We start from the raw sequence: 57671 nt of genomic DNA on the forward strand, positions 1-57671 counted from the left end.
CGGCTGCGACGCAATGACGGGTCGGGACATTCTCTGCCGCTGCAGATCGAAATTATCGACGATGGCCCGGGTCTGCCCGAGAAGATCCGTGGGGATATTTTTGATCCCTTCGTTTCAGGCAAGGAAAACGGCACCGGCCTTGGGCTGGCGCTGGTCAGCAAGATCATCTCGGACCATGACGGCTGGATTTCTGCCGACTCGGTACCGGGCCGCACGGTGTTCCGCATCTCGCTGAGGCGGGCACCAAAAGACGCAATGTAAAACAAGGAGAGCACCCGATGGATGGTACAGTACTGGTTGCAGATGACGACCGCACGATCCGCACTGTTCTGACGCAGGCCCTGACGCGGGCAGGGTGCAAAGTTCATGCGACCTCGTCGCTGACCACGTTGATGCGCTGGGTTGGCGAAGGCAAAGGCGACGTCGTGATCTCAGACGTGGTCATGCCGGACGGTAACGGGTTGGAGATGCTGCCGAAAATTTCGCAGGACCGTCCCGGTTTACCGGTCATCGTGATCTCGGCCCAGAACACGATCATGACGGCGATTCAAGCGGCTGAGGCGGATGCCTATGACTACTTGCCCAAGCCCTTCGATCTACCCGATCTGATGAAGCGGACCGCTCGGGCGCTTGAGCAGAAGCAACATGTGCAGACCGAAGCGATCGAAGTTTCCGAAGATCGCCCCGAAGAACTGCCCCTTGTTGGGCGTACACCAGTGATGCAGGCGCTGTACCGGTTGGTCGCCCGGGTGATGAATACCGATTTGTCGGTGATGATATCTGGGGATAGTGGCACAGGTAAATCATTGATTGCACGCGCTATTCATGATTTCTCGGATCGGCGCACATTGCCGTTTTTAACCGCCACTGCGGCGGACCTGCGCGATCTGGAAGGGCCCGCACGCATCATGGCGCGCGTACGTGGCGGCACACTGTTGATCGATGAGATTGCTGATATCGAAGACGAATTGCAGGCACGCATCGTGCGTATGATGGATGCGCCCGGTGATCACGTTCCGCGCTTCATGGCCACCAGCCAGTCGGACCTGACCGAAGCGATGGAGAATGGGCGGGTGCGCCAAGATCTGTATTATCGCCTGTGCGGCGCAACGGTGCATGTGCCCGCCTTACGCGAGCGGGTGGACGACATCATCTTGTTGGCCGATCACTTTCTGGCGCGCGAAGAGCGTGAGCATGGCGCCAAACGCTGGCTCAGCCCTGATGCTGTAGAGCTGTTTCGACGTTATTCGTGGCCGGGCAATGTGCGGCAGCTGGAAAACGCCGTGCGCCGTCTGAGCCTGACCAGCCGCACCGACGAGATTACCAAATCTGAGGTCGAAATGGTTCTGGGCAGCCAGCCCGAGGCCGAACCGATTCTGGGCGATGGTGAACGTGAGAAATTATCGGCCTCAGTTGCCCGTCATTTGCGCCGATATTTCGACCTGCACGGAAATCTCTTACCGCCTCCGGGTCTGTATCAGCGGATTTTGCGCGAGGTCGAGGCGCCATTGATAGAACAGGCTTTGGACGCAACCGGCGGAAATCAGGCGAAATGTGCGGATCTGCTGGGGATTAACCGGAATACGCTGCGGAAAAAGATTACAGATCTCGATATTCAGGTGACACGCCGACGCAAACTGATGTAATATCGCCACACAAATCGTGGCATCTGGGTTCTCACCCGGCAAGGACCACGACATATGGCGGTACGTCGCGCAAGCGACACATCAGGATGAGGGCAGACGGTGGCAACCCGGGCACAGAGCGGGCCGATTCCAGCGATAAATCGGTGGCGGAAATCCCGAAAACTGCGCAATTTCGGCACTTTGGGGCTGGTTCTTCTGGGCCCCGCGCTGGCGTTGTCGACCTATCTTGTCATCGGTCCTTTTGATCTGGGGGCAACGGCCCCAACACTGCGCCTGATCCTTCTGGCAGATTTGGTTTATGTGCTGGTCGTGGCCGCCCTTGTTCTGGGGCAGGTCTTCAACCTGATCGCGGCGCGCCGGGCGAAATCCGCGGGCTCCCGTCTACACCTTCGATTGATTGGCGCATTCACGCTGTTGGCTCTGGTGCCGACTGTCACCGTTGCGATCTTTGCGGGGTTGACGGTGAATATCGGCTTGGAAGGGTGGTTTTCGGATCGCGTACGTCAGGTGGTGGGCTCGTCCCTGACCGCGGCCGAAGCATATGAGTTGGAACACCGGCAGGGTCTGACACAGGACGCAACCATTCTTGCGCGGTACCTGGATAATGCGCGTAACCGTGACTTTTACATTTCGGACGCGGAGCTGCGCGAAGTTCTTGCGCAAGGACAAGCGCAGATTCAACGTGGTCTGCGCGAGGCGTATGTCATTGATGGTATTGGCGAAATCAAGTCGCGCGGGGATCGTTCTTATCTATTCGATTTCGAGGCCCCCACACCTGAACAAATGATTCAGGCCACAGATGACGGCGTCCTGATCATCGCCGATTGGCAAAATAATGAATTCCGCGCGCTTGTTCCATTGCAGGCTTTTCTGGACCGGTATCTGTATGTCAGCCGCGAGGTGGATGGACAGCTATTGACGCTGCTGGACGATACCAAGGAAACGGCGCAATTCTACCAACAGTTGGAAAGCGAACGGGGCAGGGTGCTGTTCGAATTCGGGCTGCTGTATCTGGGCTTTGCAGTGATCCTTATTCTGGCGGCCATGTCGCTGGGCATGTGGTTTGCCGAACGCCTCTCGCGCCCGGTGGGTCGATTGACCACGGCTGCTCAACGCGTTGGTGCGGGTGATCTGAGTGTGCAGGTGATCGAAGAGGCCAACGATGATGAAATTGCAATGTTAGGCCGTTATTTCAATCAGATGACGCGACAACTTAAAGGGCAGCGCGACACGTTGCTTGAGAATACCCGCCAGATTGAACGCCGTCGGCGCTTGTTCGATTCTGTGCTTAGCTCGGTGACTTCGGGCGTGGTTGGCGTTGACCCAGATGGCTGCGTGACATTCGTGAACCGTTCGGCTGAGCGGTTGCTGGACTGGACGCGCGTGGATGAGCAGCTTGCCATCGGAATTGCGGTGCCGGAGTTCCTACCGCTGTTTGAAAGCCTAAAGGAAAGTGGGCAAGAGGCCGTGCAGGGTGAGATCAAGGTCACCCGCAAAGGTCAACTTGAAAACCTGCTGGTCCGCATGGCGACCCGCCGTGGCGAAGATGGCGGGCTTGAGGGGTATGTGGTTGCTTTCGATGATGTGACCGATCTGGTCAGTGCGCAGCGGATGGCCGCTTGGGGCGACGTCGCGCGGCGGATCGCGCACGAGATCAAGAACCCGCTAACGCCGATCCAACTGAGCGCTGAGCGCATTAAACGCAAATTCGCACGCAAGCTGAATGAAGAGGATTGCGATAGCCTTGAATCCATGACCGACGTTATCGTGCGGCAGACAAATGATCTACGGCGGATCGTAGACGAGTTTTCGAAATTCGCACGGATGCCGGAACCAGACAGGCGCGAAGAAGACGTCGTCGGACTGGTGCGCGAGGCAGTACTATTGCAGCAGGCCGGGCAGCCGGACGTGCAAATCGATGCAACGCTGCCGGATCAACCGATATTGACGGATGTGGACGCCACGATGCTGAATCAGGCTCTGACTAATCTGATCAAGAATGCCGGTGAGGCCATTGAAACACTGAAACAAAAAGGCCCACCAGAAAACCTGAAGCCACAGATAAAGGTGGACGTGATCAGCGATGACGCGGGTACGGTGATTACCATCGCTGACAACGGCATTGGACTGCCCGAAGACCGGGCGCGACTGTTCGAGCCGTATGTGACCACAAGGGACGAGGGCACAGGTTTGGGCCTGCCCATCGTCAAAAAGATTATCGAAGAACATGGCGGGGCGCTCACTCTGGAAGATGCACCCGTCTTTGACGGACAGGACCATTTTGGTGCGATGGCCGTGATCCGTTTACCGGGGGGAAATCTCTCTCCGACCGCAGCGCCACAGAAGCAGGCAATTCATACAAACAAACTGAAAGCAGGCCAAAGATGAGTGACATTCTGATCGTAGATGACGAACGCGATATTCGCGAGCTGGTGTCCGACATTCTGGAGGATGAAGGCTATTCAACCCGGCTGGCTGGCAACTCGGACGAGTGCATGGCCGAAATCAATTCTGAACCGCCGGGGCTGTTGATACTGGATATCTGGCTGAAAGACAGCCGCATGGACGGGATCGACATTCTGAAGGCGGTGAAACGCGACAACCCCGACGTGCCGGTGGTGATTATTTCCGGCCATGGAAACATTGAAATTGCCGTGGCGGCGATTAAGCAAGGGGCGTATGACTTTATCGAAAAGCCCTTTAATATCGACCAGTTGATGGTGGTGATCCGACGCGCCATGGAAACCTCGCGCCTGCGTCGCGAGAATGCCTCGTTGAAGCGCAAAGAGGTCACCAATTCGGATATGATCGGCAAGTCCGCGTCTTTCCGCGCGATGCAAAGCCAGTTGGACAAGGTGACCAAGTCGAACGGTCGTGTGATGCTGAGCGGCCCTGCCGGATCGGGCAAGGAAATCGCTGCGCGGTATATCCACGCGCATTCCAACCGCGCCAATGCGCCCTTTGTGACCGTGAATTGCGCCGGGGTTGAACCCGAGCGTGTGGAAGAAGTTCTGTTTGGCCGCGAATCCTCGGAACGCGGCATCGAGCCCGGCCTGTTGGAAGAGGCCCATGGCGGTGTGGTCTATTTCGACGAGGTGGCCGATATGCCGATGGGCACGCAGTCCAAGATATTGCGTGTGCTGGTCGATCAGCAATTCCAACGTGTTGGTGGGTCGGACAAGGTGCGGGTTGATCTGCGGGTAATCTCATCAACCAACCGCGATCTTGAAACGGAAATCGCCGCCGATCGGTTCCGTGAAGAATTGTATCACCGCCTGAACGTGGTGCCGATTGCGGTGCCGTCGCTGGAAGAACGGCGCGAGGATATCCCAGTTCTGGCGCAGCATTTCATTGAGATGTGTAATGAAACGCAGGGGCTCGCGATGCGTGAGATCTCGGAAGAGGCGGTGGCGCTGTTACAGACCATGACCTGGCCAGGTAATGTGCGGCAGCTCAAGAACCTGATTGAACGCGTGCTGATCCTGGGGGACGATTCTGGCCCGATCGAGGCCAAGGAATTGCCCGCCGAAGAAGAAAAGACCGACGACTCGGGTCGTGTGGTGCTATCGGGTGCGTTGGCAACCTTGCCCCTGCGCGAAGCCCGCGAGGCGTTCGAGCGGGAATACCTGCTGACCCAGATCAACCGCTTTGGCGGCAATATTAGCCGTACCGCCAGCTTTGTCGGGATGGAGCGCAGCGCGCTGCACCGCAAACTAAAATCGCTGGGGGTTGTGACCTCGAACAAATCGGGCGCGCGAGTGGCACAACTGGACGAACCGGAGCCGGCGGAATAATCCGCCGGGCCGTTACCCCGCCTGACCGGGATCGATGATCTGGAACGACCCGTTGTCGAATTTCACATAGCACGATTGGGTGCCTATCGGTGGCAATGTCGTGGTGGCCACGGCGGGCACCCGTGATTTCACGTTCTGCTTGCAAGGCGGCAGGCTGATCGGGCGAAACCCTTTTTTGGCCATGCACTGGGCCTCGACCTGATTGCGCAATCCTTGATTTGCATCGACGCTGTAAACCTGACCGGGCTGCCACCAGCCGGGCGAGCGGTAACAGCGCCCCCGCCCATCACAATAGGTGCGCCCGGGCCAATACGTGGGCGGGCTTTGACGTATCTGAGTGGCCACCGGAACCTCTTCCAGCGCCTTAACCTGGCATTGAGTGGTCTCAGCTTGAAGGCGCGTAACGCTCTCACCTTCACGATAATACAGTGAAAGGGGGCCTTCGCAAGCGGACAGGACCATTAATGGAATAATCAAACGAAGTACTGATTTCATAGGCTTATCTTGCCTTAGCTTTGCCGGTATGACAATTCAATTGACCGCTTTGGGGGCATCTGTCATTCAAAGATTTCAGGCAGAAGGGCCAAAAACATGAAGGTCATCATTTGCGGTGCGGGTCAGGTCGGCTGGCAGATTGCACGGCACCTTTCGGGCGAGCTGAACGATGTGACGGTGGTGGACAACAACCCTGACCTGGTGCGTCGCGCGACCGAAACGCTGGATGTGCAGGGGATTGCAGGGTTTGCCAGTTATCCGGACGTGCTAGAGCGGGCAGGCGCCCGTGACGCCGACATGATCATTGCCGCGACCCATTCGGATGAGGTGAATATGGTCACCTGTCAGATGGCGCACTCCATTTTCTCGATCCAGCGCAAGATCGCGCGCTTGCGCTCGAAATCCTATCTCGAGGCGATCCACTCGGACCTGTTTCGTCGCGATCACCTGCCCATCGACGTGGTAATCAGCCCTGAACGCGAGGTGGCAGCCGCTGCCATGCGCCGCCTGTCCGCACCTTCGGCCTTTGACACGGAAATGTTCATGGATGGTAAAGCCCAGTTGCTGGGCATCCGCATCGAAGAAGACTGTCCCATCGTCAATACGCCGCTACGGCAACTAACAGATCTGTTTTCAACACTCAGCTCTATTGTCGTGGGGGTTCGGCGCGACGGCAGCCTGTTTGCCCCGGAATCCGAGGACCAGTTGTTCGTTGGCGATGAATGTTATGTCTTCAGCAATGTTCAGGACGTTGACCGCACGATGGAGGTCTTTGGCAAGACCCAAAAGAAACAGGACCGCGTCGTGATCGTCGGTGGCGGTAACGTCGGGCTTGAGGTTGCGCGCACGCTGGAAGAGCGTGAAAGCCGAGTGCGCGCCAAAATCATCGAACGGGATCGCAGCTGCGCCGAACATGCCGCTGAAGCATTGGAACGAACGATTGTTCTGAATGGCGACGGGCTGGATGCCGCACTATTGCGCGAGGCGGGCATCGAACGGGCCGATGCGATGCTGGCGGTTACTGATGATGACCGGGCCAACATGCTGGTCGCTGTGCGCGCCAAATCCGAAGGTTGTGCGCTGGCGATTGCGTTGATCAATGATCCAACAATGGTGGCGCTGATGGGCCCGCTGGGGATCGATGCTTATATCAACCCGCGTGCCACGACCGTCAGTTCAATCCTGCGCCACATTCGCCACGGGCGGGTGCGGCAGGTCTATTCCATTGGGGATGCCGAGGCCGAGGTGATCGAGGCCGAGGTGCTGTCGACCTCGCCGCTGGCCGGGCAAAAACTGCGCGACATTGATTTCCCCGAAGGCGTTCTGGTGGGTGCCGTGCGCAAGGGGGATGAGGTGCTGCGCCCCACTGGCAGCCTGCGGATCGAGGAAAAAGATGTCGTGGCGATCTTTGCCATGGCTAAGGATGTGCCCGAGGTCGAGCGGTTGCTGCAGGTTTCGATCGATTTCTTCTGATGATGCGCGCGCGAACACAGCAGATCGGTTTGGTGCGGCGCTTGCCGCTGTTCCTGCTGATCTGGGCGGTGTTTTCGCTGTCGATGTGGGTGCCGGCGATCTATGCGCTGGCGCTGGATGATCATGACACGTCGCGGTCGTTCTTCTATTCCGGTTTGTTAGGGCTGTTCGTGGTGGCCTCGGTCGGGTTGGCGTCATCGAACCGGGTGCCGCGAAGGGGCACGTTGGGGCAGTTGGCCGTGTTGTTGGGGTGTTTTACGGTACTGCCCTTGTTTCTTGCCATTCCGCTGCACGATGCGTTGGGCAATACCACTTTCTTGAACGCCTATTTCGACATGGTCAGTGCGCTGACAACCACGGGCGCTGACATTTTCCCAGACCCTGATCGCCTTACGGCCCCGCTGCACCTTTGGCGGGCGTTAGTGGGTTGGATGGGCGGCTTGCTGATGTGGATTTCGGCTGCCGCGATTCTGGCACCGCTGTCGTTGGGCGGGTTCGAGGTGACCGCACGTGGGCAACCCGGCCGTCCGGTCTCTGGTGTTGCACAAAGTGAAAAGGTCGATCCGCGTGGACGATTGATCCGAGTGACTCGCACGCTGACGCCAGTTTATACAGGTCTGACGGCGGTGATCTGGCTTTTGCTGCTGATCGCAGGCGAGCAAGGACTGACCGCCATCTGTCATGCGATGTCCACAATGGCTACGTCCGGAATCTCTCCGGTCGGTGGGCTTGAGGGCGCACAGGCTGGTTTCACGGGTGAGGCGATCATATTCTTGTTCCTGTTCTTTGCCCTGTCCCGACTGACCTTTTCCACGGATACCGCCACCACCGGGTATTCGCGGCTGGACAAGGACCCAGAGTTTCGGATCGGTCTGCTGATCGTCATCGCCGTTGCAACGCTTTTGTTTTTTCGTGTGTGGGCGGGCGTCAATGAAATCGGTGGGACACTGAGCCCGATTGATGCGGTGTATGTGTTCTGGGGTATGGTGTTCACGGCACTGGCTTTCTTGACGACGGCCGGGTTCGAAAGCGCCAACTGGAATGATGCACAGCAATTATCAGGGCTGGGGACGCCCGGCCTGATCCTTATGGGGCTGGCCCTGATAGGAGGGGGAGTCGCAACCACGGCGGGCGGCGTCAAACTGCTGCGGGTATTCGCTTTGTACCTGAATGGTGCGCGTGAGATTGACCGGCTGATCTACCCCTCATCGGTCAGCGGCGTAGGGGGTGGCAATCGACGCATTCAAAGCGACGGAGCCTTTATCGCCTGGATCTTTTTGATGATGTTCGCACTGACGGCCGCCTTGTTCAATCTGCTGCTGGCGATGATGGGGGCAGGGTTCGAACAGGCCATGGTCCTGACCGTTGCGGCGCTAAGCACGACGGGTCCGGTGATTGAATTGGCCACGGATATTCCCATCCGCCTGGTGGACCTGTCGCTTGGGGCCAAACTGACAATGTGTGCAGCGATGGTGATCGGACGGCTGGAAACACTTGCAATCATTGCCTTGATTACGCCAACCCTTTGGCGGGATTAAGCTTCGGCATTCCAGAATTGACTGATTTTTAATCTGGAATATCTGTGCGCAGCACTCCATACTCCTGCGGAGGGAGCGCGTTGGTCCGCAGCGCGTAGCAAGAACAATGGCGAGATAATAAAATATGGCTTCGGACAGACAGAATCTGCAGGACGCGTTCCTGAACAATGTACGGAAAGCAAAGGTCCCGGTCACAATATTCCTGATCAACGGTGTGAAATTGCAGGGTGTGATCACCTGGTTCGATAATTTCTGTGTGCTGCTGCGCCGCGACGGACAGTCGCAGCTGGTCTACAAGCATGCGATTTCGACCATCATGCCGTCGCAACCGATCAGCCTGTATGAGGGCGAAGACGCCTCTTGATGGAACACGATAGGACGCGCACCCGGGCTTGGGTGCTGCATCCGGAAATCAAATCTGATGAACAGCGCCGCGTTCCTGAACCGGCGCTGGACGAGGCGGTGGCGCTGGCTGCCGCTTTGCCTGATCTGGATGTGATCGGGTCTGAAATTGTGCGCTTACAACGCGCCCAGCCGGGATTGCTTTTCGGCAGTGGCAAGATCGAGGAACTGGCCGAGCGGCTTCATGATCACGAGATCGAACTGGTTCTGATCGACGGACCGGTATCACCCGTGCAACAGCGCAACCTTGAGAAGGCTTGGAAGGTCAAGATCCTCGACCGAACCGGCCTGATCCTTGAGATTTTCAGCGACCGCGCCCGCACCCGCGAAGGTGTGTTGCAGGTCGAGATGGCAGCGCTCAGCTATCAGCGCACGCGGCTGGTGCGGGCCTGGACCCACCTTGAACGCCAGCGGGGCGGATTGGGGTTTGTAGGCGGTCCCGGTGAAACCCAGATCGAGGCCGACCGCCGTGCGATTGATGAACAACTGGTGCGTCTGCGGCGGCAGCTGCAAAAAGTTGTCAAAACCCGCACGCTGCACCGCGCTGCCCGTGCCAAGGTACCGTATCCGATTGTGGCCCTGGTGGGCTATACAAACGCCGGGAAATCCACACTGTTCAATCGCCTGACCGGGGCCGAGGTGATGGCCAAGGACATGCTGTTTGCCACGCTGGACCCGACCATGCGCCGCGTTGAGTTGCCCGACGGTCCTGAGGTGATCCTGTCGGACACGGTGGGTTTCATCTCGAACCTGCCGACCGAACTGGTCGCGGCTTTCCGGGCGACACTCGAAGAAGTTCTGGGCGCCGATATCGTTGTCCACGTACGCGACATCAGCCATGAGGAAACCGATGCACAGGCGCAGGATGTCGAGGCGATTTTGACCTCGCTGGGCGTCGACCAAGAACGCCCCCGGCTGGAGGTGTGGAATAAGATCGACTTACTGAATGACGACGAACGCGAGGCCGCGTTTAAACGAGCCAAACGTGATCCGTCGATATTCGCCATTTCGGCGGTAACCGGCGAAGGGGTAGACCCTCTGCTGGCCGAGATTGCAACCAAGCTGCAGGGTGCGCGACACGAAGAGATACTGTCTTTGGGATTTGCCGAGGGCAACAGGCGCGCCTGGCTGTTTCGACAGGATGTCGTGCGGTCCGAAAAGCAGACCGAAGACGGGTTCGAAATCACTGTATTGTGGACGGACAGGCAGGCGGCGCAATTCGCCGGGATTTAGCAATCAACCCCCATCAATCTGACGCTGCATATCCTCGACGTCGAACCAGCCTTGCGAGGATAGAACTTTGTAGTCTTCGGTCAGGTCCCATTCTTCCCAGCCCCGTGTGACGACGAGATTGCCGGTTTTGGTATGGTGGCCTTCGAAGGTCCAAACAAAGATAGCGTGGGGCCCAGCCCATCGCATCATATCGCAGCGTAGCTCAAGATCGGGAAAGTCTGATTGAAATCCACGGGCCATTTCGGCGATCGCGGCGCGGCCTTTCAGCGGTTCAGCCCGGTTCATGGATATCTGCCCGTCGGCGGCAAAAAAGCTGGCGACTGCATTATGATCACCCGAACTCCAGGCGATTGCATAGTCGCGCGCAAGGTTGTTCAGCCTATCCCGAATACTCGCCATTTGTGCCCCCGGTCCCACATAATCCGCTGACAGATCGTATGCGAAAACGGCACTCGGCGTCCACGGGGGCGGGTAGCAGGGGGCAAGGTCTTGCCGAAACAGCGGAATTCAGCGCGGGATCAGGTTGGTCACTCCGACGGCCGCAGCGCGCGCCAAATCCAGGTCCAGTGACATCGGGATATACTCGCCTCGCCGCCATAGCTGAGCCTGATCATCATAATAGCGCGACAGGAAATGGCCCGACTGGCCGGTTGCCGTAATAAACACCGAGCTGTCCGGGTCCGCAAAGTCATAAACACCGCGATAACCTGCTCCATGTACGTTCTGAAACGGGTCCTTGCCCTCGCCCGAGGTACGCCCGCGTAGCAGGGTGTTGTCGCCGCCGCTGGTAGATTGCCGGATATTGACGAAGAACCGCAAAACCGGAACCGAGCCCAGTACCGGGTGATCGTGTGTTGCCTGATGCGCATCGCCCCAGCGCAGGGATTGCAGTGCGGTTCCATAGTTTTCGGCGATCCAGATCAGCGCATCGTCCAGCGCCAGCCGCGCCATGTCGGTGCAGGTCTCAGAGGGGGCACTTTGGCGTACGTCACACCAGACCGACGCGCCATCGATGTCGCGGTAGACGCGCTCGATGAACAGCGGCTCGACATGTTTGTATTCGGCGGCCAGTGGGCCCAGCTCGTCCGAGATTAGACGTATTTGCAGCGCCCTTAGCCACGCGGCATAGATCAGCGGTTCGGGCAGGTGCTCGTTCATCTCACCGTTCCATTCGGCCAGCAAGGACAGGGCGATCTGGCGCTGACGTACCGGGGTGCCTTCGGGGGCGGATGCGCCGGTAAACCAAAGATCCGCGCCGATCAGCGGCAGCAATGAGCGGGCGGTAAAGCTGACGGTATCCAGTTGTGCCTCGATAAAGCTGTCGCGCGTGTGAACCTCGCGCGATTGCATCAGGCGTTCCCAGCGATGAACGCGCTGGGTGTCGCCCCATTCATACGAGACATGCAAGGGGAAGGGGCGGTCGATGATCTTGTTGTTTGTGTTGCCCAGAATACCACCTGCGGGGGCCACGAATTCGGGATTGTCGGCATAGGGCAGGCGACCTTGCCAGAGGTTTTCGGCCAGCCAACCGGGTGTTGGGATGCGGCCACGGCTTTGGTTGCGCAGGTCGCGTTTGGGCATTGCGCCAATCAATTTCAGACCGATCGTGTCCTTGTCGACCAGCGACAGGTTTTGCGAGGGCGAAATGAACAACTCGCCCACATCAATGGCCTCGCGAACAGTGTCGGCATTCATCAGGGCCATAGACGCCGTCATCGACGTGTCGCGCGGGCTAAGCGCCGTCCAAGACAACGAGGCGACATGACCCGGAGGCGTGATCGTATCCAGATTGTAATGACTTCCAGGCAGGACCGGGCCATTTTCCGTCCAACGCAGGGTCAGGGTGATGGGGGTCTCGTCCTTGATCTCGATAATCGAGGGGCGGGTGCGGAACTTTTTGAAGCCATCCGGCGACAGATATTCCTCGGTGTTGTCGGGGTTCAACTGCTCGATATGTACGTCCTGATCGTCCAGGTAGGACGACGTCAGACCCCAGCCTAAACGATCGCTGCGCCCGGTCATGATGGCAGGAACACCGGGAATAGTTGCACCAATCACGCCACCTTTGGCCAACTCCAGCCGCGCCAGATACCAGACACCGGGGGCAGTGAACCCTAGATGCGGGTCATTGGCCAACAACGTTCCCCCACTGGCCGAGCGTGAGGGCGCGGCGGTCCAGGCATTGGACGCTCCGGCCAATCCTCGTTTCGGAAAAGGCGACAGCGGCGTGTCGGGCATAGGTGTGCCGCGGGCGTAACGGGGCAGCCCTGGAAACAAAGCGGCATATTCTGGCAGGGCAGCAATACCGGCCCCCGGCACATTCGGCAGGATATCGGTCAACCGCGCCGGATCGTTCAGCATTAATGAAGTACGGGCACGCAGCACTTCGTCCTCAAGATGGCCGGACAGTTGCAGACCCATCAGCTTGATCACCGCAATGCTATCGCCCGGTTGCCAGGGCGAAACGGGCGCGTTGAACAAAAACATCTCGGGCGCACCACGGCCAAGGGCGGCTTCGTTGATCTCATCCAGCCGCGCGTTTACCCCGGCGGCATAGGCGCGTAAGGCGGTTTTGGTGTAATCGTCCTGCGCCTCGACCGAGCGGTGGGCCAGACCGTAAAGGTCCAGTCGGCGCAGCAGCTTGTCGATGTGGACGGTACGCGCGCCGAAAATTTCCGACAGGCGCCCCTGGGCGGTACGGCGCATGACCGTCATCTGCCACAGACGGTCCTGCGCATGGGCATAGCCCAGACCGAAGAACACATCCGGGTCATTTTCGGCCAGGACATGAGGGACATTGGCGGTATCGCGGATGATCTCGACCGGGGCGTTCAGCCCCCGAACCTCGACCGTTTGATCGTAATCCGGCAGGGACTGGCTCGCCAGGAAATACACCAATGCCACAGCGGCCAAAGCCAGCAGGACCAGACCCGTTGTAATGCGTACGAGCCAGCGAAAAACAAATCCCATCTGCGGCCTACAATCCTGATCCTATTCCGATTGAGGTCAGACTAGATGATGGCTGGATCGACCGAAAGAGGAACAGCCCGGGAATATTCGTGTTTACAGCGCTATAAATGAAAAACCCCGCCGCAGCTGGGAACCTGTGGCGGGGACTAATGAGGGGGGAGTGGTAGTCCGATGTTTAAGGAATGATCCGCGTGTATTTGGTGCCTTCGACAGTGGCGCCGAATTTCAAACCGGCTTGGCCGAATACCACCGCCAGCACAGGCGAACGCAGAGTCGTTGTGTCAGTGGACAGGGAGTTTCCAGTTGCATCCACCACATAGCCAATATCGGCACCGGCAGTCCATCCGCTGGAACGGCGGAAATCGTTCAGTGCGTCCTGGGTCATGAAGAACAGGACATGTGCATATTGTTGCGCGCCGATTTGCAGGCCGGCGGTTCCGGAAATTGCAGAATAGTAATCAACCGTTGCGCCCTGAATGCGCAAGGCGCCTTGGCCGTAGGCGCCACCAAAGAAGATTAATCCGGCGTCGGTGATCAGGGGCATGATCAACATGCCGTTGGCTTTGTTTGCGATCTCAACCGTGTTGGGATATTTCGCATACATTTCGGCCAGTGTGGCATCGACGCGGGCATCGATGGTGGCGGCGTTGGAATTGCCGACACCGTTGCCGCAAGCTGCGGTTACCGTCAAACCGGCCATGCCAAAGGCAAAGCCACGACGGCTTAGTTGGGGTGCATTGGAACTGCTCATGTCTTTTTTTCTCTGTATGACTGCCTGATATGTCGGGTGTTCCCGATCTTATGTGCAAGAATACGCCGATTGCCGTCGCGTGTCACGGGAAAGCTGAGTGGCAGCGGATCACAATCGGCGAAAAATTGCGACAATTGGGGGCATTAGCCTTGCAAGGCGCGCGCGACCTGTGGGGCGAAATAGGTGAGGATGCCGTCGCAGCCAGCGCGCTTGAAGGCCAACAGGCTTTCCAGCATCACCCTGTCACCATCGATCCAACCGTTCCGTGCCGCGGCCTGTATCATCGCGTATTCACCCGACACCTGATAGGCATATGTCGGCGCGCCAAAGGTGTCCTTTACCCGTCGGCAGATATCCAGATAGGGCATGCCGGGCTTGATCATCACCATATCCGCACCTTCGGTCAGATCGCGTTCGATCAGGCGCAGGGCTTCGTTCGAATTGGCCGGATCCATCTGATAGGTCTTCTTGTCGCCTGTAAGCGCGCCCGAAGCACCGACCGCATCACGGAAGGGTCCGTAAAAGGCGCTGGCGTATTTCGCGGCATAGCTGAGGATCATCACGTTCTGGTGCCCAGCAGATTCCAACGCCCGGCGCATTTCACCGATCCGCCCATCCATCATGTCGGACGGACCGATGATATCGGCACCTGCCTCAGCCTGTGCCAACGTCATCCTGACCAACGCCTCGATCGTCTTGTCGTTCACAATTTCGCCATCGATGACATAGCCGTCGTGACCGTTGATGTTGTATGGGTCCAGTGCCACGTCGGTCATTACCGCGATATCCGGGGCTGCGGCCTTTATGGCGCGGATGGCCCGGTTGGACAGATTGTCAGGGTTCCAGGCCTCGGCGCAATCCTCGGTTTTCAGGTTGGCGTCGGTGTAGGGAAAGATGCAGATCGCTGGGATTCCCAACGCCTGCGCCTCAACCGCGGCCTTAGCTATCAGGTCCACCGACCGGCGCATCACACCGGGCATCGAGGGCACGGGCTCCTCCACACCCTCGCCGTCGCGCACAAAAACCGGCCAGATCAAATCATCTGTGGTCAGCGTATGTTCCCGAACAAGGCCGCGCACGGCCTGCGATTGGCGCGCCCGGCGGAAACGGGTCAGGGGATAGGGGGCGATGGTCGGCTTCATGTCGCGCTCTCCTTGAATATTCCCGCATTGGGTGGCATGAATTCCACGTGGTCTCAAGGGTAACGATGGTCGCGCCTGCGCAGTGAAGGCCCCTAAGGACAGTGAACAAAGGGCTGACGCTTGGACTTATTCTCTACGCTTTTCGAAATTATCGACATGCGCAGCTTTTCGAATCTGTGGTATTGGATCGGGCTGGCCGTGCTGTGGTCGTCCACAAGCCACTGGACGCTGGGTGTGCCTTATGATCTGCTGGTGCGCGCGCGCCGTGTCGGCGGCGAAGCCGAGCGTGATTTTCTGGACATCGTGCGGATCAACAAAAACCGGATACTGTATATCGTTGAGGTATCGGGGCTGGCCATTCTCGGGTTGAGCTGTTTCATCTTCACCGGTCTGGCGATGCTTGGGTTCGTTTACGGGGTTGAATTCGCGCAGGCTGTGTTCTTGTTGTTATTCCCGGTCTGTATTGTGATGCTGATCAACATTTCGGCGGCGCGAAAGCTGCAGGCCGGCGACGGGACATTGGAGTTTACCGGCAAGATTTTGACCCGCTGCCGGATTTATACGCAGATTATCGGCATGATCTCGATCTTGATCACGTCGCTTTGGGGCATGTATCAGAACTTTTCGATTGGTGTTCTGGGGTAGGAAATTCGGAAAGGCGAGGGAATGACGGCTCCGAACCACGTAACAGTCGGCGGCGCCCCTGAGGGGTTTGACGCACAGCTTGTCCTGAACGAGATCACGCGATCCGCCGGGCCGGTTTGCCACGTCGCGCGCGATGACAAGCGGATGGAGGCAATGCGGGCAGCACTTGCCTTTTTCGCCCCGGACATGCCGGTGTTCGTCTTCCCCGGCTGGGATTGCCTTCCGTATGACCGGGTGTCGCCGAACGCGGATATCGCTGCGGCGCGGGTCGCAACACTGGCCGCGCTAGTGCATCAGATGCCCGAACGGTTTGTGTTGCTGACCACGCTAAACGCCGCGACCCAACGAGTGCCAGCGCGCGATGTGCTGCGTGAGGCCGCGTTTACTGCCCGGGTCAACCACCGTGTCGACGAAACAGCATTGCGGAACTTTTTGGTGCGCATGGGTTTCACGCAAAGCCCGACGGTTATGGAGCCCGGAGACTACGCGATCCGCGGCGGCATTATCGACATCTTCCCTCCGGGCGAATCTGGCCCGGTTCGGCTGGACCTGTTCGGTGATGTGCTGGACGGTGCGCGCCGGTTTGACCCAGTGTCGCAGCGCACGACTGAAAAGCTGGACGTGGTTGAACTGGCCCCGGTGTCCGAGGTCATTCTGGATGAAGCCGCCATCACACGATTCCGCCAGAACTATCGCATCGAATTCGGCGCGGCGGGCACCGATGATCCGCTGTACGAGGCGGTCAGCGCTGGCCGCAAGCATCAAGGCGTGGAACACTGGTTGCCGTTTTTTCACGAAAAGCTTGAAACGCTGTTCGACTATCTGCCTGGTGCCACGATCTCGTTGGACGATCAGGTCACGCCCGCGCGCTTGGCCCGGTGGGAATCGATTGAGGATCAGTACGAAACTCGGCGGTTGGCGCTGGAAAACCGCTCGCGCATGGACACGGTCTATAAACCTACGCCTCCAGGATTGTTGTATCTGGACGATGCTGCATGGGAGCAGGCGGTGGGTGATCGGCGCGTTTTGCAGTTCAGCCCGTTGCCGCAGGCCAGCGGCCCCGGCGTGATCGACGCTGGTGGACGGATCGGGCGGAATTTTGCCCCCGAGCGACAGCAGGAAAGCATCAGCCTTTTTGGCGCGCTGGCCAGTCATATCACAGACAAGATGGACAAAGGGCCGGTCCTGATCGCGTCTTATTCCGAGGGTGCGCGTGAACGCCTGACCGGATTGATCGAAGACGAAGGTCTGGCTGAGGCAATCCCCGTTTCCGACGGCACTCGCGTCGGTAAACGCGGGCTGCACCTGGCCGTTTGGGCGTTGGAGCATGGGTTCGAAACGTCGGATCTGACGGTGATCGCTGAACAAGATGTTCTGGGCGACCGCCTGATCCGCCAACCCAAGAAACGTCGAAAGGCCGAGAACTTCCTAACCGAAACCCAATCGCTATCACCCGGCGATCTTGTGGTGCATGTGGACCACGGGATTGGCCGCTACATGGGGATGGAGGTCGTGACGGCGGCGGGCGCAGCCCATGAGTGCCTTTTGTTGGAATATGCCGAACAGTCCAAGCTGTACCTGCCGGTCGAAAACATCGAGCTGCTGTCGAAATACGGGCACGACGAAGGTCTTCTGGATCGTCTGGGCGGCGGTGCATGGCAGGCCAAAAAGGCCAAGCTGAAAGAGCGCATCCGCGAGATGGCGGACAAGCTGATCCGCATCGCTGCTGAGCGGGCGCTGCGTAAAGCTCCGGTGATGGACCCGCCGCCCCATGCGTGGGAGGAGTTCAGCGCGCGTTTTCCGTATCAGGAAACTGATGATCAGCTGCGCGCGATTTCCGATGTGATGGAAGACATGCACTCGGGCGCGCCAATGGATCGTTTGATTTGCGGCGATGTCGGCTTTGGCAAGACCGAGGTCGCCATGCGTGCTGCCTTTGTCGCCGCGATGTCGGGCGTGCAGGTGGCCGTTGTGGCCCCTACGACGCTGCTGGCCCGACAGCACGCGGCATCGTTCAAGGAACGGTTCCGGGGATTCCCGCTTGAGGTTCGGCAGCTATCGCGTTTTGTCTCGGCGAAAGAGGCGCAACAAACCCGCGATGGGTTGGCGCGAGGCACAGTGGACATCGTGATCGGCACCCATGCGCTGCTGGCCAAGGGGATTCGGTTCAACAACCTCGGGCTGCTGATCATCGATGAGGAACAGCATTTCGGGGTGGGTCACAAAGAGCGCCTCAAACAACTGCGCTCGGACATTCACGTGCTGACCCTGACCGCGACGCCGATACCGCGGACGCTGCAATTGTCGCTGACTGGTGTGCGTGATTTGTCAATCATCGGCACGCCGCCCATCGACCGTCTGGCCATCCGCACCTATGTCAGCGAATTCGATGCGGTCACGGTGCGCGAGGCGCTGCTGCGCGAACATTATCGTGGCGGGCAAAGTTTCTATGTGGTCCCGCGTATTTCGGACCTGCCCGAGATTGAGGAATTCCTGAAGGACCAACTACCGGAACTGACTTACGTTGTCGCGCATGGGCAAATGGCGGCGGGCGAACTCGATGACCGCATGAATGCCTTCTATGACGGGAAGTATGATGTGCTGTTGGCAACGACGATTGTGGAAAGTGGGCTGGATATTCCGACGGCCAACACAATGGTCGTGCATCGCGCGGATATGTTCGGTCTGGCGCAGCTTTACCAGATCCGCGGACGGGTGGGGCGATCAAAGGCCCGCGCCTATGCCTATCTGACCACCAAACCGCGCCAGCGATTGACGGCCACCGCCGAGAAACGCCTGCGGGTTCTAGGCTCTCTTGATACACTGGGGGCGGGGTTCACGCTGGCATCGCAAGATCTGGACATTCGCGGTGCCGGCAATCTGCTGGGCGAGGAACAGTCGGGCCAGATGCGCGACGTGGGCTACGAGCTGTACCAATCCATGCTGGAAGAGGCGATTGCCAAAATCAAAGCCGGTGAGATGGAGGGTCTATCGGACGCAGACGATCAGTGGGCCCCACAAATCAATCTAGGCGTCCCGGTTCTGATCCCCGAGGATTATGTGCCCGATCTGGATGTGCGCCTGGGGCTGTACCGCCGCTTGTCCTCGCTTTCGACCAAGGTTGAACTTGAAGGTTTTGCGGCCGAGTTGATTGACCGCTTTGGTTCGCTACCAAAAGAGGTGAACACCCTGATGCTGGTCGTGCGTATCAAAGCGATGTGCAAACGTGCGGGCATTGCCAAATTGGACGGCGGACCAAAGGGTGCGACGATCCAGTTTCACAATGACAAGTTTGCCTCGCCTCAGGGGTTGGTCGAATTCATCCAGAACCAGCGCGGGCTGGCCAAGGTCAAGGACAACAAGATCGTCGTGCGCCGCGACTGGAAAAAGGACAGTGACAAGATCAAGGGGGCCTTTGCCATCGCTCGTGATCTGGCAGAAAAGGTTGTGGCCGAGAAGAAAAAGGCGAAGGTCTAGTCTCCGCTGACAAAAGTACACAACTGCCAGTCGCCCGCGTCTGACTTGACGAACGCGGCGCGGTGGCCGGTCATGGGCCAAAGAAAATCGGCGTGCATATAACCTTGCGTGCCGTCCGTCAGCAGGACGCGCTGATATTCGGCACCGTCTTGATAGTCACGTATAATCGCGATTTCGTGGCTGATCAGGCTTATAATGGACGAGTTGCGATCCGGTCTTTGACGTAGAGATACATCGGAACCTTTGACAAAGAACGCCAACTCTGGGTCCAGCGAGGCGGGCAGGGTGATCTGCCATTGATGCGGCATCCAGAACTCGCCTTCTTCGTCGAAGTAACCGGGCTGAGACAAAGTGGTTTCCAGGTCAGACCAGTATTGCGCGCGTAACGCATCCGCGTTTTCACGCTGTTCTTCCGACAGGGCTTCCGGGTCGAGGGTCAGATTGGAACGTAATTCCTCGGGGCCGCCTTCACCGCCATGGCTTAGGTAGATATCGGGGCAGGACGCCGCAACCACAGCGTCGGTATCCCGTGCAGCCACTTGGTCCAATAATGCCTCGCGAAAGGCGATCAACGATGGATCACGGTCTGCCTGATCGACCGGTGGAAAGGATTGACGGTCGGCAAGTGCTGGGCCGCAGATCACGGCAGCCAGCAGTAGCGCGTATCTCATTCGGCGGCCCTCATCGCGGCTTGGGCGCAGAAACAGGATGCTCCGACCGCGCGGTCGGCACGTGCCAGAGCCAAATCAAGACGTTGTTTGATTTGAGCGATTTCAACACTTTCGCCGCGCGCCTTCAGGCAGTCATGCAGACCTTTGAGGCTCCAAACATTGTCCGGATGGATCGAAGCACGGCTGAGGGTGGCGCCCAAGCCAAGGTCTTCGCGATAGACCGCTTCAGCCTCGGTTACGTGACCTTGTTCAAACAACAACGCCCCTAATGCATGGCGGGTTGGCTGCATCCAGCCCCACGGTTCGTCATAGGGCAGCGTGTCATCCAACTCGACCGAGCGTCGCAGATGGGCGTAAGCGATATCGTAGTTGCCCTTGCGATACTCAATCTCTCCACTCAGCATTTCCCGCGCGATTTCAAGCAGGTCAACGACGCGGTTGTTGTGTAGCAGGCGTGTTTCGGGCACGCAGGCCTTGGCCGACAGGAACAGTTGTTCCTCAGCTTCGGCTTCGGCGACGTCACCGGTTGCAGCATGGGCGATGGCGCGAGCATAGTGGATGGTGGCGGTCAACGTGCGATACAGGTCGGGGTCTGCGGGCAGTTTCAGTGCCTTGGCTTCCTCCCACTGGCCAAAACGGATCAGGATATGCGGCCCCATGGACATGTAGCTTTCGAAGTAATCCGCCATGGGCGGGCTTTCGATGCGCAACATATCTTCGGGGGTGGTGTCCCACAGGCCTTGATTGGCGCGCAGGGCCGGTTCCATCTGGCCCAGGAACAACGCCCCGTAGATGGCGAAATGGTAATTGTGCTGACGATAACCGGTATAGATGTTGAACGCGCCTTCGCGCTCGTAATATTTTAGATCGGCTATGGTGGCCTTTTCGTTCCAATAAACGACGTTGTGGTAGTGCCCGCACAGCACATCGATATGGGTGGGCATATGCACCAGATGGCCCGCATCCGGCACCAGCGTGCGCAGAACATCCCCGGCTTTTAATGCCTTTTCGGGGGTCGGAGACATCTCCATCAGGTGGACATAGAGGTGCAGCAAACCCGGGTGCGACATGGCTGCGGGATCATTTGCCATCGCGTCCTCAAGAACCTTCTGCGCCTCAAGCGTGGCGGCACCTTCGGCAGGTTTTCCGGTCTTCAGATCCCACATCTGCCAGGGGGTGAGGTTCAGCAGCGCCTCAACATATATCGTGCGCAGATCCAAGTGATCGGGTTGGTCGGTAAAGGCTGCGCGCATGGCATCTGCAAAATCGTGGTTCCAGCTGTTCATATCCGGGATCGGATTGCGTTGAGGGTAACGGGCGGGCAGGGCGTGGATCAGCGCCTGTTCAACGGGGGTGCAGGTGTCCAACAGGGCCACCGCTTGCTGTGTCGCGTCATAGGCTTGCGCGAGCGCTTTCTGCTGACCACGCGCGTCGCGTAAATCCCAGGGCAGGTTGTAATTCGGACCGGCGGCATAAGCGATGCCCCAATGGGCCATGGCGCAGTTCGGGTCATGCTCGGCAGCGCGTTGGAAACAGACAACGGCCTCGTCATGGTTATAGCCATAGGTCCAAACCAGCCCCCGATCGAACCAAAGCTGGGCCTCGGCTGAGGTCGTGCTGACCGGACAGGAATATGTGCCCAGATCGTAATAGTCGCTCATTGAAAATCTCCCCTCGGGTCGGGGAAAGATTAGCGTGATTCACCCGGGCTGCACAGGTCAGGCAGGCAGTCTGTTTTCGATCCGGCCCATATGCAGCATCAGTCCGAAACCGGCCACGCTCATCACCAGAATGCCGGTGGTCAGCGGATATAGCGAGCCATCGAACATTTGACCGATCGGGGCGGCGATAGCGGCGGCCAGAACGGTCGAAAACGCGCCGATGACCGACGCTGCCATACCGGCAATATGGCCCATTGGCTCCATTGCGATGGCGTTCAGGTTGCCCATCGTCATGCCAGCCATGAAAAAGATCGAGGTCTGCCAGAAGACGAACACCGCAAAGTTCAGATTGGCCGAAAGCGGCATCATGTTCAGCGTGATGACGCCAATCGTGATGGCGATCTGCGCGCCAAGGGCCCATGTCACCAGCCGCCGCATCCCCACGCGGATCACAAGCGCGGCATTCAACAGGCTGGCGGACCCCGCCATCAAAGCCACAAAGCCGAACCAAAACGGGAAGCTGTCGGCGCTGTCATGGATCACGTCATAAACTGGCTGCACCATGGTCAGCATAGTGAACAACATGCCAAGGCAAAGGGATTGCACAAAGATTGATACGCGCACCGTGGGATGGGCGAACATCTCGCGTGCGGCCGCGGTCATCAAGGGCAGGCGCAGTGGGCGACGGTTTTCCGGCCTCAGCGATTCTGGTAGGCGCAGACCCAGCCAGATCACGGTGATCACCGAGAACAGGATGAACGAAACAAAGATGCCACGCCATCCCGCGATGGCGATCATTCCGGCCCCAAGCATCGGGGCGACGGCAGGCACCAGCGTAAAGATCATCATGGCGATAGAGACGATCCGCGCCATTTCCCGGCCCGAGTACAAGTCTCGGATGATCGCCATGGCGACCACACGCGGCGCGGCGCAGCCGATGCCCTGTGCCACCCGCGCGAACAGTAGAAGTTCCAGCGAAGAACTGGCCCAGGCCACGGCTGCCGACAAGATGTACAACGCCGAGCCGACATAGATCACTGGCTTGCGCCCAAACGCGTCGGACAATGGACCCACAAAGAATGTCCCGATGCCCATACCCAGAACAAATGAGGTCAGGATCAACTGAGCGTCGTTGATATCATCGGGGCTCAGCTGCGCGCCGATCTCGGGCAAAGCAGGCAGCATCGAGTCGATCGAAAACGCAATCGTCGCAAACATCATTGCGACAAGTGCGATGAACTCTCCCGAAGACATGCGATTGGCCATGGCGCCCTCCTGACCTGATTGCGCTATCACGGCTTTTCAGGTGGCGCTAGGGGGCAGGCTGCACAGGGACCTGTGCTATTTTGCAGGGGAAGCCTCAAGCTGAGACATAATCTCACCGATTACTTTTTCCCACATTTCAGGGGGTTGTGCGCCCGGAACCGCGTGCTGGTTGGCCACAATGAAGGTAGGAACAGAATTTACCCCCATCTGTCGCGAATGGGTGTCGCGGGTGCGGATATCCTCGCGATCAGCGTCGGATTTCAACAGTTTCGATACCACAGCTGCGTCCATGCCGATACTGTCGGCGATATCGGCCAACACTTCGTGATCGCCAATATCACGTCCCTGCACGAAATATGCATCGAACAGAGCGTTTACGGCTGCGTCTTGCTTGCCCTCGATCCCGGCCCAGTGGATCAGGCGGTGCGCGTCCAACGTGTTAGGTGTGCGTTTCATCCCTTCGAAGTCGATGCTCAGCCCGGCATTCTGCGCATGCTCAACCACCGGGGCATAGGCGCGCACGGCACCGTCTTTGCCGCCGAACTTGCGCTCCAGATATTCGCGGCGATCCATGCCTTCGTTCGGCATGTCGGGGTTTAACTGAAACGGATGCCATTCGATAACGAACGGGTGGTCCGGGATAGCGGCCAGAGCTTTGTCCAGATGGGTTTTGCCGATATAGCACCATGGGCAGATCGGATCGGACATGATGTCGAGTTTGACGGTCTGAGTCATGGTGTATTCGCCTTGAAATAGGCCGGGAGCGCCCGACGCAGGAGTTTGCCATTACCACCGATTGGCAGCTCGGGCAGGTGAATGAACGCGCGTGGCTGTTTGTAGCGCGCCAGATTTGCCTCCACATAGGTTTGCAAAGCGTCTTCGTCCAGCTTTTCCGGACCGGTATAGAAAGCGGCTATCACGAATGTGTCCTGTTTAACCTCAACTGCCGCTGCACCCACTTGCGCGATGCCGGGGAATTTGGTTAGGGCGGCCTCAACCTCGACCGGGGACACGCGATAGCCACCCGCGTTCATCATATCGTCGTCGCGGCCCAGATAGGTGATCTGTCCGTCCATCGCCATGGCCCCTTGATCACCGGTCAGAAACCAGTCGCCCTGCATGCGGGCCTTAGCCTCGTCAGGTGCATTCAGATAGGTCAGCATCAGACCGGGGTCGGATCGGTGGATGGCAATGGTACCTTCTTGGCCACGCGGAACCGGCCCGTCCGGCCCCAATATCGCCACCCGGCGACCCGGTTGAGGTTGCCCCAACGCCTCGCCCCGCGCCGGATGTGCAGGGCTGGACGAGATGAAGGTCGAACATTCGGACATACCGAAGGCTTCGTACAATTCTGTCCCGGTCAGGTCGCTCCATTGCGCGTGCAGGTGCCGCGACAGCTTTTCGCCTGCGCACAGGCCGTGACGCAGGTCCGGTAAATGCAGATCAACGGCGGATTTAAGCAATTTGCGAAACACGCCGGGCGCGGCAGCAAAGATCGTTGCCCGATTTTGTCTTAACAGCTCTGGAAGGGCATCAGGGTCGGTGCCTGGATCGGGGATCAACGCGGTCGCGCCGATCGACCAGGGATCCATCAGCCCGGTGCCCAGAGTATAGGTCCAGTTGAACGCCCCGGCATGACACAGACGGTCCGTATCCCGCAACCCGTACCAGCCATCCACCATCATCTGGCGCGCCCAGATGGCGCGGTGGGCATGGGCCACAGCGCGTGGTTTACCAGAAGTGCCAGAGGTATAGACGACATAGGCCAACCGGTGCGGGTCACCGAGTTGGAACTCGGCAGGGGGCAGTGCGCGCATCCCCGACAGATCGTCCAGCGTAATCTGCAACGGATGATTGGCGCAGGCGACGGCTGGGTCGCGCAGAATGGCTGTGGGTTGCAGATCAGAAATCATGCGCACGGTTTCGGGCTCGGTCAGCTGTGACGAGGTGGGAACCGGCACGATCCCGGCAGCTATGGCCCCAAGATAGGCGATGGGGAAATCAACCGTATTCCCCAGTCGCATCAACGCAATGTCTCCGGGGTTCAATCCGGTCTTCAACAGCCCGGTGGCGGTGCCCAGAATGGCCGATTTCAATACGCCATAGGTCCAATCCCGCGCCCCGTCATTGCCTAAAACCGACAAAGCGGTTTTGTCCGGGTGGTCATCCGCGTGCCGCAGAACGTGCGCGGCCAGATTGAATGGTGCGGGGCAGGCCGGAGGCGGCCCCTGATCGAAAACAGAAAGCATGGCCACTGGCTATCGCGGCGCTTGGCGCGTTGCAAGCCGGGCGGGCTGGTCCTATAGATTGGCGCATGAGTACTAATGAACAGCCATCTCTGATCCGAATTGCACGTGACTCGGGTGAGCACACCGATCCCGAACCACTTGATCTGGGTGCGCGCGTGCGTCAACTGCGCAAGGCGCGGAACTGGACGCTGGAACAAGCGGCGTCTCAGGCGGGGCTTGCGCGCTCGACCCTCAGCAAGATCGAGAATGGGCAGATGTCGCCCACTTATGACGCGCTGAAAAAGCTGGCGACCGGGTTGGAAATTTCGGTGCCACAGCTGTTCACCCCGCCACAGCGTGATCAGGTGATCGGTCGGATGGCAATCACCCGCATGGGCGAAGGCGCTGAACATCCGACGGGAACATACGAGCACGAGTTGCTGGCGGAAAACCTAACGAAAAAGCAGATGCTGCCCTATCGGGCTCGCGTGCGCGCGCGTTCAATGGACGAATTTGACGGCTGGGTGCGCCATGACGGCGAAGAATTCCTGTATGTGCTAACCGGGGTTGTGAAACTGTACACCGAATTCTACGAACCCGTCGAAATGCGCCGTGGCGACAGCGCTTATTACGACGCCAGTATGGGTCACAACGTGATTTCCGTCAGTGACGAAGATGCGACGATCCTGTGGGTAACGTCACTTGCTTAAGGAACGGCTGAACTCGCGGTTCAGACCTTCGGTGAATAGAAAATCCTCAAGTTCTTCGTGGGCTTCATTTACGGTCAGGTGGTGGCGTTCGGCCAGGTAGGCTTCGAACCCTTTTCGATCTTTGCTCAGCCGCACCTTGTCCTGATCGCGCAGATTCGGAAAACGCCGTTTAGCGCGGGAATACATAGCATCCCAGTCTTGCAGCAGGTCAGTCCAGTTCAACATCAGTCAGCTTTCCGTAATTCGGGTTTCACGGCTGCTCGGCCCTTTCATCAGGGTACGGAGATGGCGGGAGTCGATGCGCATGACAAAATGTCGCACCTGAGCGGCGCTGACGTAACGTCAAAAAGGCCCGTTACGCACGATACGCAACGGGCCTACGGACCTGAGGTTGGAGTGAGTGGAGGCCGGTCCGCAAAATCCAAGAGTGACGCGCTGCATGACAAGCTATCTAGCGAAATAATCAGAATTAATCCGGCCAAACAGCACGTTTAAATGACAATAGGCTATATCGTACAGATATGTTCAGTAAAGCCCCTTGTGGGTGTTTTTTTTAGTTAAGCTGGAATTTGGGTGATCAGCAAATTGTGGCGAAACTTCGTTCGAATACCCCTAGATGTAGTGTGGTTTGCGCCATGTGCCGAAATCCGCCGAAGGCTGCGGCGATATGGCAGAGCCGTCCTTTGGAGCCAAATCTTCAAATCCAAAGCACCAAAGCACCAAACAACCTACAGCGGATTAATGCGGCAGTGGGGCTTATTTGGTCACTCTTCGTACCACCAAACCTGCGGCATATACTCGGGCCCGTCGCCATAGATCGGCAGGGTTTGAGGCTGCTTCAGTTCTTTGGCATGGGCGATGCGCCCGACGTCGAAGTTCCAGATCGGAATGACATAGCGACCAGCAGTCAGAACCCGATCAAGCGCGCGGGTGGCGGCCACGAAATCCTCGTGACTTTCCGAGGCCAGCATAGCGTCAATCAGCCCATCCACAGCGGGTGAGGCGACACCCATCAGGTTGCGCGTGCCCTGTACATCCGCGTTTTCGCTGCCCCAATACAGACGCTGTTCATTGCCCGGAGACAGAGACAGCGCACGGCGAAGGAACGTGATGTCAAAATCAAACTCGGCATTGCGGCCGACAAATTGCGCGCTGTCTACCTGTTCGACATTGACCTTGATGCCCAGACGTTCAAGCGCGCGGGTGTAGATTTCGATGGCCGTTTGTCCTTCGCTATCGCCCTGTTGCAGCAGAACGGTGATGGCAAAGTCCTGACCATTCTGGTTGCGCAGCACGCCGTCCTGAATGGTCCAGCCAGCCTCGGCCAGCAGCTTGTTGGCCTTGCGAATATTGGCGCGATTCCGGGCCGAACCGTCGCCGACGGGCAGGGCATAACCTTCAAGCGCGCCGGGCGGAAGGTCGTCGGCATAAAGTTGCAGCAGCTCGGCGACACGCCCAGTGGCCGGGCCGGGTTGCATGCCCAGGTTAGAGCCCGAGAAATACGAAGTGATCCGTGGTTGGGCGCTGCCGGTGATCGTATCGTTGATAAATTCGAAATTGAACGCCAGCAGCATCGCCTCGCGGACTCGCCAATCATCGAAAGGGGCCTTGCGGGTGTTCATGACAAACCCGGTCATGCCCGAGGGTTTGCCGTGCGGGATTTCGGTCTTGACCACATCACCGCGCTGAACGGCAGGAAAATCGTACTGAGTGTTCCATTTGTCGGCGTTGAATTCGCGCACCGCGGTCAGTTCACCGGCCTTGAACGCCTCGAACAGGACGGTGCCGTCGCCAAAAAACTCGATCCTTATGTCATCCAGGTTCATGGTCCCGCGCCGGAACGGAATGTCAGCCCCCCAATAGTCTGGATTGCGCCGCAAATTCACATAGCGGCCCGCCTCATAGCTATCGATCACGTACGGCCCCGACCCGATGGGAACGTCCTGCAGCGCGGCGTTGGCGAAATCTTTCCCCTCCCACTGTGCTTTTTGCAGGATCGGACGCAGCCCGGCGATCAGTGCCAATTCCCGGTCGGGTTCGTTGAAAGTGATCCGCACCGTGCGGGGGCCGGTCTGTTCGATACTGTCGATCTTGCCCCACAAACCGCGGTAACGCAGATGACCTTCGGTGCCCAGAGTTTCATAAGACCAAATCACATCATCTACGGTCACCGGATTTCCGTCAGTAAACTGGGCGTTCTCACGCAGGGTAAATTCTACCCAAGAGCGGTCCGGTGCAGTCTCAACTGATTCGGCTAACAACCCGTAAAGAGTGAAAGGTTCGTCCCAGGACCGGCCCATCAGGCTTTCATGGGTCCAAAATCGCAATTGCCATGGCGAGCTGCCTTTTTGCACAAACGGGTTCAAACTGTTAAAGCCGCCGGTGTTTCCGAATACAACCTTGCCGCCTTTGGGCGCGTCGGGATTGGCATAGGGCAGGGACACAAAATCCGGTGGTAGGACAGGGTCGCCGTACATAGCTATGCCATGGGCCGATTCTGCATGAGCGATTGTGACAGCAAAAATAAAGGTGATTCCCGCGATCACAGGGCGAACGGGGCGTAGAAAATTGGGGCGCATTTTGGAAACAATCCTGCTCTGGCCTTATTTTGTTGGGATTCACCGTATCGATGATTTTTCTTATTTTCAAACTTTTAGCTTGGACGGATGCAAGGAATTGCTTATAAAGGATGCACTGCTCGATAGGTTTCTTGCCTGTATGAAACCTGCCTCAATAACTTAACGCCCGCTTCGTGCGGGCGTTTTTTTTGAGGCGTTTCCACCCCGGATGCAGAACCCATATGTTTCCCCGTTTCCTTTGCAGTTGCAGCATGGCACTGTGCGGTCAAAGCAGATGTTGACGGAGAAAGCTCATGAGCGTGGCGGGAAAAACGGCGATCATCACAGGGTCGAATTCAGGGATCGGTTTGGGTGTTGCCCGCGAATTGGCCAAGGCTGGGGCCAACGTAATATTGAACTCGTTCACCGACCGGGATGAGGATCACGCGCTGGCCGCCGAGATTTCGCAGGAAACCGGAACCAACGCGCGTTACATCAAGGCGGACATGTCCAAGGGGGACGAATGCCGTGCCCTGATCGAAAAAGCGGGTGCCTGTGACATTCTCGTGAACAATGCAGGCATTCAACACGTCTCACCGATTGATCAGTTCCCGGTCGACAAATGGGATGCAATCATCGCGATCAACATGAACTCGGCCTATCACACTATGGCAGCGGCTCTGCCGATGATGCGCCAGGCCGGGTGGGGGCGCATTGTGAACATCGCCTCGGCCCACGGGCTGACGGCGTCGCCTTTCAAAGCAGCCTATGTCGCGGCCAAACATGGTGTGGTTGGGATGACCAAAACCGTAGCGCTGGAGACCGCGCAGGAACCGATAACCTGTAACGCGATTTGCCCGGGCTACGTGCTGACGCCACTGGTCGAAGCGCAGATTCCCGACACGATGAAAGAATACGGCATGAGCCGCGAGGACGTGATCAAGAACGTCATGCTGGAACGTCAACCGTCGAAAGCTTTTGCAACGGTCGAGCAACTGGGCGGTACAACTGTCTTTTTGTGTTCGGATGCCGCCGCGCAGATCACCGGAACGGCAATCTCGGTGGATGGGGGCTGGACGGCTCTGTAAGTCAGGGGGCAGGTAATGAAACGCATCAATCTGGCACTGCAGGGCGGCGGCGCGCATGGCGCCTTTACCTGGGGTGTCTTGGACCGGTTGCTGGACGAGGATGATATCGAGGTCGCGGCAATCACCGGCACCTCGGCCGGGGCGCTGAACGGGGCTGCGTTCAAATCCGGCATGGTACGCGATGGACGTGACGGTGCGCGGGCCAGCCTTGATGGGCTGTGGGCGCGCATGGGGGCCGTCGGCGATATGCGCCTTGCCAATTGGATGCAGGCACTTGAGCCCGCTCAGATTGCGCATGCCATGGAGTATTCTCTGCCGTTTTCCGTGGGTGACGCGTGGTCTCGTCTGGTGTCGCCCTATGCTTATGGTCCCTTTTATCGTAACCCGCTGGAACCGGTGGTGGACCGGTTCAATTTCAAGGAAATCTGTGCCGATGAAGGACCGCGCCTGTTCGTCTGCGCCACCTGCGTGCGCAGTGGCAAGATCCGTGTTTTTACCGGGGATGAGGTCTCGACCGATGCGATTTTAGCATCGGCCTGCCTGCCGAACCTGTTTCAGGCAGTTGAGATTTTTGACCCCAATTCGGGCCGAATCGAAGCATATTGGGATGGCGGCTATACCGGGAACCCGGCGCTGTACCCCTTGTTCAACACCGATCTGCCGGATGATGTGGTGATCGTGAACATCAACCCGCTGGAACGGGAAGAAGTGCCGAAAACGCCGCAACAAATCCAGAACCGGATCAACGAGATCAGCTTTAACTCATCCCTGTTCCGCGAATTGCGAGCGATCAGCTTCGTGCAGCGCTTGTTGGCCGAAGGCAAATTGAAAGCGGGTGAGATGAACCGGGTTCTGGTTCACATGATCGCCGATGACGCGCTGATGAACGATCTGTCGGTGGCAACTAAGACGGTGCCGAACCCGGTTGTTCTGCACAAGTTGAAAGAGGCCGGGCGCACGGCTGCGCATCGGTTCCTTTCGGACAACAAGGGCGATTTGGGGCAGAAAAGTACTGTCAACCTGCCCGAGATGTTTGGCTGATCACTCAGGCGGTAGCGTCGGATCTTTGCCGTTGGGGTAAACCAGACCGGCAGAAATCACCAGCTTGGCCGCGTCCTCGATAGTCATGTCCAGCAGAATGACGTCTTCGGCAGGAAAGAACAGCAAAAACCCCGAGGTCGGGTTTGGCGTGGTCGGGATGAAAACGCTCAGCAATTCGCCCGCGGTTTCGGCGCGCTGGGTGACCTCGCCTTTGGCGGTGGTCGATACAAAGCCGATAGCCCAGATACCGCGGCGTGGATATTGCACCAAGCAGGCTTTTTCAAAAGATCTTTCTGTCTGGGCAAAGACTGTCTCGGATATCTGCTTGATCCCGGAATAGATCGAGCGGACAACCGGCATCCGTTCTACCAGGCTTTCGGTGAAGGAAATAAAGGACCGTCCCAGAATCCCCTTGGCGACCCAGCCCACCAGAACAGTGAACACCAGAAAGATGATGACGCCGACGCCGCGCAGGTTGATGCCTACATATTGTTGGGGCTGGAACTGTTGTGGGATCAGCGGCAGGACAGCACTGTCGATCCAGCCCACGACGGACCAAATCAACCAGATCGTCAGCCAGACAGGCGCAATGACAACGATGCCCGTCAGAAAAGACGCGCGCAGCCGGGAAAACAGGCCCGGTCCGCGGTGGGGTTCTTCGTCAAACGGTGTGTTCATTGCGATCCTGATTGGTTTGCCGATTTAGTTAAGCAGTCCGGCGTCTTGGTACAATAGGGTAGCTCTAGGCGGATTTGGTCAAAGCAATCGCGATACCGGCGGCTAGACGGGCATTGTTGCGCACCAGCGCAATGTTTGCGGTCAGCGAGCGGCCTCCGGTCTGTTCATAGATCCGTTGTAGTAGGTATGGCGTGACGCCTTTGCCGGTGATCCGGTGCGTATCCGCGTCGGATTGGGCGGCAGCGATGATGGGGGCCAGTTCCTCGGCCGGGATTTGATCGGCGTCCGGGATCGGGTTGGCAACCAGCTGACCCCCGGGCAGGCCAAGCGCGCGACGGGTGGCGTGAGCTTTGGCGATGTCTTCGGCACTATCCATGCGCAAGGGCGCGGGATAGGGGGACTTGGCGGACCAAAAGGCCGGGAATTCATCCTGTCCATGCGCGATAACCGGAACGCCCAATGTCTCGAGCACTTCAAGTGTTTTAGCAAGATCCAGGATGGCTTTCGCACCGGCTGCAACAACAGTAACGGGTGTCTGCGCCAATTCGTGCAGATCGGCTGAGATGTCAAACGAGGTCTCGGCCCCCTGATGCACACCACCGATGCCACCGGTCGCAAAAACCTCGATCCCGGCATAGCGCGCGGCGATCATCGTGGCGGCCACTGTCGTGGCCCCGGTGCCGCTGGTCGACATACAGGCCGCCATGTCCGCGCGTGAGATCTTGGCGACGCCCTGGGCCTGCCCCAAGGCTTTCAACTGGTCGTCTTCCAGGCCCACATGCAGTTTGCCTTTGATCACGGCCATGGTTGCAGGAACCGCGCCAGCGTCACGGACGTCCTGCTGAACCTGCGCCGCCACCTCGATATTCTGAGGGTAGGGCATACCATGGGTGATGATGGTGCTTTCCAGCGCAACGATGGGCTGACCTGCATCTTTGGCGGCGCGGACCTCGGCGGAATATTGGATGTCGATCACAGTGGTGTTTCTCCGGAAACATAGGTTGCGGCGGCATGCAGGGCGCGGCGTAAGGCTTCGTCATTGGACGCACCGTTGGCCTCGGACGCGATATGCGCCGCCATGAAAGTATCGCCCGCACCGGTCACACGGGTGACCAGAACGGAGGGCGGTGTTTGGGTCAGTATCTCGTCAGCGCTGCCAATGGTGGCCGAGTTGCCGCCGTCCGTGACCAGCACCCGCAGCGCGCCACGGTCCAGCAGGCCCTTGGCAGCGCCTTCAGAATCGGTGAATTCGCGCTGGCACAAGATGCCGGCCTCTTCGAGGTTCACATAAAGCGTGGCGCGGGCGTGTTTCAGAAACGGCAGCAGACGTTCGGCCTTGCCGGGCGAGGCCGGGGCCACGCGCAGGTCCGCATGCGCAAAGGCGGGGCTTTGGGCGATTTCTTCTAACAGGGTCAGCGTCAGATTGCCGTCCAATGCGATAGGACCCTGGAACGGAGTGTTCTCATACCCCAGCGGCCCATGCATCAAGGGGCGCAGGATTTTCGCCCCGGCGGCCTCAAGCGAATGCGCGTCAGCAATTGCCGCGATCAGGCCGTTGGCCCCTTCGACGGCCATGTACCTGTCTGTCGGCAAATCCTGCGAACGATAGATGTGGTCCGTGACCATGCCCAGCCGTGAACAGGCGTTGACCAACTCGTCGCCTTCGGGGTCGCGACCAATGGCTGTCAGAAGGGTCGGCGTCATACCGAAGCGCACCAGCGTCATGGCGATGTTCATGGCCACTCCGCCGGGCAGGCGGGTGATCCGCCCCGGCACGTCCGAGCCCTGACGCATGGCGCTGGCGGACCGCCCGATTATGTCCCACAGGACCGAGCCGATACACAGGATTTCGCTGTTCTGAGTCATGCCCGTGTCATGCCGCAGCCCCGAGGTGGGTGCAAGGGTTAACGCTCACATCGCATCGGTAAGAGTTTTAAGCGCGGCAAGCGGGTCTTCTTGCGACCAGATCTCATCCCCGATACCGAAGAAATCAGTGCAAGGGGTCAGGTCGCGGATCAGCTCAGGCGTCAGGCCACCTTCGGCCACAACCGGAACCTCGATCATCTCAGACCACCACTGAAACAGGTCTTTTTCAGCCGTGGTTCCGTCCCCCAGCGTTGACGCGCCGACCGGACCAAAGGCAACATAATCTACGCCAGCTTCGCCAGCGGTCATGCCATCGTGGCTGGACGCGCCACAAAAACTGCCAACAATGGCATCCGCGCCCAACTCCTTGCGCGCGGCGCGCACTGAACGTGCGGCGTCGTCCAGATGCACCCCGTCCAACCCCAACCGTTGCGCCAGCAGAACATGGTTCGAGATGACCAGCGCCACGTCACGGGTATGGGCCACCTCGCGACAAGCATCAGCAGCGCGCGAGATCGCGTCTTCGTCATTGCCTGCCAAAGCCAGTCGGATGCAGGCAATCTCGGCACCGTCCAGAACGCGGCTAAGCTGGTCGGGGAACGTGCTCAATGAGATGGTCGGAGGGGTGATCAGGTAAATCTGCGGCTGCTCGGGGGTGTCCATTGGCGCGTCCTTAGCTTTCAGTCTTTCGCGCGGTTTAGCGGATTGTGCCGAGGAAGCAAACTTTTATGCCGGTTTAAGGCGTAATTGACCAATCGGATGCCTTGCCCTGCGCCATCACGCCGATTACAGCAAGCCAAGTTTTCCGGAGACAACCATGCCCAGCGATACATCCCAGCCGTCCTTTGTGCTCGTCCGCCCTCAGATGGGTGAAAACATCGGCGCTGCCGCGCGGGCGATGTGGAATTTCGGGCTGGACCGGATGCGGATCGTCGCACCGCGCGACGGCTGGCCAAACCCCAAGGCGGTGGCAATGTCCAGCGGGGCGGGGCGCTTGCTGGACGAAGCGCAGCTGTTCGATGATCTTGCGGGCGCGCTGGCCGACAGCACCTTTGTCTTTGCAACCACCGCGCGCCAGCGTGGTCTGACCAAACCGGTCTACAGCCCCGAACGCGCGATGCAGATCGCGGCCGAGAAAGTGGCGGCTGGTGAAAAGGTCTCGGTCTTGTTCGGACCGGAACGGGCAGGGTTGGAAAACGAAGATATCGCCAAGGCAAATGCCATTATCTCGGTTCCGGTAAACCCGGAATATGCCTCGCTGAACCTTGGCCAATGCGTGTTGTTGACCGCCTATGAGTGGATGCGCCAGACAGGCGATGTGGTGCACGAAGCCACCGATCTGGGCAAAGGCGACTGGGCCACGGGGATCGAGGTCGAAAAACTGGTCGAACACTACGAGGACCGGCTGGACGAGGCGGGCTTTTTCTATCCACCCGAAAAGGCCGAAGGCATGAAGACCAATTTGCGCAATCTGTGGTCTCGGATGCGGATGACGCGCGCGGATGTGCAGATGCTGCACGGGATCATGCGTCAGATGGTCCGTTGGAAGGATAAAGGCTGAGGCTGGACCTTAGCCCCCCTTCACCCTAGCTTGCGACGAAATCCAAGGCACAAGAGGACAGCATGAGCGGTAAGCGCAGCATCTTCGAAGACGTCTCAGACACAGAAAAACAACAGGCCGTTCAACCGGGCATGATTGACCGTGGTCGTGGCGGCGCACGCGGGGCAATTCGCGTCTGGCTGATGATCCTGTTCGCGCTGGTCGTTGTCATGATCTCCGTAGGCGGCCTGACACGCCTGACCGATAGCGGACTGTCGATAACGGAATGGCGCCCGGTCACTGGGGCCATCCCACCAATGACCGAGGCCGATTGGCAGGCCGAGTTCGAAAAGTACAAGCAGATCGATCAATGGCGCATTCAGAACCAATGGATGGAGCTTGATGACTTTAAATCCATTTACTGGTGGGAGTGGGGTCACCGTCAACTGGGCCGGGTGATCGGTCTAGTTTGGGCACTTGGGTTCTTTGGCTTCCTGCTGGCTAGGAAAATTCCGACCGGGTGGACCGGTAAACTGCTGATTCCAGGCGCTTTGGGCGGTGTTCAGGGCGCGGTTGGCTGGTGGATGGTTGCCTCGGGCGTGACGCAGGGCGAGGGGATGACGGCCGTTGCCAGCTATCGCCTGGCAGTCCATCTGGGTCTGGCCTTCGTTATCCTCGGGTTCCTTGCGTGGTACATCTTTGAGCTGGGGCGCGAGGAGCGTGACCTGATGCAGGCCCGCCGCGCGAAAGAGGGCAAACTGTTCTCGCTATCGACCGGGCTGATGCATTTCGCCTTTCTACAAATACTCATAGGCGCCCTTGTGGCAGGCAAAGACGCTGGAAGATCATATACCGATTGGCCCCTGATCGGTGGTCAACTGTTGCCGCCTGACGCGACGATGCTTGAACCGATGTGGCGCAATTTCTTTGAAAGCCCCGGTCTGGTGCAGTTCATTCACCGCTGTGCTGGCTATCTTCTGTTTATCTTCGGCATCATTGTCTGGAGACGCGGCAGCACCAGCGCGCATCCGCAAACGCGGTTTGCGTTCAATGCAGCTTTTGCGGCGCTTTCGCTGCAGGTGGTGGTCGGGATTATGACGGTGATCTACGCGGCCCCCTGGCAGATCGCCATCTTCCACCAGTTCATGGCCGTTGTTGTTTGGACCCTGATCCTGCGCGCACGTTTCCTGACAGCATATCCAATCGCCACCTCAATCCGCGGAGCATGACCCTGATGACTGCCTATGATGACCTGATGGCCTTCCAACGCGAAACGTCGGCCCTCGGGCAAATCGCCGGGCGGCTGGGCTGGGACCAGGAAACGGTGATGCCGCGCGGCGCGGCCCCGCAACGGGCTGAGGAAATGGCCGCGATCGAAGCGGTTCTGCATGCCCGCCGTTCTGACCCGCGCGTGGCTGAGTGGTTGGAGCTAGCCGACCCACAAGACGACGTGGCCCGCGCCCAATTGCGCGATATCCGTCGAACTTACGAGCGGACGGCAAAAGTGCCAGCCGATCTGGCCAAGGCCATTGCGCGCGTGACGTCAGCAGCCCAGGGAACTTGGGCGCAAGCCCGTTCAGACGAGAATGTGGCTACCTTTCTGCCTGTTCTCGAGGAGGTCGTTGCCCTCAAGCGTGAAGAAGGCGTTGCACTGGCGCAGGGTGGTGATGTCTATGACGCCATGGTTGAAGACTACGAACCCTATACCACCGGTTCACAAATCGCCGAGATTTTCGATCAGATGCGCCCTCGTCTTGTGGCCCTGCGCGCGGCCGTTTTGGATAAACCAGCGCCGCACGCTCTGACCGGAAAATTCGACGAACAGATACAGATGCAATTGTCGCAGAAACTGGCGACCACGTTCGGGTACGATCTGAATACTGGGCGGGTGGACAAGGCAGTACATCCGTTCAGTTCGGGCAGTGGCCTGGATGTGCGCATCACCACTCGCACCAGCGAGACCGACCCGTTCAACTGTTTCTACTCAACCATTCATGAGGTCGGCCACGCCGCCTATGAACAGGGTATCAACCCGGCCTATGCGCTGACACCACTGGGGCAGGGCGTGTCGATGGGCGTGCATGAAAGTCAAAGCCGGATTTATGAAAACCAGCTGGGCCGATCTCGGGCGTTCACGGAGTGGCTTTACAATCAAATGGTTGACGCGTTCGGTGATTTCGATGTCGCGGATGCCGATGCGTTCTATGCCACGGTCAACGGCGTACACAAAGGCTATATCCGGACCGAGGCGGACGAGGTGCAATACAACCTGCACATCATGCTGCGCTTTGACCTTGAACGCGCCCTAATGGCCGGAGACCTTCAGGTCAGCGATCTGGAAGCGGCGTGGAACGACCGATTCAAGGCCGATTTTGGATATGAGGTCGACCGACCTTCGAACGGGTGTTTACAGGACGTCCACTGGTCGGTCGGGTTGTTTGGTTATTTCCCGACCTATTCATTGGGCAATGTCTATGCCGGATGTCTGTATCAAGCGTTGCGCGCTGCGGTTCCTGATTTGGATGCGCAACTGATCAGGGGCGACACGTCAGGCGCAACCAGTTGGCTGTGCGAGAACCTACAGCGTTTTGGCGGGCTCTTCACCCCGCGCGAGACTATCCAACGCGCCAGCGGGATTGAACCGGGACCGGAACCGTTGTTGGCGTATTTGGAACAGAAATTTGGTACGCTCTACAATCTTTGAACGCACAATTTCCGGCCAAACTGGTTGTCACATGTGTGCCGCGTTGCCAGTTCTTTGCCTAAAGCAGCCCATAGGAACCGAGCATTGCTAATCAGGCAGTAGGTAGATGGTCAGATAGCATAGTAATTGAAAGCTCCCCTGAACCATATGGTTTTCTTCCAAATCAAAATTCATGACCGTCTGATCCGCCAGAAAAAAAGCAAGCCATAATCCTAGCGATACGATAAACGCTGCGTCGACCCTCTTCTGCCAGCGATCCGTCTGGGAATACGGGGTAAATGACGCGAACGCAAATAGCAGCGTCGAAAGAAATAGCCACAGTATGATCCCGACAAACAAAATTACATCAACGGCAGTAGAGGCACCAAACTGCGCCAGCGTTTTTTGCAGAAACGGAAAGTTGTGACCGTCAAACCAAGGGGTTGAAGTCACCCCCAGCAGCTCTAGCCCGCCGATGAAGTCGGTCAAAAACGCGAATGTCCACCAGAGAAACCAAAAGACAACTAAACTTTGTTTGAACAAAATTCGCATTAAAACGACCTCTTGAAACTGCTGTTTCAAATATCCTTGGTCATAGAATAGCGATTTTTAGGAAATACAGAAACCAGCGCCGATTTGATCCTTCTATTGGGCAGACCGTTGATTGCCACATTTTGAGAGAATATTGGCGAAAACAAAATCCAAGGCCCCAAAACACTGCGCTCTGGGGCCTTTGTTGTAATCTTATCCCTCGGCCTCTTCGTCGCCTTGATCGGCGATCCAGGCGACGCTGACGACCACTTCGCCTTTACCGGTGTTGAACACCTTCACACCGCCCGCGCTGCGCGACCGGAACGAGATGCCTTCGACGGGAACCCGGATTGATTGGCCTTTGGAGGTGGCCAGCATGATCTGATCGTCGATCTCAACCGGGAACGAGGCCACCAGCTCTCCGCCGCGCATTGCCTTGTCCATGGCCGCAACCCCCATGCCTCCGCGTCCGCGGACCGGGTAATCGTGGCTGGAGCTTAGCTTGCCCGAACCGCCTGCTGTGATGGTCAGGATCAGATTTTCAGCGGCCGACATCTGGGCATAGCGTTCCTGGCTGATGGTCGCCAGCGCGTCGCCATCCTCGTCATTGGTTTCGGCCTCTTCGGTCAGGCCGGCCACGGCGCGGCGCATTTTCAGATAGGCGGCGCGTTCGTCCGACGTAGCCTCGAAATGGCGGATCACCGACATCGACACCACGCGGTCGCCATTGCTTAGCCTGATGCCACGCACACCGGTCGACTTGCGGCCCTTGAAGACCCGCACATCGGTGGTTTGGAAGCGGATCGCACGGCCGGAGTTGGTGACCAGCATGACGTCATCCTCTTCCGAGCAGATGCGCGCGTTCACGAGTTCCACATCCTCGGGCAGGTCCATCGCGATCTTGCCGTTGCGTTTTACGTTGGTGAAATCGCTCAGCGCATTGCGGCGCACGTCGCCGGCACTGGTGGCAAAGACGATCTGCAGGTTCTCCCACTCTTCATCCGGGACATCCACGGGCATGATAGCCGCGATGGAAACACCTGTCGGAATTGGCAGGATGTTGACGATGGCTTTGCCCTTACCGGTCCGGCCCGATTGTGGCAGGCGCCAGGTCTTGAGCTTGTAGACCATGCCGTCGGTGGTGAAGAACAGCAGCTGTGTGTGCGTGTTCGCTACGAAGAGGTTGGTAACAACATCCTCTTCCTTGGTCTGCATGCCCGACAGGCCCTTGCCGCCGCGTTTCTGCGCGCGGAAATCAGCCAGCGGGGTACGTTTGATGTACCCGCCAGAGGTGACAGTCACGACCATATCTTCGCGTTCGATCAGATCCTCGTCTTCCATGTCGCCGGACCAGTCGACGATCTCGGTGCGACGGGGAACGGCGAACTGTTCGCGCACGCTGCGCAACTCATCGCCGATGATCGACATGATGCGTTCGCGCGAGGACAGAATATCCAGGTATTCCTTGATCTTACCTGCTAGTTCTTCCAACTCGTCTGTGACCTCTTTGACGCCCAGTTGGGTCAGGCGCTGGAGGCGCAGGTCGAGGATGGCGCGGGCCTGAACCTCGGTCAGGTTATAGGTGCCGTCGTCGTTCATCTTGGACAGAGGATCATCGATCAGTCGCAGATAACCCTCGATCTCAGCGGCAGGCCAACGGCGCGTCATCAGCTTTTCACGCGCCTCGGCTGCGTCCGCGGATGACCGGATGGTGGCAACAACTTCGTCCACGTTGGAAACGGCCACGGCCAGACCACACAGGATGTGGCTGCGTTCCCGCGCCCTGCGAAGGTCATAGGCGGTGCGGCGGGCAACGACATCCTCGCGGAAATCGATGAACGAGGTCAGGAACCGGCGCAGGGTCAGTTGTTCAGGCCGACCACCGTTCAGGGCCAGCATGTTACAGCCAAAGGACGTTTGCATCGGCGAGAAGCGGTAAAGCTGGTTCAGCACCACCTCGGGTGTCGCATCGCGTTTCAGTTCGACTACCACGCGGACACCGTTACGGTCGGACTCGTCCTGTACATGGGCCACACCTTCGATGCGCTTCTCGCGCACCGCCTCGGCGATCTTTTCGATCATCGCGGCCTTGTTCACCTGATAGGGAATTTCATCGACGACGATAGCGTAACGATCCTTACGCAGCTCTTCCACGCGGGTCTTGGCGCGGATAATGACGCTGCCGCGACCTTCGAGATAGGCTTTGCGCGCACCCGAGCGGCCCAGCATGACGCCGCCGGTCGGGAAGTCGGGGCCGGGGACGTATTCAATCAACTGCTCGGACGTCAGGTCCGGGTCGTCGATCAGTGCCAGCGTGGCGTCGATCACTTCCCCCAGATTGTGCGGTGGGATGTTGGTCGCCATGCCCACGGCGATACCACCAGCACCATTGACCAACATGTTCGGGAAACGGGCGGGCAGGACGGTCGGTTCCCGGTCCTTACCGTCATAGTTGTCCTGAAAATCGACCGTCTCTTTCTCGATATCGGCAAGCAGCGACGCGGCAGGCTTGTCCATGCGCACTTCGGTATAGCGCATGGCCGCCGGGTTATCGCCGTCCATCGAGCCAAAGTTGCCCTGACCATCCAGCAACGGCAGCGACATCGAGAAATCCTGCGCCATCCGCACCAGCGCATCATAGATCGCGCTGTCACCGTGCGGGTGGTACTTACCCATAACGTCGCCAACCGGGCGGGCCGATTTGCGATAGGCCTTGTCGTGTGTGTTCCCGGTTTCGTGCATTGCATACAGAATGCGGCGATGCACCGGCTTCAGCCCGTCGCGCAGATCGGGGATCGCGCGGCTGACGATGACCGACATTGCATAGTCCAGGTAGGACGTGCGCATCTCGGATTCGATGGACACCGTCGGGCCGTCATAAACGGGGCGCTCGGGCGGGGTTTCGTCCATGTTTTCAGGAATATCTGGCGTATCGCTCACGTAAACTGCCCGTGTTTTGTTTTGGGTCTATATCTTGTGGATGCACCTTATCAGACCCGGCACATAAGGTGCAAGCAAGCAACGATTTTGCATACGAAAAACCCCGTAACACCTGAGTAACATATTGTTAACTAAGGGTTAGGGTGTTTTCGTGTTACCCTGAAGAGACCTTGCAACAAAATTGGAGGTCTGCATGGAGCAAAGCGAAACCGAACTAATGCTCAAAGGGTACGGGCTGACAACGGCAGAATTCTTCTACCGCATGCCCGATTACATTCACGTTCTGAACACGTTCATCTGGCAGGATTACGATCTGGCGCCGGATCATCCGAAATTGTTCGATTTCATCGACTTCTGGCAGCGCGAGATTGACGGTCCGCTGCATTCGGTCCGGTTTACGCATCGCAAGATGATCGCGCCCGGTGAATGGCGCAACATGGTGGGTGAATTCAGGGTCAATTGAATATCCAGCCTGTTTTTTGGTCAGTAACGATTGAGACGCGTTAAATTTATTAGTGCTTGGGTTATGGTGTCGACCAATCCATTGGTCACATACGGAATCGCTTTATGTCCCGAGCTTTGCTTTTCGCCGCTGCGCTGTTAACTGGCGGACCAGCCGTCGCCGAAGGCGTCTTTGATAAAATCAAAAAAGGTGCTGCGAACACAGCCGACGCTGTAGGGCGTGGGACTGAAACCGTGGGCAACACCATTCAGAAAGGTGCAAGCGCGGTTGAGGGGACCATCAACTCGACCACGGATTTGGTGACGAACGAGGCCACCCCGGAAGAGACGCGCGCCAAACTGGACGCGATGGCCAGCGAGGTTCTTACCCAGTTATTAGCGGAAAACCCCGACGCAAAAGCGTTGTATGACGTTGGTGCGGGCTACGCCGTGTTCGACTCGCGCAAGGTTACGGTGTTTCCGGTCTCGGCCGGGTATGGGCGAGGGGTGGCCGTTTCAATGGATACCGGTCAGCACACTTATATGAACATGGGTACTGGCGGAGTGGGTGCCGCAGTGGGTATTGGTGGGTTTGAAACCAAGTTCGTGATCCTGTTCGAAACCCCCGCCGATCTGGCGAAATTTATCGAATTTGGTTACGACGCAACAGCGGAAACCGGGGCGATGTACGGTGACGAGCGCAGCGGGGAAACCGTGCGGTTCACTGATGGCCGGTCCTTCTTCGTGCTGGGCAAGAAAGGCTGGCGCGTCTCGGCTGGGGCGTCCGGCACGAAATTCTGGGAATCGCCTGAACTGAACTGATCAGCCTGAACAGCTGGCCCCGCCCAGAACACAGAATTTGGCGCAATGGGGATGGTTGAGGTGTACGTCCGCCTCGGCCTCGGCCAGGGTGTGACCCATTTCGAATTCGGGCGCATAAGGTAAAAGTGTGCAGGCCAGAACGGCGGGGCGTTCCGCACCCTTGCGCTTTACCACCATACGGGCGCTGGCGCACATCACGGCGTCGGGTGATTTGTCCAGAATACCCCAGCAAGCTGTGGTGATTTCCGGCACTTCGATGGTTTCGTCCATCTCGGGGAACAGAACCGTCTGGCCCGGGTTTTGGGCGTCAATGTCAAAGCCGTGCTGCTTGAAAAACGCAGCATAGCCAGCGCGGCTTTCCGCGTCGCTGTCACCCCAGACAGTGCGCCCGGCCACGGCCATGTTTAAGCCGTTGTCACGCAGCCACTCCATCCCGGTCACGGTCTTGGCGAAGCTGCCCTTGCCACGTTCTTCGTCATGCAGATCGGAGCAGTAGTGATCGACCGAGATTCGCAGGGTTAGCTTGTTGCCGTAGTCACGCTGCAATTCCAGCAGACCCTCTCGCATCTTTCGGCGCATCATTGGTTGCATGGCATTGGTGAGAATCAAAACCTCATACCCACGCTCCAGCGCGGCGCGGGTCATGTCGATCATTTCTGGGTTCATGAATGGTTCGCCACCAGTGAACCCGATTTCCCGAACCGGCCAATTTCGGGCTTCGATTTGATCCAGATAGTCCCGCACCTCATCAGCGGTGATATAGACCAGTGCATCGTTGGTCGGGCTGCTTGCGATATAGCAGTTGACACATTCGATATTGCACAAGGTACCGGTGTTAAACCAAAGCGTTTCAGGGTTGCTAAGCACAACCGAGGCCCGCGTTTGCCCGTCAGCTGTCACCAATGTGTTCTGAAATTTGCCGATGTTGGCAATCTGAGAGGCGTTGTCTTTCATTCCGGTATCCGGTTCTTTGCAGTCCTGCTGCTGACTTAGCCTTTCAGACCGAATTAGTTAAGGGTTCCACGGCCGACCTGACAGAGTTTTGATGATGGGAGAAAGTGAAATTTTGTTTGCGCTAACATTGGACATGCCCTCAGGGGTAAGGTAAGGGAAACGCATGGTTTCTCGCGTCATCCCCGTCGACCCGTTCGATCTGGTCATTTTTGGCAGTACCGGCGATCTTGCGCAGCGTAAAATCCTGCCGGCGCTGTTCCGTCGCTATTGTGCCGGACAATGGCCCGAGGATGTTCAGATCATTGGTGCCGCCAGATCGGAATTGGACAGCGATGCGTTTCGGGATGTGGTCGCGCAATCGTTGCGCGAACATGCGCCCGCGCATTGTGCGGATGCCAAGGCATTGAATGCGTTCTTGCAACGGGTTGATTATGTCGCGTTAGATGCGCTTACGGATGAGGGGTGGGGTCAGCTTGCAGCGAAGCTCACAATTGATCGAGTACGGGCGTTCTATTTCTCGGTTGGGCCGCGCCTGTTCGGACCGCTGGCCGAACGGATCAAAGCAAATGATCTGGCCACGACCCAGACACGGATCGTTGTCGAAAAACCCTTTGGTCACGATCTGGGCAGCGCGCAGGCGTTGAATGCGACGCTAGCGGCGCATTTCTCCGAAGGGCAGATTTACCGGATCGACCATTATCTGGGCAAAGAAACCGTTCAGAACCTGATGGCCGTTCGGTTTGGCAACATGCTTTTCGAGCCATTGTGGAACAGTCAGTATGTCGACCACATCCAGATCACCGTGGCCGAATCCGTCGGCATTGACGGGCGCGAAGAGTATTATGAGCGCGCAGGCGCCATGCGTGACATGGTGCAGAACCACCTGATGCAACTGCTCTGCCTGATCGCGATGGAACCGCCGGCCAAGTTCGACCCCGACGCGGTACGGGACGAAAAGCTCAAGGTGATCCGCGCATTGGACCCGGTCGAGCCGCACCACATTGTGCGCGGTCAGTTTGAAGGTGGGCTTAGTGGACGCAGCTATCGGGATACTGTTGGTAATCCACGTTCGACCACGGAAAGCTATGTGGCGCTGCGGGCTCACGTCAGTAACTGGCGGTGGGCGGGTACGCCGTTTTATTTGCGTACGGGCAAAAGGCTTGTGGCGCGATCTTCGGTGATCAATGTGATGTTCAAAGACGCGCCGCATTCGATCTTTGGCGCAGATGCCGGGCGCCACGCCAACGTTTTGTCGATCCGCCTGCAGCCGAACGAAGGCATCACGCTGAAGGTGACGATCAAGGAACCGGGGCAGGGTGGGATGCGCCTGGTCGACGTGCCTCTGGACATGAGTTTTGCCGAGGCATTGGGGCCGGAAAACCAGAACCCGCCGGACGCTTATGAGCGTTTGGTGATGGACGTGATCCGCGGCAACCAAACCCTGTTTATGCGCGGAGATGAGGTCGAGGCCGCATGGGCCTGGACCGATCCGATCATCGCGGGCTGGCAGGCGCGCGGGGATGTTCCCAAACCTTATGAAAGCGGCAGCACTGGCCCGGGCGACGCCGAGCTGCTGATGAAACGAGACGGTCGCCGCTGGCAAGGGATAAACCCATGAACATACAGGAATACGCCGACCGGGATATGCTGGCCATCGACGTTGCAAACGTGCTGGCAGGTGAACTGGAATCCGCCTTGCTGCATCACGACTTTGCCTCGTTGGCAGTACCCGGAGGCACGACGCCCGGCCCGATGTTTGATGTACTGTGCGCGGCGGATTTGGAATGGGACCGGGTGCGGGTTCTGCCCACCGATGAACGCTGTGTGCCGGGTGATCACGACCGCTCGAACGAGCGTCTGATCCGCGAGCGGTTGCTGACCAATCGGGCGTCGGTGGCGCAATATATCCCTCTGTACGTGCCGGGAAAGGAGCCCGAGGATGTATTGCCGGAAATCGAAAGCCTAATCATTCCGATCCGGCCCTTGTCGGTGCTGGTGTTGGGAATGGGCGAGGATATGCACACGGCATCCCTGTTCCCGGGTATGGATGGGCTTGAGGCCGCGTTGGACGGTCACGCGCGTCCTCTGGCGGTGGCACGGACCGAGGTTCAGCCGGAACCCCGTATCACGCTGACTGCGCCTGTTTTGGACGGTGCCTTGTCAAAACACCTGATCATTTTCGGGAACGCGAAACGGGATGCTTTGGAACGGTCCATGTCCCTGCCACCGGAAGAGGCCCCCATCGCAGCAGTGCTGAGTGGCATGACCGTACATTGGGCGGAGTAGGCGCTATGAAACTGGAGACACTCAAAGCACTAGCAGCAGAGCGGAAGGGGCAGCCCATTCTGAGTCTGTTCAGTAAGGATGCAAACCGGGCGCAGGGGTATTCGGCCTCAACCGGTGACCTGCTCTTTGATTACTCGAAAACCAGTATTGACGCGGACATCCGCGGCGCTTTGATCCGGCTGTGCGATACGGCGGGTCTGGCGGAACGGCGCGACGCCATGTTCTCGGGTGCCAAGATCAACGAAACCGAAGGGCGCGCGGTATTGCACACGGCGTTGCGTAATCTGGATGGCGGACCAGTTGAGGTCGACGGTCTGGATGTGATGCCTGACGTTCTGGACACGCTGCACCGGATGCGGGTTTTCGCCGAAGAGGTGCGCGGCGGCGCGATTTCCGGGACAGGTGGCAGCTTTACCGACGTCGTGAATATCGGCATCGGCGGCTCGGATCTTGGGCCAGTGATGGCCACGCATGCGTTGGCCCCGTATCACGACGGGCCAAACCTGCACTATGTGTCCAATGTCGATGGCGCGCATATCGCGGATACGCTGCGCCCACTTGACCCGACCCGGACGCTGGTGATTGTCGCATCCAAGACATTCACCACCATTGAAACCATGACCAACGCCCGGACCGCCCGTGCCTGGTTAACGGATGGCGGTGGCGATTGTGGAAAACAGTTCGCAGCCGTGTCGTGTGCGGTAGATAAGACCGATGCCTTTGGTATCGCCCAAGATCACGTATTTGGTTTTGCCGATTGGGTAGGGGGGCGCTATTCGGTCTGGGGGCCGGTTGGGCTACCGGTGATGATCGCCGTCGGTTCGAACGCGTTTGATGCCTTTCTGCGCGGGGGACAGGCGATGGACGTCCATTTCCGCGCTGCTGACTGGATCGAGAACATGCCGGTAATGCTGGCTCTGGTTGGGGTCTGGCACCGCCAGGTTCTGGGATATACCAGCCGCGCGGTTCTGCCCTATGATCAACGACTGCTGCGTCTTCCCGCCTATTTCCAACAGCTTGAGATGGAGTCGAACGGTAAATCCGTTGCAATGAACGGCAGCGCCTTGACCATGCCTTCGGGGCCTGTGGTTTGGGGTGAACCGGGCACCAATGGCCAGCACGCCTTTTACCAGTTGATCCATCAGGGCACCGATGTGATCCCCTGCGAATTCATGGTGGCCGCCGAAGGGCACGAGCCCGAACTTACCCACCACCACCGCCTTTTGCTGGCCAATTGTCTGGCCCAATCCGAAGCGCTGATGCGCGGCCGGTCGTTGGATGAGGCGCGGCAGCGCATGGCCGAACAAGGGTTGGCCAGTGAGGAGCTTGAACGTCAGGCCCGTCACCGTGTGTTCCCGGGCAACCGGCCGTCCTCGACCCTGATTTATCCGAAGCTCACACCGTATGTGCTGGGCCAAATCATCGCCATGTACGAACACCGTGTTTTCGTCGAAGGGGTTCTGCTGGGAATCAATTCATTCGACCAATGGGGGGTGGAACTGGGCAAGGAATTGGCGACCTCGCTGGGTCCGATAGTGGATGGTGAAGTTAGCGCTGACGGCAAGGATGGCTCGACCGCCTCGCTGGTTGCTTATGCGCTAAAACACCGCGATTGAGGGTTCGATTTTACCACCTGCCGCAACGGCAAATCGCATTCTTTTATTGTCAGACAATTAAATGCTTGGCAGGCTCTGCCTAAGGAAAAGCCATATCGCCCGATGTGATTGCGGGCACAAAGTGGCACCGCCATAGGGAGGACGCCCATGCTGGGACAGATGATGACGCAGCCCTTGCTGATCTCGTCGCTGATTGATCACGCCGACCGCTTTCACGGTCAGACTGAGATTTATTCGGTTGAAACCGATGGTACAGTTAGCCATAGCAGTTGGTCGCAAGTGGCTGAAAACGCGCGGAAACTGGCCTCGGCACTGTCCAAGTTGGGATTGGAACCACAGACGCGGATTGCGACGCTGGCTTGGAATAACCGGCGGCATCTTGAGATCTACTATGCCACTTCCGGGGCGGGGTTCGTGTGCCACACCGTCAACCCGCGACTGTTTCCCGAACAGCTGACCTATATCATCAACCATGCACAGGACCGGGTTTTGTTTTTCGACGCAACCTTTATTCCTTTGGTCGCAGCCCTGCACGAGCATTTGCCCGATGTTCAACATTTCGTCCTGATGGGGCCAAGAAACGATGACGCAATTGCGCAGATACCGGGTGTGCAATTTTACGACGATCTGATCGAGACCGGTGAGGCCAGTTTTGAATGGCCCAGCTTTGACGAAAACACTGCATCCGGCCTGTGTTACACATCTGGCACAACCGGCAATCCAAAGGGGGTGTTGTATTCGCATCGCTCCACCGTGCTGCACAGTTTCGGATCGAACACACGCGACGTTATCGGGTTTTCGGCGATGGATGTGGTCATGCCGGTGGTTCCGATGTTCCATGTAAACGCCTGGGGGTCCCCATATGCTTGCGCCATGTCGGGATCGCGGATGGTGTTGCCGGGGCCGGGTTTGCATGGTGAGGCGCTGGTGAATCTGATCGACACTTACGGCGTCACTCTGGCCATGGGCGTGCCGACGATCTGGCAAGGGCTGTTGGCTTTTGCCGAGCAGTCTGGCAGCAAGCTGGCCAGCCTGCAGCGGACGGTGATCGGCGGGGCCGCGTGCCCGCCTTCGATGATCGAAACCTTCCGCGAAACTTATGGCGTCGACACCATCCACGCCTGGGGGATGAGCGAGATGAGTCCGTTGGGGACCGCAAATCACCCTCTGGCCAAGCACTTTGACCTGCCGGAAGACGAGCAGCACGCCATTCGAGAAAGCCAGGGAAGGCCCTGTTATGGTGTCGATCTGAAGATCGTCGACGATGACGGCAATGATCTGCCGCATGACGGCGAAACCCAAGGTGATCTGCTGGTTCGCGGGCCGTGGGTTCTGGACAGTTATTTCCAGATGCAAGATGAAGATTTGCTGCGGGATGGCTGGTTTGCCACTGGTGATGTCGCAACGGTGGACTCTGACGGCTATATGACCATCCGCGACCGGTCCAAGGACATCATCAAATCCGGGGGTGAGTGGATCAGTTCGGTCGAGTTAGAGAACATCGCCGTCGCGCATCCCAAATTGGCGACCGCAGCCGTGGTTGGCGTACCGCATCCAAAGTGGGACGAGCGCCCACTGCTGGTGGCCGTACGCGCCGAGGGGGAGGCCCCAAGCGAAGAAGAGGTGCTGACATTTTACGACGGCAAAATCGCTAAATGGCAGGTGCCGGACAAGGTGGTGTTTGTAGATGCCTTGCCTCTGAACGCAACGGGTAAGGTTCTGAAACGCAACTTGCGCGCGGATTTCAAGGACGCCTTGGTGGGCTGATCTTAAAAAACGTGGGAAATGGCTCCGGCGGTAGGGATCGAACCTACGACCAATTGATTAACAGTCAACTGCTCTACCGCTGAGCTACGCCGGAACGGTCCGCGCCGTATAGCAACCAGTTTCTGCGGCGTCCAGAGGGCGTATAAGATTTTTCGTCGAAAAATCTTGCGCCGCAAACGACCGTTGGTGATGGGTATTTAAGTTGGGGAGAATTTGGCTCCGGCGGTAGGGATCGAACCTACGACCAATTGATTAACAGTCAACTGCTCTACCGCTGAGCTACGCCGGAACTGAGGGCCGTATAACAATCCCGATTTTTGCCGTCCAGAGGGGAATTCGACGTTTTCGAAAAAAAGTTCCGGCGGCTTAGGTTTGTCTGATGAAACGGGTGTCAGCTGACAGCTTTCCTTCGAAAGTGACCTGAGATTTCCCAATCAGATCAATCAAATGGGCGAAAACATTCCGTTCAGCAGCAGGCAAAAGGGCGGTCGGAGTGTCGACGTAAATTCGCTCGGCCATTTCTCGGGCCGTACCGGGGTGATCTTCCAGCGCGGACAGAATCTGTGCTTCGCGTGTCAGGCGGTGATTGATCAGCCAGTCCAGCCGCGCTGCGGGATCGGCAATCGGCGCGCCATGCCCGGCGTGAAAGACGGCCCACTCGCGTGAGTGCAGACGATGGCAGGCCGCCATGAAATCCGTCAGGTCACCGTCTGGGGGCGAAACCAGTGAACTGGCCCAACCCATGACGTGATCACCCGTGAAACAGACCTCACCCCAGCCAAGCGCGATATGATTTCCCAGATGGCCGGGGGTGTGAATCACCTCAAGCTGCCAGCCGTCGCCTGAGATCAAAGCCCCATCCGCAAGTTTGATGTCGGGGCGAAAGCTGGTGTCGATGCCTTCACCGCCGCCGACTAAACCGCTCTCGGCCAGTTGAGTCATAACTGCGCTACGCCCGGCCTCGGGCCCTCCAAAGGCCATGATCGGTGCTCCTGTACGATCCGCCAAGGGTTGGGCCAGCGGAGAGTGATCCAGATGGCTGTGGGTAACGATGATATGGCTGATCCGCTGTCCGGGTAGTAGTCCCGCCAGAATCGCATCCAGATGTTCATTGCTGAGCGGACCAGGGTCGATCACGGCAAGCTCGCTGGTGCCCACCAGATAAGTGTTGGTCCCGCGATATGTCATTGGGGATGGATTTGGCGCCAGAATACGCCGCAATCCCGGCTGCAGCTCGACCGCCGGGCCGGCGGGCGGATTGAAATCGTCAGGCGCCTGCATTCTGACCTCTTTCTCTTGTCGTAACAGCCCGTTAGGTTTAGCGCATGTCCGCGCTTTGGCTCAAACACTATATGCCGCGCAGCCTCTATGCCCGTGCTGCACTGATCCTGGTCCTGCCGGTGGTCGTGGTGTTGCTGGTGGTGGGGGTCGCGTTCCTGCAAAAACATCTGGAAGACGTCACGGCGCAAATGACACGCGCTGCTTCGCGCGAAGTGATGTTGATCACGGAAGTCATGGAAGAGACGGAAACGCAACAACAGGCGATGGCGGCTGTTCGGCTTGACCTGCAAGCGCTTGAAATGAAGGCCCGGTTTCTGGGCATTAACGACGAACCAATGGTTGGTCACCGCCGTTGGTACGATTTCATTGCACCCCAGGTCGAGGCCGATCTGCGGGCCTTGCTTCCAGATTTGATTGCGGTTGCCTTGCCCAGCGGACAAGAGGCGCGGCTGTATCTGCAGACGGATCTGGGCATTCTACAGCTGACTTTTGATCGCCGTCGTCTGTCTCCGGTAGCGCCACACCAGTTGATCGTGACAATGGTGTTCTTTGCGGTTGTCATGACCACGATTTCTTTCCTGTATATGCGCAATCAATTGCGTCCGATCACTCGTCTGGCCGAGGCTGCGCAGGCCTTTGGTCGGGGCAGGGTGGTGCCGTATTCTCCCGGTGGGGCCATCGAAGTACGCGCGGCGGGCAGTGCTTTTCTGGATATGCGTGCCCGTATTGAGCGCCAGATGGAGCAGCGCACCATGATGCTGTCGGGGGTCAGTCACGATTTGCGCACACCGCTGACGCGTTTGAAACTTGGCCTTTCGATGTTGCCCGAGGATGAAGCGGCCCCTTTGCAGCAGGATGTCGATGAGATGCAATTGCTGCTGGATGCGTTCCTTGAGTTTTCTCGCGGTGCGGCCGAGGGCGCTCCGGAATCTGTCGATCCGAAGGTGCTGTTGGAGCAAATCGTCAAAGACGCGCGTCGTGCAGGGCATGAGGTCGATTTGATCTCGGTCGAGGGGGAAGGGACGGTCATGTTGCGTCCCACTGCCATACGGCGAGCCGTGGAAAACCTGATTGGAAACGCCGTGCGGTATGGCAATCGCGCGGATGTCAGCCTGTCCATCACACCCAAATCCCTGCGTATCCGGGTCGAGGATGACGGGCCAGGAATTCCACCTGAACAGCGATCCGAAGCGGTCAAACCGTTCGCGCGCCTTGATCCGGCGCGCAATCAGAATCAGGGTACCGGAGTGGGGTTGGGCCTTGCCATCGTTTCAGATATCGCGCGGGCCCATGGGGGCGTGGTGCGTCTGAGCAAAAGTGAGCGGCTGGGCGGCCTCTGCGCTGACATTATCATCGGTCGCTAACGACCCTGTACATGCGCTGCATCACCAGCGGAGTCAGGTACATCGGAATTTGATAGGCCCCGATGAACACCATGATCGGCGCAGTAACCTCGGGCGCTAAAGCCACGAAGAACAGCGCGATATTGCGGTTGCCTGCGATCAGCGACACTGCCGTCGACGCGGCTGTGGGCATACGAAGCCGGGTCAGTCGAAAACAGACGACCTGAACGCCAAAATTGGCCGCGCAGGCGAAGGTAATCCAAAGGAACGCTCGTTTCGGATCGGTCAGGATGACCTCGCTGACTGAGGGCATCAGACCAATGACGAAGAGAGCCAATGTGATGTTGGCAAGGCCTTCGAGCGCACTTTCTGTTGTGGGCGATGGGTCTCGCAACAGCGTTTTGCGAATAGCGACTGCGGTCAGCGTCACCAGCAGGATTGTGATTAGCAGTTTTAACGCGGCCCAAAGCACCGTATCGAATCCGCCCAGTTGCGGCGCGAACCAGAAAACCGGGGCTATGGTCATTGGCAGTACTGCAGTACCGATCACCAAAAGGCGGAGCGCGTATTCAGATGGGTGCCCCATCATCCGACACATATTTGGGCTGCCAGCGATGGAGGGAGCCGCGGTCATGACCAACAAGGCAAACAGGGTGGGGGTGTCGAGCCACCCGCCCAATGCACCGACCGTCAGAACTGTCAGGGGCATCGCAAGCTGTAGACCAAGAACTACCAAGACAACGCGGGGCAGATCACGCAGTGATCCGAATATGCGCGCGGGCTCCATTCGTAGCACGGTGACGAACAGCAACAGCACAACCATCGGCGGCAACAGCGACCGCATCGGTTGCGCCAACCCCGGCAGCAGCAACCCCGACAAAAGGCCCGCCAACAGAACATACGGTCCGTGGCGGGCAGCGATGTGCAGCGGATTCAACGACAAACTACCCGGTTGGGCCTTGCCGCAGGTTATTCGGTAGCCAGGTGGCCAAATCCGGGAACCAGATCAGGACGAAAACCATAACAACCATGATCAGGAACATCGGAATCGCAGCACGGGCGATATAGCTCATTTCATGATTGGTCATGCCCTGCATCACAAACAGGTTGAACCCGATAGGCGGCGTGATTTGCGCCATTTCGACCACGACGACGATAAAGATACCGAACCAGATCAGGTCGATTCCGGCGTCGCGGATCATAGGCTCGACCACAGCCATGGTCAGCACGACTGAGGATATGCCGTCCAGAAAACACCCAAGGATGATGTAAAACACAAGCAGCACCATCAGCAGTTCGAACCGCGTCAGTTCCCATCCGGCAATCAGATCGGCCAGACCGCGTGGCAGGCCGGTAAAGCCCATCGACAGCGACAGGAAAGCCGCGCCCGCAAGGATCAATGCGATCATCGCGCTGGTGCGAGTGGCCCCCATGAGGCTTTCAGTGAACGTCTTCCAGTTCAACGAACCCTGACCAGCTGCGAGCAACAGCCCTCCGATCACACCAAAGGCGGCGGCCTCAGTCGCGGTGGCATATCCCAGATACATCGAACCGATGACCACGACGATCAACAGGATCACTGGCAGCAAAAAGCGCGAGTTCTTGATCTTCTCGGCAAAGGTCAGTTTGTTTTCCTGGTTCGGGTTCCAGTCCTTGCCGATTTTGGAATAGATCGCGACATAGCCCATGAACATGCAAGCCAGCACCAGACCCGGCAGGATGCCAGCAAAGAACAGCTTGGTAATCGATTCATTGATGGTGACGCCATAAACGATCAGCGTCAGCGAAGGCGGGATCATCAGGCCCAGCGTCGCAGCACCTGTCAGAGTGCCGATGATCATGCGTTCGGGATAATTGCGCTTGCGCAGTTCTGGGATCGACATCTTGCCAACCGTGGTCAGCGTCGCCGCGGACGAGCCCGACACGGCGGCAAAGACCGTACAGCCGACGATATTGGTATGCACCAGACCGCCGGGCAGGGGGGCCATCCACGGTGAAAGCCCCTTGAACATGTCTTCGGACAATCGCGTTCGATACAGGATTTCACCCATCCAGATAAACATCGGCAGCGCCGTCAGCGTCCATGAGGACGAGGCTGACCAGATGGTGGTGATCATGACGTCGCCGACGGGGCGAGTAGTGAACAGCTCCATCCCGACCCAGGCGACGCCCATCAGTGCCAGCCCGACCCAGACGCCGGTGCCCAACAGAGTGAATAGAACAAAGAGGAAGAGGATGATGATTGATGCGTTTTCCATGCTCTCATTCTCCGTGGCTTTGATCGGCAAGATCGCGGGTGATGCGGTGATCGCCGCGGAAGATCACGTGAATCAGATGATCAGTCAGGGCGATGGCCAGAATGACCGCGCCGATTAACATGGTCGATTGCGGTATCCAAAGCGCGGTTTTGTCCTGTCCCTGGCTGATATCGTTGAACTTCCAGCTCCAATAAACAAAGCGGTAGGCGTACCAGCAGAAGTACCACATGACGGCCGTGCCGATGCCAAAACACCAAATCTCCAGCACCCGGCGGAATTTATCAGGCACCGCATTCAACAGGATCGACACGCGGATATGGCTGCCCCGGTTCAGCGCATTGGCAAAAGCCAGGAATGAGGCCGCGGCCATCGCATACCCGGCATAGTCGGGCGCGCCAGGGAATACCTCGCCGGTCCAACGGGCCAACATCTGCACCACGATTAGAACCAGTATGGCGATAAGGCTCAACGCCGCCAGTACGCCTGCTGCCAGGTAGATGAAATCCAGTACGGACCGAAGCCCTCGTAACGCTGCCATACTGTCCCCGCTTTTCTTTTGGTTGGATAGAGAACGGGCGGCAGATCGCTGCCGCCCGCGTCCATTTGGTTATTGTTGTGCTTGGAAGGCGTCGACGATGGCTTTGCCTTCGTCCCCGGCGGCCTCGAGCCATTCATTGGTCATGGTGACGCCGATTTCTTTCAACTCGTTGGTCATCTGCTCGGACGCCGGACCAACGGTCATGCCGCCGTCACGCAAGCCTTGCAGGGTGAACCCGGTATATTCCTTGGCCCGCCAGTTCCCCGCATATTCCGCCAGTTCGGCGCAGGCTTTGATGACGTTCTTGTTCGCGTCAGACACGCCCGCCCAGATATCCGAGTTCACCATCACGTAGTTGCGCGGCAGCCAGGCATCTACTTCGTAGAAATAATCCAGGCTTTCCCAAACTTTGCGGTCATACCCGGTTGAGCCAGAAGACACCATGGAATCGGCAACGCCAGTGGCAAAGGCCTGGCTGATCTCGGCCGCTTCGATGGTCACCGGCAGCATTCCGGTCAGCTCGGCCAGACGTGACGTGGCGTTGTTGTACGAGCGGAACTTGATGCCTTTCATGTCAGCGACCGAGTTCACCTCGTCCTTAAAGTACAGCCCCTGCGGCGGCCACGGCACTGCATAAAGCAACGTTAGGTTCTGTTCGGCCAACAGGTTCTCGATCGAGGGTTTTGCAGCATCCCAAAGCTTGGCGCTGTCGTCGAAAGACGTGGCAAGGAAGGGGATTGAATCAAATCCAAACAACGCGTTCTCGTTCTGGTGGCCGGACAGCAGACGCTCTCCAATAGGGGCCTGGCCGGTCTGAATGGCGCGTTTGATATCCGCCCCTTTGAACAGGGAACCCGAAGGGTGGGTGACAATCTCGATCTCGCCGCCGGTACCGGTGGTCACGCATTTGGCGAATTCAGCACCTGTGGCCGAATGGAAGTTCGACGCAGAATAGGCCATCGGCATGTCCCATTTTTCAGCTGCGACCGGCAGGGCTGCGGCAGCGGTCAGTGCGGTTGCTGCCATAAGGCTCGTCAGTTTTTTCATTTTAGTCTCCCAGTTGGTATTGATTCTGCCGATGTTGTTCACCGGCTTTGCTAATTTGCGTATCGCGACGGGGCGTAAACGCTGACATCCGTGTTCGGAAGTCTGCCCGCGATCATTTGCGCCAAAAGACGCCCTGTTTTCGGCCCGCCCGTCAGACCGATGTGATGGTGGCCAAAACCCATATACGCGCCGTCAATCCCCGGAACTTCACCGATAACCGGTATCGAATCTGCGGGTGCGGGCCGGTGCCCCATCCATTCCACTTCATCCTTCCATGTCACACCCGGAAAAGCCGCCCGGGCATTCTTGCGCATCAATTCGAACGGCGCCTTCGAGGGTGGCGCGTCCAACCCGCCGAACTCGACAATCCCGGCCAGACGGATGCGACCCTCTAACGGAGTGGCGACGAATTTGCCTGACGCTACCATAACCGGGCTTTTCGGCATCGCGGAAGGTTCCACTAATTCAAGATGATACCCGCGTTCGCTTTCAAGAGGAACAGAAATGCCCAACTGGTCAGCCAAGGGGCCGGACCAGACCCCCGCCGTTATAATCGCTGTGTCGCAGGGGATGGTTGTACCGCCTGTGTGTACACCTGTAACTTTGCCGTTGTCCCGAACCACGTCTTCGACTGCGGCGCGTATAACTTTGCCTCCATTGTCCTCGACATGGGCGGCCAGATCTTTGACATAGCGCCCCGGATCAGTGATGTGGCCATGATCGGCAAGCCGGGCGGCAAACCCGAGGTCTTTGCTGAAAATCGGGTCATAGGCATGAAAGGCTTCGCCTTCTAATTCGTCCCACGCAAAACCATGCTTGCGCCGGATGTCCCAGCCAAGTGCATCATTCTCAAAATGTTTCCGGTTTTCGTAAAGGAACAGATAGTCGGACGGGACAATCCACTTCTCGGCCCCGGTGCCGTGCGCCAGCGCCTTATGGTCATTCAGGCTATCGCCGACAATAGGCGTCAGCGCAGCAGCAATGCGTTCAACGTCGCTCGCGTTGGCATGTTTCAGATAGCGCAGTAGCCATGGCAACAGCTTGGGCACGTATCCCCATTTCAAGAACAGTGGCTGGGACGGATCAAACAACATCCTTGGGGCCTTTTGCAGCAGCCCCGGAACCGTGACTGGAATGATCGAGCAGGAAGCCAGAACTCCGCCATTGCCGTGCGACGTACCCTCGCCAGGTCCAGCCTTGTCGATCAATATGACGTCATGCCCGTCACGTTGCAGCCAGACCGCTGTGGACACGCCAACAATACCGGCACCGATTATGGCAATGGTCTTGCGCTCACTCATGCCGCCACCGCCTTGGCCAAGGCATAGTGGTTCAGCTTGTCCAGATCCGGTCGGCCACCAATCCCGGGCATGTCCGGCACGATGACTTGCCCGTTCTGCACCACGAAGGGGTCTTCCAGAATGTCTTCTTTCAGGAAATACGATGCCTGATAGAACTCGCATCCCAGCTTTATTTCGGGTGTTGCAGCGATCATGTGGGTTCCGGCCAGATGCGCCAGACCAGCCTCGAACATATCTCCACCATAGGCGCTGAGCCCATGAGCCGCGGCGATGCGGGCCACAGTCTGACCCCGGCTAAGCCCACCGGACTTCATGATCTTGACCGACACGCCATCGCATATGCCTTCTCGCGCGGCACGCTCCATATCCTCAGGGCCAAACACGCTTTCGTCGGCCAGCAGGGGCAGGTCGATCTGACCTCGCAGTTTGGCCATCATACCATAGTGATGCGCCCGCACTGGTTGTTCGACGAAATCGGGTTTGAATTGAGCAACATCGCGTACCTGAGCAGGAGCATCCTCGATAGACAGACCTTGATTGTAATCCACGCGCACAGAAAACTCGGGGCAATGTTGCGCCAGATGTTCAAGCCGCATGATGTCGAACGCATGGTCCTTGAACCCGGTCTTCAGCTTGACGATGCGAACCCCGTCCTCGCGCAATTGCTCGAGTAGCGCAATGTCCTGCGCGAAATCAGGATTGGCGATCGAACAACTCAGCGGAATCGAGTCCCGGCATTTGCCACCCATCAGTGCCCAGACCGGCACGCCGCTGATACGCCCTGTCAGATCCAGCAAGGCGGTTTCCAGTGCGGCCTTGGCCTCGGTGCAATGTGCGACGGCATAGGCGGCCTTGGCCATGATCCCAGCCCGATCTGCCACACGTGACCCAACAACCAACGGCCGGAAATAACGATCCAGCGCTGCGTAAGTTGCTTCGGGTGTTCCGGTAAAAACCGACCATGGCGACGCTTCGCCAAATCCTTCTGAT

49 protein-coding genes and 2 tRNA genes (2 of these 51 running past the window's edge) are annotated in these 57671 nt (G+C 58.2%); 23 read left to right on the forward strand and 28 right to left on the reverse strand.

The genetic code is table 11. The features are described from left to right. The 4 genes from ACR0AL_RS02025 to ntrX form a co-directional block, all read left to right on the forward strand. Positions 1–261, forward strand: the 3' portion of a protein-coding gene (locus ACR0AL_RS02025; protein ID WP_170348889.1) for a two-component system sensor histidine kinase NtrB. 807 nt of this gene lie to the left of the window's left edge; the window shows 261 of its 1068 coding nt (coding positions 808–1068); its start codon lies beyond the left edge, outside the window; the stop codon is at positions 259–261. A gap of 17 nt (positions 262–278) precedes the next feature. Further along, positions 279–1646: a response regulator gene (locus tag ACR0AL_RS02030; protein WP_170348888.1), complete on the forward strand. Its 1368-nt coding sequence runs from the start codon at positions 279–281 to the stop codon at positions 1644–1646. A 99-nt stretch (positions 1647–1745) separates the two neighbouring features. Further along, entirely contained in the window at positions 1746–4034 is a 2289-nt protein-coding gene (locus tag ACR0AL_RS02035) for a sensor histidine kinase NtrY-like (protein ID WP_480661778.1), read from the forward strand. After that, positions 4031–5440: a nitrogen assimilation response regulator NtrX gene (ntrX, locus tag ACR0AL_RS02040; RefSeq protein ID WP_170348886.1), complete on the forward strand. Its 1410-nt coding sequence runs from the start codon at positions 4031–4033 to the stop codon at positions 5438–5440. Before ACR0AL_RS02035 ends, ntrX begins: the two co-directional genes overlap by 4 nt. Before the next feature lie 12 nt (positions 5441–5452). Here the strand turns inward: ntrX and ACR0AL_RS02045 are convergent, their stop codons facing one another. Next, on the reverse strand, positions 5453–5935 hold the full coding sequence (locus tag ACR0AL_RS02045) for a hypothetical protein (RefSeq protein ID WP_170395977.1): 483 nt from the start codon (positions 5933–5935) through the stop codon (positions 5453–5455). Positions 5936–6031: 96 nt separating this feature from the next. Between ACR0AL_RS02045 and trkA the strand changes: the two genes are divergently transcribed. From trkA to hflX, 4 genes are all read left to right on the forward strand, one after another. Further along, the gene (trkA, locus tag ACR0AL_RS02050; RefSeq protein WP_170348884.1) at positions 6032–7408 is read left to right on the forward strand and encodes a Trk system potassium transporter TrkA; all 1377 of its coding nucleotides are present in this window, start codon (positions 6032–6034) and stop codon (positions 7406–7408) included. Beyond that, positions 7408–8946, forward strand: a complete 1539-nt coding sequence (locus tag ACR0AL_RS02055) for a TrkH family potassium uptake protein (RefSeq protein WP_170348883.1) — start codon at positions 7408–7410, stop codon at positions 8944–8946. Before trkA ends, ACR0AL_RS02055 begins: the two co-directional genes overlap by 1 nt. Positions 8947–9070: 124 nt before the next feature. After that, the gene (gene hfq / locus ACR0AL_RS02060) at positions 9071–9310 is read left to right on the forward strand and encodes an RNA chaperone Hfq (protein ID WP_010440340.1); all 240 of its coding nucleotides are present in this window, start codon (positions 9071–9073) and stop codon (positions 9308–9310) included. Then, positions 9310–10581: a GTPase HflX gene (gene hflX, locus ACR0AL_RS02065; protein WP_480661780.1), complete on the forward strand. Its 1272-nt coding sequence runs from the start codon at positions 9310–9312 to the stop codon at positions 10579–10581. Before hfq ends, hflX begins: the two co-directional genes overlap by 1 nt. A 3-nt stretch (positions 10582–10584) precedes the next feature. On the opposite strand, the gene ACR0AL_RS02070 is transcribed toward hflX, so the two are convergent. The 4 genes from ACR0AL_RS02070 to hemB all read right to left on the reverse strand — a co-directional run bounded on the left by ACR0AL_RS02070 (position 10585) and on the right by hemB (position 15444). Next, entirely contained in the window at positions 10585–10980 is a 396-nt protein-coding gene (locus ACR0AL_RS02070; protein WP_170358723.1) for an SgcJ/EcaC family oxidoreductase, read from the reverse strand. Positions 10981–11088: 108 nt separating this feature from the next. Beyond that, positions 11089–13551: a penicillin acylase family protein gene (locus tag ACR0AL_RS02075; RefSeq protein WP_480661782.1), complete on the reverse strand. Its 2463-nt coding sequence runs from the start codon at positions 13549–13551 to the stop codon at positions 11089–11091. A 175-nt stretch (positions 13552–13726) separates the two neighbouring features. Further along, complete coding sequence (locus ACR0AL_RS02080) at positions 13727–14302, reverse strand: lipid-binding SYLF domain-containing protein (RefSeq protein WP_480661784.1); 576 nt, start codon at positions 14300–14302, stop codon at positions 13727–13729. 143 nt (positions 14303–14445) lie between these two features. Beyond that, entirely contained in the window at positions 14446–15444 is a 999-nt protein-coding gene (gene hemB / locus ACR0AL_RS02085; protein ID WP_480661786.1) for a porphobilinogen synthase, read from the reverse strand. Between the two features lie 120 nt (positions 15445–15564). Between hemB and ACR0AL_RS02090 the strand changes: the two genes are divergently transcribed. Beyond that, positions 15565–16089 (forward strand): component of SufBCD complex, encoded by a 525-nt coding sequence (locus ACR0AL_RS02090; protein ID WP_170348877.1) that lies wholly within the window; start codon positions 15565–15567, stop codon positions 16087–16089. 21 nt (positions 16090–16110) lie between these two features. Then, positions 16111–19566 carry a transcription-repair coupling factor gene (gene mfd / locus ACR0AL_RS02095; protein ID WP_480661788.1) on the forward strand — a complete coding sequence of 1152 codons (3456 nt, stop codon included), beginning with the start codon at positions 16111–16113 and terminating at the stop codon, positions 19564–19566. Here mfd and ACR0AL_RS02100 read toward each other — a convergent pair. The 5 genes from ACR0AL_RS02100 to ACR0AL_RS02120 form a co-directional block, all read right to left on the reverse strand. Beyond that, a complete protein-coding gene (locus ACR0AL_RS02100) occupies positions 19563–20237 on the reverse strand; it encodes an SH3 domain-containing protein (protein WP_170348875.1) in 675 nt (224 codons plus the stop codon). The genes mfd and ACR0AL_RS02100 overlap by 4 nt on opposite strands. Continuing rightward, complete coding sequence (locus ACR0AL_RS02105) at positions 20234–21898, reverse strand: tetratricopeptide repeat protein (protein WP_170348874.1); 1665 nt, start codon at positions 21896–21898, stop codon at positions 20234–20236. The genes ACR0AL_RS02100 and ACR0AL_RS02105 overlap by 4 nt, the downstream gene beginning before the upstream one ends. Positions 21899–21955: 57 nt before the next feature. Continuing rightward, the gene (locus ACR0AL_RS02110; protein WP_170348873.1) at positions 21956–23164 is read right to left on the reverse strand and encodes a multidrug effflux MFS transporter; all 1209 of its coding nucleotides are present in this window, start codon (positions 23162–23164) and stop codon (positions 21956–21958) included. 75 nt (positions 23165–23239) lie between these two features. Next, the gene (locus tag ACR0AL_RS02115) at positions 23240–23899 is read right to left on the reverse strand and encodes a DsbA family oxidoreductase (RefSeq protein WP_170348872.1); all 660 of its coding nucleotides are present in this window, start codon (positions 23897–23899) and stop codon (positions 23240–23242) included. Further along, the gene (locus ACR0AL_RS02120; RefSeq protein ID WP_170348871.1) at positions 23896–25413 is read right to left on the reverse strand and encodes a class I adenylate-forming enzyme family protein; all 1518 of its coding nucleotides are present in this window, start codon (positions 25411–25413) and stop codon (positions 23896–23898) included. The genes ACR0AL_RS02115 and ACR0AL_RS02120 overlap by 4 nt, the downstream gene beginning before the upstream one ends. A gap of 65 nt (positions 25414–25478) precedes the next feature. On the opposite strand from ACR0AL_RS02120, the gene ACR0AL_RS02125 reads away from it, so the two are divergent. After that, a complete protein-coding gene (locus ACR0AL_RS02125) occupies positions 25479–26102 on the forward strand; it encodes a helix-turn-helix domain-containing protein (RefSeq protein WP_170348870.1) in 624 nt (207 codons plus the stop codon). Here the strand turns inward: ACR0AL_RS02125 and ACR0AL_RS02130 are convergent. Next, a complete protein-coding gene (locus ACR0AL_RS02130; protein ID WP_170348869.1) occupies positions 26091–26327 on the reverse strand; it encodes a hypothetical protein in 237 nt (78 codons plus the stop codon). The two genes, ACR0AL_RS02125 and ACR0AL_RS02130, sit on opposite strands and share 12 nt — an antisense overlap. 539 nt (positions 26328–26866) lie before the next feature. Then, positions 26867–28681 carry an extracellular solute-binding protein gene (locus ACR0AL_RS02135; RefSeq protein WP_480661790.1) on the reverse strand — a complete coding sequence of 605 codons (1815 nt, stop codon included), beginning with the start codon at positions 28679–28681 and terminating at the stop codon, positions 26867–26869. Positions 28682–28974: 293 nt separating this feature from the next. Between ACR0AL_RS02135 and ACR0AL_RS02140 the strand changes: the two genes are divergently transcribed. Beyond that, entirely contained in the window at positions 28975–29748 is a 774-nt protein-coding gene (locus ACR0AL_RS02140; RefSeq protein ID WP_170375544.1) for a 3-hydroxybutyrate dehydrogenase, read from the forward strand. A gap of 15 nt (positions 29749–29763) precedes the next feature. Next, positions 29764–30789 (forward strand): patatin-like phospholipase family protein, encoded by a 1026-nt coding sequence (locus tag ACR0AL_RS02145; RefSeq protein ID WP_170358703.1) that lies wholly within the window; start codon positions 29764–29766, stop codon positions 30787–30789. On the opposite strand, the gene ACR0AL_RS02150 is transcribed toward ACR0AL_RS02145, so the two are convergent. The 4 genes from ACR0AL_RS02150 to ACR0AL_RS02165 form a co-directional block, all read right to left on the reverse strand. Then, entirely contained in the window at positions 30790–31467 is a 678-nt protein-coding gene (locus ACR0AL_RS02150) for a DUF502 domain-containing protein (RefSeq protein WP_170348865.1), read from the reverse strand. Between the two features lie 64 nt (positions 31468–31531). Further along, the gene (locus ACR0AL_RS02155) at positions 31532–32443 is read right to left on the reverse strand and encodes a pseudouridine-5'-phosphate glycosidase (protein WP_170348864.1); all 912 of its coding nucleotides are present in this window, start codon (positions 32441–32443) and stop codon (positions 31532–31534) included. Next, a complete protein-coding gene (locus tag ACR0AL_RS02160; RefSeq protein WP_170410061.1) occupies positions 32440–33333 on the reverse strand; it encodes a PfkB family carbohydrate kinase in 894 nt (297 codons plus the stop codon). The genes ACR0AL_RS02155 and ACR0AL_RS02160 overlap by 4 nt, the downstream gene beginning before the upstream one ends. Before the next feature lie 45 nt (positions 33334–33378). Then, positions 33379–33996: a thiamine phosphate synthase gene (locus ACR0AL_RS02165; protein ID WP_170348862.1), complete on the reverse strand. Its 618-nt coding sequence runs from the start codon at positions 33994–33996 to the stop codon at positions 33379–33381. A gap of 154 nt (positions 33997–34150) precedes the next feature. Between ACR0AL_RS02165 and ACR0AL_RS02170 the strand changes: the two genes are divergently transcribed. From ACR0AL_RS02170 to ACR0AL_RS02180, 3 genes are all read left to right on the forward strand, one after another. Further along, positions 34151–34894, forward strand: a complete 744-nt coding sequence (locus ACR0AL_RS02170; protein WP_170348861.1) for an RNA methyltransferase — start codon at positions 34151–34153, stop codon at positions 34892–34894. A 62-nt stretch (positions 34895–34956) separates the two neighbouring features. Next, on the forward strand, positions 34957–36102 hold the full coding sequence (gene ctaA / locus ACR0AL_RS02175) for a heme A synthase (RefSeq protein ID WP_480661793.1): 1146 nt from the start codon (positions 34957–34959) through the stop codon (positions 36100–36102). 5 nt (positions 36103–36107) lie between these two features. After that, positions 36108–37577, forward strand: a complete 1470-nt coding sequence (locus tag ACR0AL_RS02180) for a carboxypeptidase M32 (RefSeq protein WP_480662535.1) — start codon at positions 36108–36110, stop codon at positions 37575–37577. 87 nt (positions 37578–37664) lie between these two features. On the opposite strand, the gene ACR0AL_RS02185 is transcribed toward ACR0AL_RS02180, so the two are convergent. Both ACR0AL_RS02185 and gyrA read right to left on the reverse strand, forming a co-directional pair. Then, positions 37665–38138, reverse strand: coding sequence for a hypothetical protein (locus ACR0AL_RS02185; RefSeq protein ID WP_170375530.1), 474 nt, complete (start codon positions 38136–38138; stop codon positions 37665–37667). A 162-nt stretch (positions 38139–38300) separates the two neighbouring features. Next, positions 38301–41027 carry a DNA gyrase subunit A gene (gyrA, locus tag ACR0AL_RS02190; RefSeq protein WP_480661795.1) on the reverse strand — a complete coding sequence of 909 codons (2727 nt, stop codon included), beginning with the start codon at positions 41025–41027 and terminating at the stop codon, positions 38301–38303. A 193-nt stretch (positions 41028–41220) separates the two neighbouring features. Between gyrA and ACR0AL_RS02195 the strand changes: the two genes are divergently transcribed. Together ACR0AL_RS02195 and ACR0AL_RS02200 are read left to right on the forward strand one after the other, a co-directional pair. Continuing rightward, complete coding sequence (locus ACR0AL_RS02195) at positions 41221–41490, forward strand: usg protein (protein WP_058280415.1); 270 nt, start codon at positions 41221–41223, stop codon at positions 41488–41490. A 104-nt stretch (positions 41491–41594) separates the two neighbouring features. Further along, positions 41595–42290 carry a lipid-binding SYLF domain-containing protein gene (locus tag ACR0AL_RS02200; protein WP_480661797.1) on the forward strand — a complete coding sequence of 232 codons (696 nt, stop codon included), beginning with the start codon at positions 41595–41597 and terminating at the stop codon, positions 42288–42290. Here ACR0AL_RS02200 and ACR0AL_RS02205 read toward each other — a convergent pair whose 3' ends face one another. Beyond that, the gene (locus tag ACR0AL_RS02205; protein WP_480661799.1) at positions 42291–43244 is read right to left on the reverse strand and encodes a radical SAM protein; all 954 of its coding nucleotides are present in this window, start codon (positions 43242–43244) and stop codon (positions 42291–42293) included. A gap of 163 nt (positions 43245–43407) precedes the next feature. Between ACR0AL_RS02205 and zwf the strand changes: the two genes are divergently transcribed. The 4 genes from zwf to ACR0AL_RS02225 all read left to right on the forward strand — a co-directional run bounded on the left by zwf (position 43408) and on the right by ACR0AL_RS02225 (position 48913). Then, a complete protein-coding gene (gene zwf, locus ACR0AL_RS02210; protein WP_170358685.1) occupies positions 43408–44862 on the forward strand; it encodes a glucose-6-phosphate dehydrogenase in 1455 nt (484 codons plus the stop codon). Further along, the gene (gene pgl, locus ACR0AL_RS02215; protein ID WP_480646855.1) at positions 44859–45530 is read left to right on the forward strand and encodes a 6-phosphogluconolactonase; all 672 of its coding nucleotides are present in this window, start codon (positions 44859–44861) and stop codon (positions 45528–45530) included. The genes zwf and pgl overlap by 4 nt, the downstream gene beginning before the upstream one ends. A gap of 5 nt (positions 45531–45535) precedes the next feature. Next, a complete protein-coding gene (gene pgi / locus ACR0AL_RS02220; RefSeq protein ID WP_480661800.1) occupies positions 45536–47146 on the forward strand; it encodes a glucose-6-phosphate isomerase in 1611 nt (536 codons plus the stop codon). A 147-nt stretch (positions 47147–47293) separates the two neighbouring features. After that, positions 47294–48913, forward strand: coding sequence for a long-chain-fatty-acid--CoA ligase (locus ACR0AL_RS02225; RefSeq protein ID WP_480661802.1), 1620 nt, complete (start codon positions 47294–47296; stop codon positions 48911–48913). A 19-nt stretch (positions 48914–48932) separates the two neighbouring features. Here the strand turns inward: ACR0AL_RS02225 and ACR0AL_RS02230 are convergent. The 3 genes from ACR0AL_RS02230 to ACR0AL_RS02240 form a co-directional block, all read right to left on the reverse strand. Continuing rightward, positions 48933–49007, reverse strand: a tRNA-Asn gene (locus ACR0AL_RS02230). A 120-nt stretch (positions 49008–49127) separates the two neighbouring features. After that, positions 49128–49202, reverse strand: a tRNA-Asn gene (locus tag ACR0AL_RS02235). A 77-nt stretch (positions 49203–49279) separates the two neighbouring features. Continuing rightward, positions 49280–50194, reverse strand: coding sequence for an MBL fold metallo-hydrolase (locus ACR0AL_RS02240; RefSeq protein ID WP_170375516.1), 915 nt, complete (start codon positions 50192–50194; stop codon positions 49280–49282). Positions 50195–50238: 44 nt separating this feature from the next. Here ACR0AL_RS02240 and ACR0AL_RS02245 point away from each other — a divergent pair, with 44 nt between their 5' ends. Next, entirely contained in the window at positions 50239–51558 is a 1320-nt protein-coding gene (locus ACR0AL_RS02245; RefSeq protein ID WP_480646847.1) for an ATP-binding protein, read from the forward strand. On the opposite strand, the gene ACR0AL_RS02250 is transcribed toward ACR0AL_RS02245, so the two are convergent. The 6 genes from ACR0AL_RS02250 to ACR0AL_RS02275 all read right to left on the reverse strand — a co-directional run. Further along, positions 51545–52474 (reverse strand): hypothetical protein, encoded by a 930-nt coding sequence (locus ACR0AL_RS02250; protein WP_480646845.1) that lies wholly within the window; start codon positions 52472–52474, stop codon positions 51545–51547. The two genes, ACR0AL_RS02245 and ACR0AL_RS02250, sit on opposite strands and share 14 nt — an antisense overlap. 7 nt (positions 52475–52481) lie before the next feature. Next, the gene (locus tag ACR0AL_RS02255) at positions 52482–53795 is read right to left on the reverse strand and encodes a TRAP transporter large permease (protein WP_170348848.1); all 1314 of its coding nucleotides are present in this window, start codon (positions 53793–53795) and stop codon (positions 52482–52484) included. A 4-nt stretch (positions 53796–53799) separates the two neighbouring features. Next, positions 53800–54333, reverse strand: coding sequence for a TRAP transporter small permease (locus ACR0AL_RS02260; protein WP_170375509.1), 534 nt, complete (start codon positions 54331–54333; stop codon positions 53800–53802). 69 nt (positions 54334–54402) lie between these two features. After that, the gene (locus ACR0AL_RS02265; RefSeq protein ID WP_170348846.1) at positions 54403–55380 is read right to left on the reverse strand and encodes a TRAP transporter substrate-binding protein; all 978 of its coding nucleotides are present in this window, start codon (positions 55378–55380) and stop codon (positions 54403–54405) included. 50 nt (positions 55381–55430) lie between these two features. Beyond that, entirely contained in the window at positions 55431–56681 is a 1251-nt protein-coding gene (locus ACR0AL_RS02270) for an NAD(P)/FAD-dependent oxidoreductase (RefSeq protein WP_480636791.1), read from the reverse strand. Further along, a protein-coding gene (locus ACR0AL_RS02275) for an enolase C-terminal domain-like protein (protein WP_480661804.1) crosses the window boundary here: on the reverse strand, positions 56678–57671 show its 3' portion. The gene runs 140 nt beyond the window's last position; only the last 994 of its 1134 coding nucleotides appear in the window; the start codon falls outside the window, past its right edge; the stop codon is at positions 56678–56680. Before ACR0AL_RS02275 ends, ACR0AL_RS02270 begins: the two co-directional genes overlap by 4 nt.

This window comes from Ruegeria sp. BB1, from assembly GCF_056539465.1.

Excerpts from the sequence above, each read along its gene's own strand:
- hfq (WP_010440340.1), top strand. The coding sequence starts at position 9,071 with ATGGCTTCGGACAGACAGAATCTGCAGGACGCGTTCCTGAACAATGTA.
- pgl (WP_480646855.1), top strand. The coding sequence starts at position 44,859 with ATGAACATACAGGAATACGCCGACCGGGATATGCTGGCCATCGACGTT.
- ACR0AL_RS02130 (WP_170348869.1), bottom strand. The coding sequence starts at position 26,327 with ATGTTGAACTGGACTGACCTGCTGCAAGACTGGGATGCTATGTATTCC.
- ACR0AL_RS02245 (WP_480646847.1), top strand. The coding sequence starts at position 50,239 with ATGTCCGCGCTTTGGCTCAAACACTATATGCCGCGCAGCCTCTATGCC.
- ntrX (WP_170348886.1), top strand. The coding sequence starts at position 4,031 with ATGAGTGACATTCTGATCGTAGATGACGAACGCGATATTCGCGAGCTG.
- mfd (WP_480661788.1), top strand. The coding sequence starts at position 16,111 with ATGACGGCTCCGAACCACGTAACAGTCGGCGGCGCCCCTGAGGGGTTT.
- trkA (WP_170348884.1), top strand. The coding sequence starts at position 6,032 with ATGAAGGTCATCATTTGCGGTGCGGGTCAGGTCGGCTGGCAGATTGCA.
- ACR0AL_RS02195 (WP_058280415.1), top strand. The coding sequence starts at position 41,221 with ATGGAGCAAAGCGAAACCGAACTAATGCTCAAAGGGTACGGGCTGACA.
- ACR0AL_RS02045 (WP_170395977.1), bottom strand. The coding sequence starts at position 5,935 with ATGAAATCAGTACTTCGTTTGATTATTCCATTAATGGTCCTGTCCGCT.
- ACR0AL_RS02055 (WP_170348883.1), top strand. The coding sequence starts at position 7,408 with ATGATGCGCGCGCGAACACAGCAGATCGGTTTGGTGCGGCGCTTGCCG.
- ACR0AL_RS02165 (WP_170348862.1), bottom strand. The coding sequence starts at position 33,996 with ATGGACACCCCCGAGCAGCCGCAGATTTACCTGATCACCCCTCCGACC.
- ACR0AL_RS02255 (WP_170348848.1), bottom strand. The coding sequence starts at position 53,795 with ATGGAAAACGCATCAATCATCATCCTCTTCCTCTTTGTTCTATTCACT.
- ACR0AL_RS02265 (WP_170348846.1), bottom strand. The coding sequence starts at position 55,380 with ATGAAAAAACTGACGAGCCTTATGGCAGCAACCGCACTGACCGCTGCC.
- hflX (WP_480661780.1), top strand. The coding sequence starts at position 9,310 with ATGGAACACGATAGGACGCGCACCCGGGCTTGGGTGCTGCATCCGGAA.
- ACR0AL_RS02080 (WP_480661784.1), bottom strand. The coding sequence starts at position 14,302 with ATGAGCAGTTCCAATGCACCCCAACTAAGCCGTCGTGGCTTTGCCTTT.
- ACR0AL_RS02110 (WP_170348873.1), bottom strand. The coding sequence starts at position 23,164 with ATGGCCAATCGCATGTCTTCGGGAGAGTTCATCGCACTTGTCGCAATG.
- ACR0AL_RS02200 (WP_480661797.1), top strand. The coding sequence starts at position 41,595 with ATGTCCCGAGCTTTGCTTTTCGCCGCTGCGCTGTTAACTGGCGGACCA.
- ACR0AL_RS02270 (WP_480636791.1), bottom strand. The coding sequence starts at position 56,681 with ATGAGTGAGCGCAAGACCATTGCCATAATCGGTGCCGGTATTGTTGGC.
- ACR0AL_RS02150 (WP_170348865.1), bottom strand. The coding sequence starts at position 31,467 with ATGAACACACCGTTTGACGAAGAACCCCACCGCGGACCGGGCCTGTTT.
- ACR0AL_RS02240 (WP_170375516.1), bottom strand. The coding sequence starts at position 50,194 with ATGCAGGCGCCTGACGATTTCAATCCGCCCGCCGGCCCGGCGGTCGAG.
- zwf (WP_170358685.1), top strand. The coding sequence starts at position 43,408 with ATGGTTTCTCGCGTCATCCCCGTCGACCCGTTCGATCTGGTCATTTTT.
- ACR0AL_RS02170 (WP_170348861.1), top strand. The coding sequence starts at position 34,151 with ATGCCCAGCGATACATCCCAGCCGTCCTTTGTGCTCGTCCGCCCTCAG.
- ACR0AL_RS02135 (WP_480661790.1), bottom strand. The coding sequence starts at position 28,681 with ATGCGCCCCAATTTTCTACGCCCCGTTCGCCCTGTGATCGCGGGAATC.
- ACR0AL_RS02120 (WP_170348871.1), bottom strand. The coding sequence starts at position 25,413 with ATGCTTTCTGTTTTCGATCAGGGGCCGCCTCCGGCCTGCCCCGCACCA.
- ctaA (WP_480661793.1), top strand. The coding sequence starts at position 34,957 with ATGAGCGGTAAGCGCAGCATCTTCGAAGACGTCTCAGACACAGAAAAA.
- ACR0AL_RS02205 (WP_480661799.1), bottom strand. The coding sequence starts at position 43,244 with ATGAAAGACAACGCCTCTCAGATTGCCAACATCGGCAAATTTCAGAAC.
- ACR0AL_RS02225 (WP_480661802.1), top strand. The coding sequence starts at position 47,294 with ATGCTGGGACAGATGATGACGCAGCCCTTGCTGATCTCGTCGCTGATT.
- ACR0AL_RS02160 (WP_170410061.1), bottom strand. The coding sequence starts at position 33,333 with ATGACTCAGAACAGCGAAATCCTGTGTATCGGCTCGGTCCTGTGGGAC.
- ACR0AL_RS02145 (WP_170358703.1), top strand. The coding sequence starts at position 29,764 with ATGAAACGCATCAATCTGGCACTGCAGGGCGGCGGCGCGCATGGCGCC.
- ACR0AL_RS02180 (WP_480662535.1), top strand. The coding sequence starts at position 36,108 with ATGACTGCCTATGATGACCTGATGGCCTTCCAACGCGAAACGTCGGCC.
- ACR0AL_RS02030 (WP_170348888.1), top strand. The coding sequence starts at position 279 with ATGGATGGTACAGTACTGGTTGCAGATGACGACCGCACGATCCGCACT.
- ACR0AL_RS02105 (WP_170348874.1), bottom strand. The coding sequence starts at position 21,898 with ATGAGCGACTATTACGATCTGGGCACATATTCCTGTCCGGTCAGCACG.
- ACR0AL_RS02125 (WP_170348870.1), top strand. The coding sequence starts at position 25,479 with ATGAGTACTAATGAACAGCCATCTCTGATCCGAATTGCACGTGACTCG.
- ACR0AL_RS02100 (WP_170348875.1), bottom strand. The coding sequence starts at position 20,237 with ATGAGATACGCGCTACTGCTGGCTGCCGTGATCTGCGGCCCAGCACTT.
- pgi (WP_480661800.1), top strand. The coding sequence starts at position 45,536 with ATGAAACTGGAGACACTCAAAGCACTAGCAGCAGAGCGGAAGGGGCAG.
- ACR0AL_RS02075 (WP_480661782.1), bottom strand. The coding sequence starts at position 13,551 with ATGGGATTTGTTTTTCGCTGGCTCGTACGCATTACAACGGGTCTGGTC.
- hemB (WP_480661786.1), bottom strand. The coding sequence starts at position 15,444 with ATGAAGCCGACCATCGCCCCCTATCCCCTGACCCGTTTCCGCCGGGCG.
- ACR0AL_RS02260 (WP_170375509.1), bottom strand. The coding sequence starts at position 54,333 with ATGGCAGCGTTACGAGGGCTTCGGTCCGTACTGGATTTCATCTACCTG.
- ACR0AL_RS02115 (WP_170348872.1), bottom strand. The coding sequence starts at position 23,899 with ATGACTCAGACCGTCAAACTCGACATCATGTCCGATCCGATCTGCCCA.
- ACR0AL_RS02070 (WP_170358723.1), bottom strand. The coding sequence starts at position 10,980 with ATGGCGAGTATTCGGGATAGGCTGAACAACCTTGCGCGCGACTATGCA.
- ACR0AL_RS02140 (WP_170375544.1), top strand. The coding sequence starts at position 28,975 with ATGAGCGTGGCGGGAAAAACGGCGATCATCACAGGGTCGAATTCAGGG.